53 protein-coding genes (1 of these 53 only partly in view) are annotated in these 55,425 nt (G+C 73.2%); 33 read left to right on the top strand and 20 right to left on the bottom strand.

Annotation, left to right across the window (positions count from 1 at the left end):
* From ACFYU9_RS20950 to ACFYU9_RS20935, 4 genes are all read left to right on the top strand, one after another.
* On the top strand, positions 1–3 hold the final stretch of the coding sequence (locus ACFYU9_RS20950; RefSeq protein WP_389211373.1) for an ABC transporter permease. It extends 705 nt beyond the left edge of the window; the window shows 3 of its 708 coding nt (coding positions 706–708); the start codon falls outside the window, past its left edge; the stop codon is at positions 1–3.
* A gap of 1 nt (position 4) precedes the next feature.
* Entirely contained in the window at positions 5–679 is a 675-nt protein-coding gene (locus ACFYU9_RS20945; RefSeq protein WP_389211375.1) for an ABC transporter permease, read from the top strand.
* Positions 672–1,661, top strand: a complete 990-nt coding sequence (locus ACFYU9_RS20940) for an ABC transporter substrate-binding protein (RefSeq protein WP_389211377.1) — start codon at positions 672–674, stop codon at positions 1,659–1,661. The genes ACFYU9_RS20945 and ACFYU9_RS20940 overlap by 8 nt, the downstream gene beginning before the upstream one ends.
* A gap of 131 nt (positions 1,662–1,792) precedes the next feature.
* Positions 1,793–2,923, top strand: a complete 1,131-nt coding sequence (locus ACFYU9_RS20935; RefSeq protein WP_389345678.1) for a hypothetical protein — start codon at positions 1,793–1,795, stop codon at positions 2,921–2,923.
* Between the two features lie 62 nt (positions 2,924–2,985).
* Here ACFYU9_RS20935 and ACFYU9_RS20930 read toward each other — a convergent pair whose 3' ends face one another.
* The gene (locus tag ACFYU9_RS20930; RefSeq protein WP_389211381.1) at positions 2,986–4,128 is read right to left on the bottom strand and encodes an NADH-quinone oxidoreductase subunit D; all 1,143 of its coding nucleotides are present in this window, start codon (positions 4,126–4,128) and stop codon (positions 2,986–2,988) included.
* 4 nt (positions 4,129–4,132) lie between these two features.
* Positions 4,133–5,323, bottom strand: coding sequence for an SAM-dependent methyltransferase (locus tag ACFYU9_RS20925; protein ID WP_389345904.1), 1,191 nt, complete (start codon positions 5,321–5,323; stop codon positions 4,133–4,135).
* A 187-nt stretch (positions 5,324–5,510) separates the two neighbouring features.
* Here ACFYU9_RS20925 and ACFYU9_RS20920 point away from each other — a divergent pair, with 187 nt between their 5' ends.
* Genes ACFYU9_RS20920 through ACFYU9_RS20910 form a run of 3 tightly spaced genes read left to right on the top strand, consistent with a single transcriptional unit; the run spans position 5,511 to position 8,021 of the window.
* Entirely contained in the window at positions 5,511–6,713 is a 1,203-nt protein-coding gene (locus ACFYU9_RS20920; RefSeq protein WP_389211382.1) for a sensor histidine kinase, read from the top strand.
* Between the two features lie 23 nt (positions 6,714–6,736).
* Positions 6,737–7,405, top strand: a complete 669-nt coding sequence (locus ACFYU9_RS20915; protein ID WP_389211384.1) for a response regulator — start codon at positions 6,737–6,739, stop codon at positions 7,403–7,405.
* A gap of 7 nt (positions 7,406–7,412) precedes the next feature.
* Positions 7,413–8,021, top strand: coding sequence for an ATP-binding protein (locus ACFYU9_RS20910; protein WP_389345677.1), 609 nt, complete (start codon positions 7,413–7,415; stop codon positions 8,019–8,021).
* Between the two features lie 66 nt (positions 8,022–8,087).
* Here the strand turns inward: ACFYU9_RS20910 and ACFYU9_RS20905 are convergent, their stop codons facing one another.
* Positions 8,088–9,179 (bottom strand): DUF5937 family protein, encoded by a 1,092-nt coding sequence (locus ACFYU9_RS20905; protein ID WP_389211388.1) that lies wholly within the window; start codon positions 9,177–9,179, stop codon positions 8,088–8,090.
* A 100-nt stretch (positions 9,180–9,279) separates the two neighbouring features.
* Between ACFYU9_RS20905 and ACFYU9_RS20900 the strand changes: the two genes are divergently transcribed.
* A complete protein-coding gene (locus tag ACFYU9_RS20900) occupies positions 9,280–9,498 on the top strand; it encodes a hypothetical protein (protein WP_389211389.1) in 219 nt (72 codons plus the stop codon).
* Here ACFYU9_RS20900 and ACFYU9_RS20895 read toward each other — a convergent pair.
* Positions 9,495–10,709, bottom strand: a complete 1,215-nt coding sequence (locus ACFYU9_RS20895; protein ID WP_389345903.1) for a threonine aldolase family protein — start codon at positions 10,707–10,709, stop codon at positions 9,495–9,497. The two genes, ACFYU9_RS20900 and ACFYU9_RS20895, sit on opposite strands and share 4 nt — an antisense overlap.
* A 188-nt stretch (positions 10,710–10,897) precedes the next feature.
* On the opposite strand from ACFYU9_RS20895, the gene ACFYU9_RS20890 reads away from it, so the two are divergent.
* From ACFYU9_RS20890 to ACFYU9_RS20845, 10 genes are all read left to right on the top strand, one after another.
* Positions 10,898–11,836: a Rossmann-like and DUF2520 domain-containing protein gene (locus ACFYU9_RS20890; protein WP_389211391.1), complete on the top strand. Its 939-nt coding sequence runs from the start codon at positions 10,898–10,900 to the stop codon at positions 11,834–11,836.
* Positions 11,833–12,843, top strand: a complete 1,011-nt coding sequence (gene panC, locus ACFYU9_RS20885; RefSeq protein ID WP_389211393.1) for a pantoate--beta-alanine ligase — start codon at positions 11,833–11,835, stop codon at positions 12,841–12,843. Before ACFYU9_RS20890 ends, panC begins: the two co-directional genes overlap by 4 nt.
* Positions 12,844–12,856: 13 nt before the next feature.
* Positions 12,857–14,581 carry an L-aspartate oxidase gene (locus tag ACFYU9_RS20880; RefSeq protein WP_389211395.1) on the top strand — a complete coding sequence of 575 codons (1,725 nt, stop codon included), beginning with the start codon at positions 12,857–12,859 and terminating at the stop codon, positions 14,579–14,581.
* Entirely contained in the window at positions 14,578–15,594 is a 1,017-nt protein-coding gene (gene nadC / locus ACFYU9_RS20875) for a carboxylating nicotinate-nucleotide diphosphorylase (protein WP_389211397.1), read from the top strand. The genes ACFYU9_RS20880 and nadC overlap by 4 nt, the downstream gene beginning before the upstream one ends.
* Complete coding sequence (locus ACFYU9_RS20870; RefSeq protein ID WP_389211398.1) at positions 15,594–16,400, top strand: type III pantothenate kinase; 807 nt, start codon at positions 15,594–15,596, stop codon at positions 16,398–16,400. The genes nadC and ACFYU9_RS20870 overlap by 1 nt, the downstream gene beginning before the upstream one ends.
* Positions 16,401–16,553: 153 nt before the next feature.
* Positions 16,554–17,198 carry a hypothetical protein gene (locus ACFYU9_RS20865; RefSeq protein ID WP_389345902.1) on the top strand — a complete coding sequence of 215 codons (645 nt, stop codon included), beginning with the start codon at positions 16,554–16,556 and terminating at the stop codon, positions 17,196–17,198.
* A 14-nt stretch (positions 17,199–17,212) separates the two neighbouring features.
* Complete coding sequence (locus ACFYU9_RS20860; RefSeq protein WP_389345676.1) at positions 17,213–17,392, top strand: hypothetical protein; 180 nt, start codon at positions 17,213–17,215, stop codon at positions 17,390–17,392.
* Positions 17,393–17,513: 121 nt separating this feature from the next.
* Complete coding sequence (locus ACFYU9_RS20855; RefSeq protein ID WP_389211401.1) at positions 17,514–17,957, top strand: BlaI/MecI/CopY family transcriptional regulator; 444 nt, start codon at positions 17,514–17,516, stop codon at positions 17,955–17,957.
* A gap of 9 nt (positions 17,958–17,966) precedes the next feature.
* Positions 17,967–18,488, top strand: a complete 522-nt coding sequence (locus ACFYU9_RS20850) for an amino-acid N-acetyltransferase (protein WP_389345675.1) — start codon at positions 17,967–17,969, stop codon at positions 18,486–18,488.
* A gap of 144 nt (positions 18,489–18,632) precedes the next feature.
* On the top strand, positions 18,633–18,971 hold the full coding sequence (locus tag ACFYU9_RS20845) for an Lsr2 family protein (RefSeq protein ID WP_389211405.1): 339 nt from the start codon (positions 18,633–18,635) through the stop codon (positions 18,969–18,971).
* A gap of 4 nt (positions 18,972–18,975) precedes the next feature.
* On the opposite strand, the gene ACFYU9_RS20840 is transcribed toward ACFYU9_RS20845, so the two are convergent.
* A complete protein-coding gene (locus tag ACFYU9_RS20840) occupies positions 18,976–19,590 on the bottom strand; it encodes an SCO3374 family protein (protein WP_389345674.1) in 615 nt (204 codons plus the stop codon).
* Between the two features lie 451 nt (positions 19,591–20,041).
* Here ACFYU9_RS20840 and ACFYU9_RS20835 point away from each other — a divergent pair, with 451 nt between their 5' ends.
* Positions 20,042–22,561 (top strand): ATP-dependent Clp protease ATP-binding subunit, encoded by a 2,520-nt coding sequence (locus ACFYU9_RS20835; protein WP_389211409.1) that lies wholly within the window; start codon positions 20,042–20,044, stop codon positions 22,559–22,561.
* Between the two features lie 73 nt (positions 22,562–22,634).
* On the opposite strand, the gene ACFYU9_RS20830 is transcribed toward ACFYU9_RS20835, so the two are convergent.
* On the bottom strand, positions 22,635–25,412 hold the full coding sequence (locus ACFYU9_RS20830; RefSeq protein WP_389211411.1) for an NACHT domain-containing protein: 2,778 nt from the start codon (positions 25,410–25,412) through the stop codon (positions 22,635–22,637).
* Positions 25,409–25,777: a trypco2 family protein gene (locus ACFYU9_RS20825; protein WP_389211413.1), complete on the bottom strand. Its 369-nt coding sequence runs from the start codon at positions 25,775–25,777 to the stop codon at positions 25,409–25,411. Before ACFYU9_RS20825 ends, ACFYU9_RS20830 begins: the two co-directional genes overlap by 4 nt.
* Before the next feature lie 464 nt (positions 25,778–26,241).
* On the opposite strand from ACFYU9_RS20825, the gene ACFYU9_RS20820 reads away from it, so the two are divergent.
* Positions 26,242–26,967 (top strand): M23 family metallopeptidase, encoded by a 726-nt coding sequence (locus ACFYU9_RS20820; RefSeq protein ID WP_389211415.1) that lies wholly within the window; start codon positions 26,242–26,244, stop codon positions 26,965–26,967.
* A 25-nt stretch (positions 26,968–26,992) separates the two neighbouring features.
* Here the strand turns inward: ACFYU9_RS20820 and ACFYU9_RS20815 are convergent, their stop codons facing one another.
* A complete protein-coding gene (locus ACFYU9_RS20815) occupies positions 26,993–27,556 on the bottom strand; it encodes a TetR/AcrR family transcriptional regulator (protein ID WP_389211418.1) in 564 nt (187 codons plus the stop codon).
* Positions 27,557–27,654: 98 nt separating this feature from the next.
* On the opposite strand from ACFYU9_RS20815, the gene ACFYU9_RS20810 reads away from it, so the two are divergent.
* On the top strand, positions 27,655–29,262 hold the full coding sequence (locus ACFYU9_RS20810) for an MDR family MFS transporter (protein ID WP_389211421.1): 1,608 nt from the start codon (positions 27,655–27,657) through the stop codon (positions 29,260–29,262).
* A gap of 189 nt (positions 29,263–29,451) precedes the next feature.
* On the opposite strand, the gene cseC is transcribed toward ACFYU9_RS20810, so the two are convergent.
* From cseC to ACFYU9_RS20780, 6 genes are all read right to left on the bottom strand, one after another.
* Positions 29,452–30,912, bottom strand: a complete 1,461-nt coding sequence (cseC, locus tag ACFYU9_RS20805) for a two-component system sensor histidine kinase CseC (protein WP_389211423.1) — start codon at positions 30,910–30,912, stop codon at positions 29,452–29,454.
* Positions 30,833–31,537: a two-component system response regulator CseB gene (gene cseB / locus ACFYU9_RS20800; RefSeq protein WP_389211426.1), complete on the bottom strand. Its 705-nt coding sequence runs from the start codon at positions 31,535–31,537 to the stop codon at positions 30,833–30,835. Before cseB ends, cseC begins: the two co-directional genes overlap by 80 nt.
* A 43-nt stretch (positions 31,538–31,580) precedes the next feature.
* Positions 31,581–32,198: a hypothetical protein gene (locus tag ACFYU9_RS20795; protein ID WP_389211525.1), complete on the bottom strand. Its 618-nt coding sequence runs from the start codon at positions 32,196–32,198 to the stop codon at positions 31,581–31,583.
* A gap of 38 nt (positions 32,199–32,236) precedes the next feature.
* Entirely contained in the window at positions 32,237–32,866 is a 630-nt protein-coding gene (locus tag ACFYU9_RS20790; protein ID WP_389211427.1) for a SigE family RNA polymerase sigma factor, read from the bottom strand.
* A 214-nt stretch (positions 32,867–33,080) separates the two neighbouring features.
* A complete protein-coding gene (locus ACFYU9_RS20785; protein ID WP_389211429.1) occupies positions 33,081–34,019 on the bottom strand; it encodes an A/G-specific adenine glycosylase in 939 nt (312 codons plus the stop codon).
* A 33-nt stretch (positions 34,020–34,052) separates the two neighbouring features.
* A complete protein-coding gene (locus tag ACFYU9_RS20780; protein WP_389211430.1) occupies positions 34,053–34,715 on the bottom strand; it encodes a phosphatase PAP2 family protein in 663 nt (220 codons plus the stop codon).
* Positions 34,716–34,933: 218 nt separating this feature from the next.
* Here ACFYU9_RS20780 and ACFYU9_RS20775 point away from each other — a divergent pair, with 218 nt between their 5' ends.
* A complete protein-coding gene (locus ACFYU9_RS20775; protein ID WP_389345673.1) occupies positions 34,934–35,782 on the top strand; it encodes a hypothetical protein in 849 nt (282 codons plus the stop codon).
* Between the two features lie 89 nt (positions 35,783–35,871).
* Here the strand turns inward: ACFYU9_RS20775 and disA are convergent, their stop codons facing one another.
* Entirely contained in the window at positions 35,872–36,930 is a 1,059-nt protein-coding gene (gene disA, locus ACFYU9_RS20770) for a DNA integrity scanning diadenylate cyclase DisA (protein ID WP_389211527.1), read from the bottom strand.
* 115 nt (positions 36,931–37,045) lie between these two features.
* Positions 37,046–38,449 (bottom strand): DNA repair protein RadA, encoded by a 1,404-nt coding sequence (radA, locus tag ACFYU9_RS20765; protein WP_389211434.1) that lies wholly within the window; start codon positions 38,447–38,449, stop codon positions 37,046–37,048.
* A 169-nt stretch (positions 38,450–38,618) separates the two neighbouring features.
* Here radA and ACFYU9_RS20760 point away from each other — a divergent pair, with 169 nt between their 5' ends.
* Positions 38,619–40,379: a hypothetical protein gene (locus ACFYU9_RS20760; protein WP_389345672.1), complete on the top strand. Its 1,761-nt coding sequence runs from the start codon at positions 38,619–38,621 to the stop codon at positions 40,377–40,379.
* On the opposite strand, the gene ACFYU9_RS20755 is transcribed toward ACFYU9_RS20760, so the two are convergent.
* Positions 40,376–41,161: a hypothetical protein gene (locus ACFYU9_RS20755; RefSeq protein WP_389345901.1), complete on the bottom strand. Its 786-nt coding sequence runs from the start codon at positions 41,159–41,161 to the stop codon at positions 40,376–40,378. The genes ACFYU9_RS20760 and ACFYU9_RS20755 overlap by 4 nt on opposite strands.
* A gap of 176 nt (positions 41,162–41,337) precedes the next feature.
* Here ACFYU9_RS20755 and ACFYU9_RS20750 point away from each other — a divergent pair, with 176 nt between their 5' ends.
* The 4 genes from ACFYU9_RS20750 to ilvD all read left to right on the top strand — a co-directional run bounded on the left by ACFYU9_RS20750 (position 41,338) and on the right by ilvD (position 46,160).
* The gene (locus ACFYU9_RS20750) at positions 41,338–42,264 is read left to right on the top strand and encodes a Ppx/GppA family phosphatase (RefSeq protein WP_389211440.1); all 927 of its coding nucleotides are present in this window, start codon (positions 41,338–41,340) and stop codon (positions 42,262–42,264) included.
* A 273-nt stretch (positions 42,265–42,537) separates the two neighbouring features.
* Positions 42,538–43,362, top strand: a complete 825-nt coding sequence (locus ACFYU9_RS20745) for a sugar phosphate isomerase/epimerase family protein (protein WP_389345670.1) — start codon at positions 42,538–42,540, stop codon at positions 43,360–43,362.
* Positions 43,359–44,018, top strand: a complete 660-nt coding sequence (locus tag ACFYU9_RS20740) for a TetR family transcriptional regulator (protein ID WP_389345669.1) — start codon at positions 43,359–43,361, stop codon at positions 44,016–44,018. Before ACFYU9_RS20745 ends, ACFYU9_RS20740 begins: the two co-directional genes overlap by 4 nt.
* Before the next feature lie 288 nt (positions 44,019–44,306).
* Positions 44,307–46,160 carry a dihydroxy-acid dehydratase gene (gene ilvD / locus ACFYU9_RS20735; RefSeq protein ID WP_389211445.1) on the top strand — a complete coding sequence of 618 codons (1,854 nt, stop codon included), beginning with the start codon at positions 44,307–44,309 and terminating at the stop codon, positions 46,158–46,160.
* Positions 46,161–46,396: 236 nt separating this feature from the next.
* On the opposite strand, the gene ACFYU9_RS20730 is transcribed toward ilvD, so the two are convergent.
* Positions 46,397–48,571 (bottom strand): PQQ-binding-like beta-propeller repeat protein, encoded by a 2,175-nt coding sequence (locus ACFYU9_RS20730; protein WP_389345668.1) that lies wholly within the window; start codon positions 48,569–48,571, stop codon positions 46,397–46,399.
* A gap of 128 nt (positions 48,572–48,699) precedes the next feature.
* Here ACFYU9_RS20730 and ACFYU9_RS20725 point away from each other — a divergent pair, with 128 nt between their 5' ends.
* The 5 genes from ACFYU9_RS20725 to proC all read left to right on the top strand — a co-directional run bounded on the left by ACFYU9_RS20725 (position 48,700) and on the right by proC (position 52,140).
* The gene (locus tag ACFYU9_RS20725; protein WP_389211448.1) at positions 48,700–49,029 is read left to right on the top strand and encodes an SH3 domain-containing protein; all 330 of its coding nucleotides are present in this window, start codon (positions 48,700–48,702) and stop codon (positions 49,027–49,029) included.
* A gap of 45 nt (positions 49,030–49,074) precedes the next feature.
* Positions 49,075–49,575, top strand: coding sequence for a hypothetical protein (locus tag ACFYU9_RS20720; RefSeq protein ID WP_389211449.1), 501 nt, complete (start codon positions 49,075–49,077; stop codon positions 49,573–49,575).
* Between the two features lie 105 nt (positions 49,576–49,680).
* Positions 49,681–50,481 (top strand): ABC transporter ATP-binding protein, encoded by an 801-nt coding sequence (locus ACFYU9_RS20715; RefSeq protein ID WP_389345667.1) that lies wholly within the window; start codon positions 49,681–49,683, stop codon positions 50,479–50,481.
* A complete protein-coding gene (locus tag ACFYU9_RS20710) occupies positions 50,478–51,215 on the top strand; it encodes an ABC transporter permease (RefSeq protein WP_389211453.1) in 738 nt (245 codons plus the stop codon). Before ACFYU9_RS20715 ends, ACFYU9_RS20710 begins: the two co-directional genes overlap by 4 nt.
* 115 nt (positions 51,216–51,330) lie before the next feature.
* A complete protein-coding gene (gene proC, locus ACFYU9_RS20705) occupies positions 51,331–52,140 on the top strand; it encodes a pyrroline-5-carboxylate reductase (protein WP_389211455.1) in 810 nt (269 codons plus the stop codon).
* A gap of 15 nt (positions 52,141–52,155) precedes the next feature.
* Here proC and ACFYU9_RS20700 read toward each other — a convergent pair whose 3' ends face one another.
* On the bottom strand, positions 52,156–52,746 hold the full coding sequence (locus tag ACFYU9_RS20700; protein ID WP_389211529.1) for a cysteine hydrolase family protein: 591 nt from the start codon (positions 52,744–52,746) through the stop codon (positions 52,156–52,158).
* Positions 52,747–52,857: 111 nt separating this feature from the next.
* On the opposite strand from ACFYU9_RS20700, the gene ACFYU9_RS20695 reads away from it, so the two are divergent.
* On the top strand, positions 52,858–53,892 hold the full coding sequence (locus ACFYU9_RS20695; RefSeq protein ID WP_389345666.1) for a GlxA family transcriptional regulator: 1,035 nt from the start codon (positions 52,858–52,860) through the stop codon (positions 53,890–53,892).
* On the opposite strand, the gene trpS is transcribed toward ACFYU9_RS20695, so the two are convergent.
* Positions 53,850–54,857: a tryptophan--tRNA ligase gene (gene trpS / locus ACFYU9_RS20690; protein WP_389345665.1), complete on the bottom strand. Its 1,008-nt coding sequence runs from the start codon at positions 54,855–54,857 to the stop codon at positions 53,850–53,852. The two genes, ACFYU9_RS20695 and trpS, sit on opposite strands and share 43 nt — an antisense overlap.
* Between the last annotated feature and the right edge of the window lie 568 nt (positions 54,858–55,425).

Genomic DNA, 55,425 nt, shown 5'->3' with positions numbered 1-55,425 from the left:
TGAGATGGGCGTCTTCGCGGACACCTGGAGCTGGCTGACCACCGGCGCCCACTGGTCGGGCGAGAGCGGCGTGTGGCACCGGCTCGCCGAGCACCTGTACGTGAGCGGGGCCGCGCTGCTGCTCGCCTGCGCCGTCGCGCTGCCGCTCGGCCTGTGGCTGGGCCACCTCGGCAAGGGCGGCGCGCTCGCCGTCAACGTCTCCAACGCGGGCCGGGCCGTGCCCGTCTTCGCCGTCCTCGCCCTGTTCATGGTCTCGCCGCTGCGCAACTCCGGTGACGTGCCGACGGTGATCGCGCTCGTCCTGTTCGCGATACCGCCGCTGCTCACCCACGCCTACGTGGGCGTGCGGGAGGTGGACCGCGCGGTCGTCGAGGCCGCCCGCGGCATGGGCATGAGCGGCGGACAGCTGTTCCGCGAGGTGGAACTGCCGCTCGCCCGGCCGATGCTGATGACCGGTCTGCGCTCGGCCGCCGTGCAGGTGGTCGCCACCGCGACCATCGCCGCGATGGCCGGCCAAGGCGGCCTCGGCCGGATCATCACGGCCGGCTTCAGCACGTACAACACACCTCAGGTCGTGGCCGGAGCCCTGCTCGTGGCCCTGCTCGCGCTCCTCGTGGAGGCGCTGCTCGTGGCCGCCGACCGGCTCCTCGGCCACCGGACCGAACAACGAAATGGGTGATCTTGTGAGTGGGAACTCGCGCGTCGCGGGTGCGGTACTGGCCCTCGCGGCCCTGACGGTGTCGCTGACCGCGTGCGGCGGCGACAGCCTGGAGAAGTCCAAGGACGGCGGCTCCGCCGGCACCGGTGGCGGCGGCAAGGGCCCGGTCGTCGTCGGCGCCGCGGCCTTCACCGAGTCGAAGGTCCTCGCCGAGTTGTACGCGCAGGTCCTCGACGACGCCGGATACGACGCGAGCGTCACCACGGTGAAGAATCGCGAGCTCTACGAACCGTCCCTGGAGAAGGGCGAGATCGACGTCGTACCGGAATACGCGGCGACGCTCGCGGAATTCCTCAACGCGAAGGCGAACGGGCCGAAGGCGCCCGAGGAGAAGCCGGTCGCCTCCGGAGACCCGGCCGCCACCACCGAAGCCCTGAAGAAGCTCGCCGAGCCGCGCGGACTGAAGGTGCTCGCGGTCGGCGAGGCCGTCGACCAGAACGCCTTCGCCGTGAGCAGGGAATTCGCGGAGAAGAACAAGCTGACGACCCTTTCCGATCTCGGCCGCGCCAAGCTGAAGGTGAAGATCGCGGCCGGCGACGAATGCGAGATACGGCCCTTCTGCGCGCCGGGTCTGAAGAAGACCTACGGCATCGACGTCACCGGCGTCGACCCCAAGGGAGTCGGCACCCCGCAGGCCAAGCAGGCGGTCAAGGACGGCGTCGACCAGCTCGTCCTCACCACCACCACGGACGCCACCGTCGACTCCTTCGGACTCGTCTTCCTCACCGACGACAAGAAGCTCCAGAACGCCGACAACGTGCTGCCCGTCGTCAATGCCAAGGACGCCGGATCGCCGGAGATAGCCGCAGCCCTCGACAAGATCACCAAGGTGCTGACGACGGCGGATCTCGCCGAACTGAACCGCAAGGTCGACGCCGAGCGCGCCAAGCCCGAGGACGTGGCCAAGAGCTATCTGCAGTCGAAGGGGCTGCTCAAGAAGTAGGCGCCGGACAAGGCGAGTCGGCCGGGCCCGGCCGGGAATGGCGAGGGCCCGGGCCGGCTACGGCGAGAACTCGCCAACAGATTGCCGGGGCGACCCCCCATACGGCGCCTACGCACGGTAAATTTCAGGCCATGCCACGTGGACGTCACCGCCATTCCCCACCCCTGCACAAGCTCCTGCCGCCCTCCGCGGTCGCCGGGGCTTCGGTCGTCTGTGCCGCGGGCGCCTGGCTGCTCGGTGATGCCCTGGTGCTGCGGCTGCTCGTCGCCGCGGCGGCGGCCGCCGCCGTCACCGGCGCCGTTCTCATGCGCAGTTGGGACCAGAGCGCCGGCCGCCAGGTCGCCGAGCTGACCCGGGCCCGCACCGCCGACCAGTGGAAGCACGACGAGCGGATCGCCGAGCTGGAGGCCGACCTGGAGGAGTCGCGCGAGCTGCGCACCCGCCTCGACGCCAAGCTCCGCGCCAAGCGCGTCGAGCTGGCCGGTCTGCGCAGCGAGCACGCCGACCTGCTGCGCCGCTACGCCACCGCCGAGACCGAGCGCGCCAGCGCCCTCGAAGGCCGCCGCGTCCTCGCCCTGGAGAGCGGCACGGCCGCCGCCTCCCAGGCCAAGGCGCTGCCGCCGGCCGGCTCCACGCCGACCCCGGAGGCGTACCGCAGGGCCGCGGAGGCGCTGCGCAACCTGGAGAACCGGGCGGAGAAGCGGCACGCGGCGGCCGAGACCGAGAAGGCGGACGCGGAGCCCGAGGCGGAGACGGCCGAGCCCGAGCAGTCCCAGGCCGGCCAGCCGACGGCCGGGCAGTCCGAGCCCGAGCCGTCCCAGGCCGGGCAGCCGACGCCGGGTCAGTCCCAGGCCGGGCAGCCCGAGGTCCAGGCCGGGTCCGAGGTCGTCGAGCCGAAGGCCGCCCTGACCCCGGCCGAGCAGCACGCCCGCACCGCGGGCCTGCGCACCGTGCCCGCCGCGGCCGCGATCGTCCCGTACGCCGCCCGCCGCCCCGCCCGCCCCGCCGGCGGCTTCGACTACTTCGGCACCCAGGCGGTCGCGGGCGCGAAGAAGGCGGCCGCCGCGATCGAGGCCGTACAGCACACCGACCTCGCCGACGTCGTCGGCGAGGAGGTCCTCGCCGAGGCGGCGGAGGCCGCGGAGGCCGCCGAGCGGCGCCCGGCCGAGCCGCGGGCGATCGGCCAGGTCATCGACCTGACGGCGCACGACGAGACGGAGCAGCTGGACATGACGGTGCTGCGGGGCGCGGTCAACTCGTAAGGACGCGCGCGAAGAGGCCGGTGGACTCAGGTCCACCGGCCTCTTCGTACGTCTGCCCGCGGCTACTTGTCGATGTCGCCGACGACGAAGAACATCGACCCCAGGATCGCCACCATGTCCGCGACCAGCGTCCCCGGCAGCAGCTCGACCAGCGCCTGGATGTTGTTGTAGGACGCCGAGCGCAGCTTGAGCCGGTACGGGGTCTTCTCGCCCTTGGAGACCAGGTAGTAGCCGTTGATGCCGAGCGGGTTCTCGGTCCAGGCGTACGTGTGGCCCTCGGGCGCCTTCAGGACCTTCGGCAGCCGCTGGTTGATCGGGCCCTGCGGCAGCCGGTCGATCCGGTCGAGGCAGGCGTCGGCCAGGTCCAGGGAGTTGTGCGTCTGCTCCAGCAGGCACTCGAAGCGGGCCAGGCAGTCGCCCTCGGTCCGGGTCACCACCCGCAGCACGTCCCGCAGCTCCCCGTACGCGAGGTACGGCTCGTCGCGCCGCAGGTCGAAGTCGACGCCCGAGGCGCGGGCGATCGGCCCCGACACCCCGTACGCGTGCACCGCCTCGGGGCTCAGCACCCCGACCCCGCGGGTCCGGCCGCGGAAGATCTCGTTGCCGAGCACCAGCCGGTCGTACACGTCCATCCGCGACCGCACGTCCGCGACGGCCTGCCGCGCCCGGCCCAGCCAGCCCGCCGGCAGATCCTCCTTGAGGCCGCCGACGCGGTTGAACATGTAGTGCATCCGGCCGCCGGAGACCTCCTCCATCGCGGCCTGGAGCTCCTCGCGCTCGCGGAAGGCGTGGAAGACCGGGGTGATCCCGCCCAGTTCGAGCGGGTAGGAGCCGAGGAACATCAGGTGGTTGAGCACCCGGTTCAGCTCGGCGAGCAGCGTCCGCGTCCACACGGCCCGCTCCGGCACCTCCATGCCGAGCATCCGCTCGACGGCCATGACCACGCCGAGCTCGTTGGAGAACGCGGACAGCCAGTCGTGCCGGTTGGCCAGCATGATGATCTGCCGGTAGTCCCGCGCCTCGAACAGCTTCTCGGCCCCGCGGTGCATGTAGCCGATGACCGGCTCGGCCTCGCGCACCACCTCGCCGTCGAGCACCAGCTTCAGCCGGAGCACTCCGTGCGTGGAGGGATGCTGCGGCCCGATGTTCAGCACCATGTCGGTGCTCTCCGCCGCGCCGCCGATGCCGACCGTCGTCTCCGTCATGCGGTCAGTATCCCCCGTGCTCCGCGGCGGCCGGGACGGCGCCCGGGAGCGTGCCCGGGACCCGCTGGACGAGCCAGAGGAAGTCGCCGAGCCCGCCCGTGGCCGTCAGCTCGGCGGCCTCGCCCGCCGTGGCGAGGGCCCGGACGTAGCCGGCCGGGTCCGTGGTGGCGAGGGAGAGCGGCGGGCGCGCGCCGGTGACGCCGAGGCCGCGCAGGGCCTCGCGCTGGGTCAGCAGTTCGGTGAGCGGCTGGGTGTGGGGCTGGGCGTGCGGCTGGGTGTGGGGCTGGGCGTGCGGCTCGGCGCGCGATTCGGTGTGCGGCTGCGGGCGTGACCCGGCCCCCGGCCCGGTGTGTGGCCCGGTCCCCGGCCGGTCGTGCGTGGTCCCCTGCCCGGTGCCCGGCCGCTCGCGCGGCCCGCTCCCCTGCCCGGTCCCCGGCCATTCGAGTGGCCTGCTGCCGGCGCCCGGCACTGCGGCCGCGCAGGCGTCCAGGGCCACGTGGGCGGTCAGGTCGCGGCTGCCGTCCGGGATGGCGGGGACCTCGCGGCCGTCCCGGAAGGCGGTGAGGGTGCCGAACGGGGGCCGGCCGGTGCGCAGCAGATGGGCGTAGTCGACGGCGATCGCGGTGCCCGCCGCGAGGGAGCCGACGGCGGCGGCCCAGGCGGCGTCCCGGGGGCGGCCGATCTCGGCGCGCTCGCCGGGCCGGCCGAGCGGCCACCAGCGCTCCAGCCACGCGGCGTCGGCGCCGGTGACGACCGCGCCCGGCCGCTCCGTACCGTCGGCGCGCACCTCCACGTACCGCACGGTCCCGTCCTCGTCGACCTGGGCGACGTCCACCGGCACGTTGTCGAGCCACTCGTTGGCGAAGAGCAGCCCGCGTTCGCCGTCCGGGATCCGGTCGGTCCAGGTGATCCGCGGGTCGAGGCCGGCCGGCCGGACGGCGCGCTCGACGCCGTACGCCCGGAGCCGCAGCCCCGGCGGTGCCGCGGCGAGGACCCCGCGCAGCAGCTCGCCCCGTCCGGCGCCGACGTCCGTGAAGGCGACCTCGTCCGTGTCCAGCTCCGCGGCGGTCCGGGCGAGCAGCCGGGCGACGGCGCCGGCGAAGAGCGGGGAGGCGTGCACCGACGTGCGGAAGTGGCCGGCCGGGCCCTCGGGGCGCAGGAAGAAGCCGCCGGGGCCGTACAGGGCGCGCTCCATGGCCGCCCGCCACCCCTGCCACCCGGCCGCCCGGCCCGTCGTCCCGCCCGTCGTCCCGTCCACCGCGCCGCCCGTCACCTCGTCCGTCACGCGGCCCAGTCTCCACCTTGGGGAGTAGGTGCCGTGGCGGAAGGATGGGACCCACGGTTGACCCCTGCACCTATCTCTCTTCCCTACCCTTTGCTACGTGCAGCGTCTCTACGACTTCCTCCGCAGACACCCGACGGGCGTCGACACCTTCTGGGCCGTCGTCCTCTTCGGGATGTCCGCGCTCTGGGTGGACACCTCCTACCCGAGGATCGCCCAGCCCCTCGCGTACGGGGCCGTGGCCGCGCTGTTCTCGCTGGTGGTGGCGCTGCGCCGGCGCATGCCGGAGAAGATGCTGCTGCTCTCGGTGGCGCTGGGCCTGGCCCAGCTGGGGTTCGGGCTGGTCCCGTTCCTGCCGGACTTCGCCATGCTGGTGATCATCTACACGGTCGCGGCGCACGACGGTCCGCGCTGGGCGTCCCGGCTCGCGCTGGCCGGCGGGCTGAGCGCGGCCCTGCTGTCGCAGCTGCGCTGGCCGATGGAGCACTCCTCGTCCTCGGCCGCCACCGTCTTCTTCGTCGTCATCATGACCGTGCCGTTCGCGCTCGCCTGGGTCCTCGGCGACTCGCTGCGCACCCGCCGGGCCTACTTCGCGCAGCTGGAGGAGCGGGCCTCGCGCCTGGAGAAGGAGCGCGAGGCGCAGGCCAAGGTCGCGGTCGCCGCCGAGCGCGCCCGCATCGCCCGCGAGCTGCACGACGTCGTCGCCCACAACGTGTCCGTGATGGTGGTGCAGGCGGACGGCGCCGCGTACGTCATGGACGGCTCGCCGGAGACCGCCAAGCAGGCCCTGGAGACCATCTCCTCCACCGGCCGGCAGGCGCTCGCCGAGATGCGCCGGCTGCTCGGCATCCTGCGCACCGGCGAGCACCAGGAGGCCGGGGAGTACGTGCCCCAGCCGGACGTCGGCCAGATCGAGGACCTGGTCGAGCAGGTCCGCGGCACCGGTCTCGTCGTCGACTTCAAGATCGAGGGCACCGCGCGCCCGCTGCCCAGCGGCGTCGAGCTCACGGCGTACCGGATCGTGCAGGAAGCCCTCACCAACACCCGCAAGCACGGCGGCCCGGACGCGGGCGCCAGCGTCCGGCTGGTCTACTTCGACGACGGCCTCGGGCTGCTCGTCGAGGACGACGGCCGCGGGGCGCCGCAGGAGATGTACGAGGACGGCGGCGCCGACGGCCGCGGCCACGGCCTGATCGGCATGCGGGAGCGGGTCGGCATGGTCGGCGGCACCCTGGACGCCGGTCCGCGCCCCGGTGGCGGCTTCCGCATCAGCGCCCTGCTCCCCCTGAAGACCGCTCACTGAATCCGAAGGACCGAAGGATCGATATGTCCATCCGCGTGATGCTCGTCGACGACCAGGCGCTGCTGCGCACCGGTTTCCGCATGGTGCTCGCCGCCCAGCCGGACATGGAGGTCGTGGCGGAGGCCGGCGACGGAGTGGAGGCGCTGCAGGTCCTGCGGTCCGCGGAGGTCGACGTGGTCCTGATGGACGTGCGCATGCCCAAGCTGGACGGGGTGGAGACGACGCGCCGGATCTGCGCCGAGCCGGACGCGCCGAAGGTGCTGATCCTGACCACCTTCGACCTGGACGAGTACGCGTTCTCCGGGCTGAAGGCGGGCGCCAGCGGCTTCATGCTGAAGGACGTGCCGCCGGGCGAGCTGCTCGGCGCGATCCGCTCCGTGCACAGCGGCGACGCGGTGGTGGCCCCGTCCACCACCCGCCGGCTCCTCGACCGCTTCTCGCCGATGCTGCCGTCGACGGGCCGCGAGCCGCAGCACAAGGAGCTCGACAAGCTCACCGAGCGCGAGCGCGAGGTCATGCTCCTGGTCGCGCAGGGCCTGTCGAACGGCGAGATCGCGGCCCGGCTGGTGCTGTCCGAGGCGACCGTGAAGACGCATGTGGGCCGCATCCTCACCAAGCTGGACCTGCGCGACCGGGTGCAGGTCGTGGTCCTCGCCTACGAGACCGGGATGGTGCGGGCGGGCGGCCGCTGAGGTGTCCGTGCTGCTCTGGATCAACGGGCCGTTCGGCGGCGGCAAGACCCAGACCGCGTACGAGCTGCGCCGCCGCCTGCCGGGCGGCGTCGTCTGCGACCCGGAGCACGTCGGCTTCGGGCTGCACCGCGCCCTGCCCGCGGAGCTGCGCGGCGACTTCCAGGACCTGCGGGCCTGGCGGCAGGGCGTGTACGAGGTCCTCGACCTGGCGCTGCGGCGCCACGAGGGCCCGGTGCTCGTGCCGATGACCCTCGTCGACGCGGGCTACTTCGCCGAGATCGTCGGCCGCCTGCGGGAGGCGCACGGCGCCGAGCGGGTCCGGCACTTCACGCTGCTCGCCGAGCGCGAGACGGTGCTGAAGCGGCTCACCGAGCGCGGCCTCGGCCGCGGCCTGAAGCGGGAGAGCTTCGCCGTGCGGAAACTGGACGGCTGCCTGGCCGCCCTCTCCCAGGCGGAGTTCGCCGACCACATCCGTACGGACGGGCTGACCGTCCCCGAGGTCGCCGACCGGATCGCCGCGCTCGCCGGGCTGCGCATCGAGCCGAACACGGACGGCCGCCTGCGGCACCGGCTGCGCCGGGCGCGGATCGGCCTGTCCCACATCCGCTTCGACTGACACCGGCGGCCGGAGCCGGCTGGGCCCCTGGCCGGGGGACCAGGGTCGGACAGCCCCAGGACACCCCTAGCGCAGGACGGACTCCAGGAAGTCGCTGCCGAGCCGGGCGACCACCGAGAAGTCCAGCTGGTGCAGCACGTAGCGGCCCCGGCGCTGGGTGGTGAGCAGCCCGGCCTTCTTCAGGACGGAGAGGTGGCGGGAGACCTCGGGGGCGGTGATGGCGTACGCGTCGGCCAGCTCGCTCGTCGTGTACGGGCCGCGCGCCAGGTTGCGGCACAGGCTCATCCGCATGGGGTGGGCCAGCGCCTCCAGGCGGGCCTTCACCCGGTCGACGGGCTCGGCGCCGCCGATCTCGCGGGTGGCGGCCGGGTACTGGATGACGGGCTGCCAGCCGGGCGCGTAGATGGCGAGCAGGTGCGGCCAGCCGAAGACGGTCGGGATGAGCGTGACGGCCCGGCCCTGGGCCTCGGCCCGGCCCTGCACCAGCTTGTCGATGACGATCCGGCTGCCGTGCGCGTCCTCCTCCAGGCTCATCGCCGGGGAGGCGTCGGCCAGCGCCTCGGCCAGGCCCTTGCGGCGCAGCAGCTCGCCCTTGTGGCGGGCGTCGGCGGCGAGCTGGATGCGGACCCGGCGCCAGGTGTCGCCGAAGAACGCCTCCTCGCAGTCCTCCAGGAGCCGGCGGATCCACGCGCGGGTGCCGGCCGGGTCGGCCAGCATCCGCTCCACGAACGCGGCCTGCCGCGGGCCGCGCGCCGCCGCCAGGTCGAGCGCGCGGCGCCGGGAGGCCGCGTCGACGAGCGGCGAGGGCAGGCCGCGGCCGTAGTGGCTGTTGCTGCACGAGATCTCCAGGGCGGAGCCGACGAACTTCTCGTCGTCCATCCGGTCGAGGTCGTCCAGCTCCTCCGCGAGCGTCTCGCGGGGCTGCGCGGGCATCAGGAAGTCGGAGCGCGTCGACCGCCACATGAAGTCGGCCTCGTGCAGCCGGTCGGCCAGCTCCGGCTTCAGCGCGGCGGCGGTCGCCGCCGTCCACGCGTGCTGGCGGGGGTGGTGGCCCGGCTCGGCCAGCGCGTGCAGGGCGTTGCCGAGCTCGGCGAGGGGCGAGGGGCAGAAGGTGATCCGCTCGGGCGGCAGTCCGGTGATGTCGATGGTCACGCTCACGGGTCCATGGTGCGGGGTCCTGCGGGGGCGCTGTCGTGCCGATTGACGGGGGTCGTCAATCGGCGGGCGGCGGTGCGCCCGCCGGGCGCACGGTGAGCCCATGAACGCACTCCACCAGTACCTCTTCGACGCCTACCGGTCCGCGCAGCACGAGACCCCCGCGCCGCCGGTCCCGGGCAGCCAGGACCTGGCCGTGCTGCGGGCGGCCCGTGACCACCGCCGCTTCGAGGCGGTCCTGGCGGGCCGCCCGGCCCGGGGGAGGCTGCGCCTCGCGCTGCGCGCAGCCCTGCGCCGCCACCCCAGGCCCCGCGCCTGCTAGGACACCTGGCCCGGAATCCGGGCCAGGAAGTCCGCGGCCGCCTTCTTCACGTCCTCCTTGGTCCACTCCAGGCCCGGCGCGCCCACCGTCACCTCGGTCATCGTCATGCCCGGCGGGCCGCCCGCCGGGGCGGGGAACCAGCGGCGGAAGAGGGTGGTGCCGGTCTCCTCGGCGAGGGAGAGGGCGGCCGAGGTGAGCGCGTCGGGCTCGTGGGCGAGCCAGACCTGGAACTGGTGGGTGTGGGGCGCTTCGGGGTGGACCCGGAACCAGCCGACGCCCGCCTCCGCGAAGGCCTCCCGCAGCGCGTCCGCGATCACGCGCGCGTGCGCCACGTAGGAGGGCAGGGCGGGCAGCTCGATCTCCAGGCCGCGCAGGGCGGAGAGGGCCGCCGGGTACTGCGAGAAGATCTGGCCGCCGTACCGGTGGCGCCAGAGCTTCGCCTCGGCCACCAGGTCCTCGGGGCCGGCCAGGACCGCGCCCGACATGCCGCCCAGTGACTTGTAGAACGACACGTACACGCTGTCGGCGAGGCCCGCGATCTCCGCGAGGCTCCGGCCGAAGTGGGTCGTGCACTCCCACAGCCGGGCGCCGTCGAAGTGGACCACGGCGTCCCGCTCGCGGGCCGCCTCGACCGTCTCGACGAGCTCGTCCCAGGTCGGCAGCACGAAGCCGGCCTCGCGCAGCGGCAGCTCCAGCATGAGCGCCCCGACCGGCTCGGGGAGGTCGCGGATCTCGTCGGCCGTGGGCAGCCGGGGCTCGCCCGTCGGATGGATCGTGCGCAGCCCGCTCACGGCGTTGAAGGCGTCGCTCTCGTGGTTCTCCGGATGGGCGAGCGGGTGCAGCGCGACGACCGGGTTGCCGGTGCGGCCGGCCCAGCAGCGCAGCGCGACCTGCTGGGCCATCGTGCCGGTGGGGAAGAAGGCCGCGGCCGGGAAGCCCAGCTCCGCGGCGACCCGCTGCTCCAGCTCCTCGACGACCAGGTCGCCGTAGGTGTCGACGGGCAGGTCCGCGTACGGCGTGGCCGCCGTCCAGTCGGCCAGCTCGCGCAGCCGCCCGGCGACGGTGCCGTCCGGCGAGGCGTGCTGCAGCTTGCGCGCGGCCCCGCCCCAGACCCGCGCCCGGTGGACCCGGGGCGGCAGCTGCTCCTCCTGCCCCTCCACCTGCTCCTGACCGGTCTTCCGCTCGTGCTCCTCGGTGCCCTGCTGTTCCATGTCCATGGGCCGATCATGGTGCATCGGGAGACTCCCCTCCACGGAGTTATCCCCAACCCCCGTCCGATCGTCGTACCGCCGCCCACACCCTGTGGACAGCCCGCGAGATGACGTCGAAACGCTGGCGTAGCATGACCAGAAATCGTCCGGTACCCCCCGCGGACTGGAACGGAAGGCCGATCCGAACAGTGAACGCACCACCCGAACCGCCCCACCCGCAGCGGCCCGCCGACCGGGCCGAGGACCGCCCCGCCCGGCTCACCGTCGGAGTCGTCGGCGCCGGCCGCGTGGGCCCCGCCCTCGCCGCCGCCCTCCAGCTCGCCGGTCACCGCCCGGTCGCCGTCTCGGCGGTCTCCGACGCCTCCCGCCGCCGCGCCGCGGCCCTCCTGCCCGACGTGCCCGTCGTCGAGCCGGCCCAGGTGCTCGCGCTCGCGGACCTGGTCCTGCTGACCGTCCCCGACGACGCGCTGCCCGGCCTCGTCGAGGGCCTCGCCGACACCGGCGCCGTGCGCCCCGGACAGCTCCTCGTGCACACCTCCGGGCGTTACGGGGTGCGGGTCCTCGACCCGGCCCGGCGCGCCGGCGCGCTGCCGCTCGCGCTGCACCCGGCCATGACCTTCACCGGCACCTCCGTGGACGTCCAGCGGCTCGCCGGCTGCTCCTTCGGCGTCACCGCCCCCGAGGAGCTGCGGCTGGCCGCCGAGGCCCTGGTGATCGAGATGGGCGGCGAGCCCGAGTGGATCGCCGAGGAGAACCGCCCGCTCTACCACGCGGCCCTCGCCCTCGGCGCGAACCACCTGGTCACCCTGGTGGCCCAGGCCATGGAACTGCTGCGCGCGGCCGGCGTCGCCGCCCCGGACCGGATGCTCGGCCCGCTGCTCGGCGCGGCCCTGGACAACGCGCTGCGCTCCGGCGACGCGGCCCTCACCGGCCCGGTCGCCCGCGGCGACGCCGGCACCGTCGCCGCGCACGTCGCCGAGCTGCACAAGCACGCGCCCGGCACCGTCGCCGGCTATCTCGCGATGGCCCGCGCCACCGCCGACCGGGCGCTCGCGCACGGCCTGCTCAAGCCCGAGCTGGCCGAGGACCTGTTGGGCGTGCTCGCCGAGAAGGACGACCACCGATGACTCTCACCCCGGTCCGCACGGCCGCCGAACTCCGCTCCCTGAAGGGGGGCGGGGGCCGCCGAGCCGTCGTCATGACCATGGGCGCCCTGCACGACGGCCACGCCACCCTGGTCCGGGCCGCCCGCGAGCGGGTCGGCGCCGACGGCACCGTCGTGGTCACCGTCTTCGTCAATCCGCTGCAGTTCGGCGCGGGCGAGGACCTCGACCGCTATCCGCGCACCCTGGACGCCGACCTGGCGCTCGCCGAGGCCGCCGGCGCCGACGCCGTCTTCGCCCCGGCCGTCGACGAGGTCTACCCGGGCGGAGAGCCGCAGGTGCGGATCACCGCGGGCCCCATGGGCGAGCGGCTGGAGGGCGCCTCGCGGCCCGGCCACTTCGACGGCGTGCTCACCGTCGTCGCCAAGCTCCTCCACCTCACCGCGCCCGACCTGGCCTTCTTCGGCCAGAAGGACGCCCAGCAGCTGGCCCTGATCCGCCGCATGGTCCGCGACCTGAACTTCCCGGTCGAGGTCGTCGGCGTGCCGACGGTCCGCGAGGCCGACGGCCTGGCCCTGTCCAGCCGCAACCGCTACCTGTCGGAGCGCGAGCGCCACACCGCGCTCGCGCTCTCCCGCGCGCTGTTCGCGGCCCGCGACCGGCTCGCCGCCCAGGAGGCGCTGCGGGCCCGCGCGGAGTCCCTGCCCGGCGCCCAGGGGCGCGGCGAGACCCGCGCCGAGGCGCTGTCCCGGCTCGGCGAGGCCCGGGCCGCCGCCGACGCCCACGCGGTCGCCCAGGCCGCCGAGGGCGGCGGCGCCGACGCCGTACGGGCCGCGGCCCTCGCCGTGCTGGACGACGCCGGGAAGGCCGAGCCGCCGCTCGCCCTGGACTACCTGGCCCTGGTCGACCCGGCCGACTTCACCGACGTCGCCGGCGAACACGACGGTGAGGCGATCCTCGCCGTCGCCGCGCGGGTGGGGACCACGCGGCTCATCGACAACATCCCCCTGACCTTCGGAGCCACGAAGTGATCGGAGCCGCGAAGTGACCGGAATACGGCTGCACGCCCCCGCCCCCGGCTGGTCGATCGACGCCGATGTCGTCGTGGTCGGCTCCGGCGTCGCGGGGCTGACCGCCGCCCTGCGCCTCACGGCCGCCGGGCTGCGCGCCGTCGTCGTCACCAAGGCCCTGCTCGACGCCGGCTCCACCCGCTGGGCCCAGGGCGGCATCGCCGCGGCGCTCGGCGAGGGCGACACCCCCGAGCAGCACCTCGACGACACGCTCGTCGCCGGTGCCGGGCTCTGCGACGTGCAGGCCGTGCGCGCCCTGGTCACCGAGGGCCCCGACGCCGTGCGCCGGCTCATCGAGACGGGCGCCGCCTTCGACCTCACCGCCGACGGCGCGATCGCGCTGACCCGGGAGGGCGGCCACCACCGCCGCCGGATCGCGCACGCGGGCGGCGACGCGACCGGCGCCGAGATCTCCCGCGCGCTCGTCGAGGCGATACGGGCGCGGGGCGTGCGCACCATCGAGCACGCCCTCGTGCTCGACCTGCTCAAGGACGCCGAGGGCCGTACGGCCGGCGTCACCCTGCACGTGATGGGCGAGGGCCAGCACGACGGCGTCGGCGCCGTCCACGCCCCCGCCGTGGTCCTCGCCACCGGCGGCATGGGCCAGGTGTTCTCCGCGACCACCAACCCGTCCGTCTCCACCGGCGACGGCGTCGCCCTCGCGCTGCGCGCCGGGGCCGAGGTGTCCGACCTGGAGTTCGTCCAGTTCCACCCGACGGTGCTGTTCCTCGGCGCCGGCTCCGAGGGCCAGCAGCCGCTGGTCTCCGAGGCGGTACGGGGCGAGGGCGCCCACCTCGTCGACGCCGACGGGGTCCGCTTCATGCTCGGGCAGCACGAGCTGGCCGAGCTGGCGCCGCGGGACATCGTCGCCAAGGCGATCACGCGCCGGATGCAGGAGCGGGACGCCGAGCACATGTACCTCGACGCCCGGCACTTCGGCGCCGAGATGTGGGAGCAGCGCTTCCCGACCATCCTGGCCGCCTGCCGGGCGCACGGCATCGACCCGGTGACCGAGCCGATCCCGGTCGCACCGGCCGCCCACTACGCCTCCGGCGGCGTCCGCACCGACCTGCACGGCCGCACCACCGTGCCCGGCCTGTACGCGTGCGGCGAGGTCGCCTGCACCGGCGTGCACGGCGCCAACCGGCTCGCGTCGAACTCGCTCCTGGAGGGCCTGGTCTTCGCCGAGCGGATCGTCGCCGACGTCATCGCGCACGGCCCGCACCGCGAGGGCACCCCGGTCGTCGACGACACGACCACCGTGCTGCCCCTGCTCGCCCCCGAGGCCCGCCGCGAGATCCAGCGGACCATGACGCTGGGCGCCGGCGTGCTGCGCTCCGCCGAGAGCCTGGCCGGGGCGGCCGGCGCCCTCGACGCGCTGCGGCAGGGCGCCGAGGACGGCCGCAAGGCCGCCGAGCCGGGCGTCGACTCCTGGGAGACCACCAACCTGCTGTGCGTCTCCCGGGTCCTGGTGGCCGCCGCCCGCGAGCGCGCCGAGACCCGCGGCTGCCACTGGCGCGAGGACCACCCCGACCGGGACGACGCGAACTGGCAGCGGCATCTCGTCGTCCGCCTCACGCCCGGCCGGAACCTCGACGTCACCCGTACCGCCACCGCGGACTTCCCGCCCGTGACGCCGCAGACGGCCGCCACGGACACCCCCGTAACCCCCGAAGAACCCAGGGAGCAGCTGTCGTGAGCACGCCCGAGGAAGCACGTCCGCAGCCCGTGGACGTCCCCCTGATCCAGATCAACGCCCCGGCCGAGCCGGCCGGCGGCTGCGGCGACGGCTGCGGCTGCGGCGAGGCCGACGAGTTCGAGTGCGGGCTCGACCCGGCGCTCGCCGAGCTGCTCGCCGACGCCGGGCTCGACCCCGTCCAGGTCGAGGACATCGCGCACCTGGCCATCGCCGAGGACCTCGACGGCGGCGTGGACGTGACGACCGTGGCGACCGTCCCCGAGGACGCCGTCGCGACCGCCGACTTCACCGCCCGCGAGGCCGGCGTGGTGGCCGGTCTGCGGGTCGCCGAGGCGGTCCTGTCCATCGTCTGCACCGACGAGTTCGAGGTCGAGCGGCACGTCGAGGACGGCGCCCGGGTCGAGGCCGGGCAGAAGCTGCTCAGCGTCACCGCCCGCACCCGCGACCTGCTCACCGGCGAGCGCAGCGCCCTGAACATCCTGTGCCGCCTCTCCGGCATCGCCACCGCCACCCGCCGCTGGGCCGACGCCCTGGAGGGCACCGGCGCCAAGGTCCGCGACACCCGCAAGACCACCCCGGGCCTGCGCGCCCTGGAGAAGTACGCGGTGCGCTGCGGCGGCGGCGTCAACCACCGCATGTCGCTGTCCGACGCGGCCCTGGTCAAGGACAACCACGTGGTGGCGGCCGGTGGCGTGGCGCAGGCGTTCAAGGCCGTGCGGGAGGCGTTCCCCGACCTCCCGATCGAGGTCGAGGTCGACACGATGCACCAGGTCCGCGAGGTCCTGGACGCGGGCGCCGACCTGATCCTGCTCGACAACTTCACCCCGATCGAGACCGAGGAGGCCGTCGCCCTGGTCGCCGGCCGGGCGATCCTGGAGTCCTCCGGCCGGCTCACCCTGGAGACCGCGGCGGCCTACGCGGCCACCGGCGTCGACTACCTCGCGGTGGGCGGCCTCACCCACTCCTCCCCGATCCTCGACATCGGCCTGGACCTGCGCGAGGTCGACGCCTGATGCTGCTCACCATCGACGTCGGCAACACGCAGACGGTGCTCGGGCTCTTCGACGGCGACGAGATCGTCGAGCACTGGCGGATCTCGACCGACCCGAGCCGCACCGCCGACGAGTGGGCGGTCCTGCTGCAGGGCCTCATGGGCATGCATCCCCTGCTCGGCGCCGAGCTGAGCGACGGCATCGGGGGGATCGCGATCTGCGCGACGGTCCCCTCGGTGCTGCACGAGCTGCGCGAGGTGACCCGCCGCTACTACGGCGACGTGCACGCCGTCCTCGTCGAGCCCGGCGTGAAGACGGGCGTCCCGGTCCTCACGGACAACCCCAAGGAGGTCGGCGCCGACCGCATCATCAACTCGGTCGCGGCCGTCGAGCTGTACGGCGGCCCGGCGATCGTCGTCGACTTCGGCACGGCGACGACGTACGACGCGGTCACCCGGCGCGGCGAGTACGCGGGCGGCGCGATCGCCCCGGGCATCGAGATCTCCGTCGAGGCGCTGGGCGTGAAGGGCGCCATGCTCCGCAAGATCGAGCTGGCCCGGCCGCGCAGCGTCATCGGCAAGAACACGGTCGAGGCGATGCAGTCGGGCATCGTCTTCGGCTACGCGGGCCAGGTGGACGGTGTGGTCGCGCGGATGAAGCGCGAGCTGGCCGGCCCGGACGGCGACCCGTCGGACGTGACCGTGATCGCCACCGGCGGCCTGGCGCCGATGGTGCTCGCCGACTCCAAGGAGATCACCGCGCACGAGCCGTGGCTGACGCTGATCGGCCTGCGGCTCGTGTACGAGCGGAACGCGCCGCGGCAGTAGGCGTGCCCCGGGCCCGCCGCAGGCCCCCGGCCTTGGTGGCCAGGGGCCGCGGGGCTCCGGGCGCCGACCCGCCCGAAGATCGAAAAGCGGCAGATTTGTCCGATTAGCGCGTATCGTCGGCCCATGCCCACGCCCTACGGACCCCGCGGCGGCATGGCGTTCAGCGCGGACGAGCTGCGCGTGCTCCGCCGCGCCCTCGCCACCGCGCTCAACCCTGCCCCCCTGCCGGACGACGACGTCCAGGACTGCCTGCGCCTGGCCGATTCCGTGGACGAGGCGGTGCGTGAGGCGGGCCGGCTGCGCGCCTTCCTCCTCGCCGACCTGGTCCGCTACCGCCAGGCCCTGCCCGGCTCCCTCACCGGCTATCTGGAGCTGCTCCAGGACGCCCTGGCCGCCGGCTACGACCCGCAGGCCGACGACCTGGCCGCGCTGCGGGCGCTGCGCGGCAGCCCGGCCGCGGGGGTGCTGCTCGCCCGCTGCCAGGTCCTGGCGGAACGATCCGTCAGGGCCCGGCTCGCCCGCGTCGCCCAGACCCGGGCCCCGCTCCAGGCCCGTACGCCGCTGGTCCCCGCACCCGCGCCGCGCGCCCGGCTGCTCGCGCTGCCCGGCGGGCGGGCCGCCGCCGGCGACGAGGACCGGGGCACGAGGCCGCCCGCGCCCGCCAAGCCGGCCACCCCGGCGGCGCCGAAGCCGGCCGCGCCCAGGCCCGGCCGTCCGATCCCGACGCCCGGCGAGGTGTTCCCGCCACGCCGGCGCCCCGTACCGCCGCCCCCGTCCGAGGAACGCGCGGCCGGATAGCTACTCTGGACGCCATGGACTACGTATCCGCGCTCCTGCCCCCCATCGTGATGGCCGCGTTCTTCATCGGCCTCGTCGTCACGATCGTCAAGAGCCAGGGCGGACCGAACAAGGCCAAGGAGGACGCCGCCGTGGACGCGGCGCTCGCCCGCGCCGAGGCCGCCCAGCAGCAGAGCGGCCCCGCCGCCCCGTAACGGGTCCGCAGGCTTCGAGGACGTACGGCCGCCGCCAGGCCGTGCGTCCTTTTTGCTGTCTTCCGGGGCGTTTCCTCCAGGAAAAGGCCTGTATGTGGCGATCTCGCACTAAGGTGGCGTCGTGCCCCGTCAATTGGGAGAGCTGGAAGACGCCGTCATGACCCGCGTCTGGCAATGGAACCGCGCGGTGACCGTCCGGGAAGTCCTGGAGGATCTCCAGCAGGAACGGTCCATCGCCTACACCACGGTCATGACCGTATTGGACAATCTCCATCAGAAGGGCTGGGTGCGCAGGGAAGTCGAAGGCCGCGCCTATCGATATACGGCGGTCTCCACCCGGGCCGCCTACTCGGCCGCACTGATGAACGAGGCGTGGGCGCAGAGTGACAACCCGGCGGCGGCCCTCGTCGCGTTCTTCGGGATGATGTCGCCCGAACAGCGCGAGGCGCTGAACGACGCCATCCGTATCGTCCAGCGGGACACCCCCGAGACGCCCGCCGCCCCGGCCCCGGCCCCCGCCGAAACCGACCAGGGGGCCGAGGGGACCGCGGAGCCCGGGCGATAACGTCCCCCCATGTCTTCCGCTTCCCCCAATGCCGTCACCGTGCGCCGGGCCCGCACCTCCGACGTCCCCGCCCTTCGCCGGCTCGTCGACCCGTACATCCGGCGCGGCATCCTCCTCGACAAGGCCAATGTGACCCTTTACGAGGACATCCAGGAGTTCTGGGTCGCCGAACGCGACGAGGACGCCGTCGTGGTCGGCTGCGGCGCCCTGCACGTGATGTGGGAAGACCTCGCCGAAGTCCGTACGCTCGCGGTCGATCCCGAGTTCAAGGGCGCCGGAGTGGGGCATCAGGTGCTCGACAAGTTGCTGTACACCGCACGCTGGCTCGGTGTGCGCCGGGTTTTCTGCCTCACCTTCGAAGTGGACTTCTTCGCGAAGCACGGCTTCACCGAGATCGGGGAGACTCCGATCGACGGAGATGTCTACAGCGAGCTCCTGCGTTCCTATGACGAGGGAGTCGCGGAGTTCCTCGGACTCGAACGAGTGAAGCCGAACACCTTGGGCAACAGCCGGATGCTTCTGCACCTGTGAGCCGCGCGCGGATCGGAGCGTCTATGTCCGAATCGCGCACGTTTCCCGCGTTCTCAGGGTTCTGAACCTCTCCCAGGGGTTTGTGTTTTTCCCGGAAAAGCGGTTTCCTTTCCGCGTACTGCATTTTCGATGAAGGGAAATCCGGTGGCACAGAAGGTTCAGGTCCTTCTTGTCGACGACCTCGACGGCGGCGAGGCGGACGAGACCGTGACGTTCGCTCTGGATGGCAAGTCCTACGAGATCGACCTCACCACCGCCAACGCGGACAAGCTCCGCAGCCTGCTCGAGCCGTACGCCAAGAGCGGTCGCCGCACCGGTGGCCGCAGCGCCGGCGCCCGCGGCAAGGGCCGCGTCGTGGCCTCCGCCGGCAGCCCGGACACCGCGAAGATCCGCGCGTGGGCCAAGGAGAACGGCTACAACGTGAACGACCGCGGCCGCGTGCCCGCCGACATCAAGGCGGCCTACGAGGACGCCAACCGCTGAACCGTCAGCCGGTGGTGAGCCGCTGAACGACCGTCCCCGCCCCCGGCTCCGGCCGGCGGGCCCGGGCAGCGCCCAGCAGCCGCACCCGGTGGCATTCCGCGGCGGCGGCGGCCACGAGCCGCACCAGGCACGCGGCGCCGTCCGCACCGGCCCCTGGCGAGGGCCACAGGGCCGGCAGCGAGGCCTCCACCTCGCGGCCCGGTTCCGGGGCCCGCAGCCACACCGCGGCACCCGGGCCGGCCGGCCGCCGTCCCGGGGGAACGGGCGCGGTCATCCGGCCGTCGGCGCCGAGCGCCGTCAGATCCAGCGCGATCCCGCCCCACTCCAGCCAGTCGAGCAGCCCGGGCAGCTCCTCCGCGCCTCCCGTGGCCACCAGGAGCCGCATCCGGCGCCCCATCAGTGCCACCGGGCCGGTGGCCACACCCGGCCGGCGCAGCACAGCGCGGCCGGCCTCGGCGGGCAGCTCCAGGACGTCGAACCGCAGCCCCGTGACCAGCTGCACCGGCGGCCCCGCCACCGTCGCCCAGCCGAGCTCCCGCTCGTACCACCGCCGGAATCCGCGCGCGGGCGGCGTGCCGCCGTCGGACGGCGCACGGGGCGGAGGCACGGTGAAGGGCATACCGGGGGAACGCCGCCGGGCCGGCTTTGGTCACGCCCGGTCCTTGATCCGGAGCACCGAGTGTCCATGATGGGGGCGTACGGACGCATTCGAGCGCGCGAGGTTGTTCGCCCGTAGCGGAGGGAACCGGGGTGCGCCGCATGGAGTGTCCGCCCTTACGGGTAAGACATTCCATGTGAGGAGGGGCGTCTCGCGGGCGGAAGCGTCTCACGTTCGCCATCGGCGTACTGAAGGCACGGGTAACAGCTTGGCCTGCGGGAACATCGTCTCGCACCATCGAGTTGGAGCATTTGTCGGCTGTTCGGCAGGCGGTCTCCCCAAGAAGTGAGGGGGTGATCCGGACGGATGTCGGCAGTTGGAATGAGCGGTCCCCGCTTGCGGGACTAAGCTGCGGAAGGACAGGGAGGGGATCGACCCCTAACTGACTGACCGCTCTGAGGAGCGATTAACGATGTTCGAGAGGTTCACCGACCGCGCGCGGCGGGTTGTCGTCCTGGCTCAGGAAGAAGCCCGGATGCTCAACCACAACTACATCGGCACCGAGCACATCCTCCTGGGCCTTATCCACGAGGGTGAGGGTGTCGCCGCTAAGGCCCTGGAGAGCCTCGGGATTTCGCTCGAGGCGGTCCGCCAGCAGGTGGAGGAGATCATCGGCCAGGGCCAGCAGGCCCCGTCCGGGCACATCCCCTTCACCCCTCGTGCCAAGAAGGTCCTGGAGCTCTCGCTCCGTGAGGCCCTCCAGCTCGGCCACAACTACATCGGCACCGAGCACATCCTGCTCGGCCTGATCCGCGAGGGCGAGGGCGTCGCCGCCCAGGTGCTCGTGAAGCTGGGCGCCGATCTCAACCGGGTCCGGCAGCAGGTCATCCAGCTGCTCTCCGGCTACCAGGGCAAGGAAGCCGCCACCGCCGGCGGTCCTGCCGAGGGCACCCCCTCGACGTCCCTGGTCCTCGACCAGTTCGGCCGCAACCTCACGCAGGCCGCCCGCGAATCCAAGCTCGACCCGGTCATCGGGCGCGAGAAGGAGATCGAGCGGGTCATGCAGGTGCTGTCCCGCCGTACGAAGAACAACCCGGTCCTCATCGGCGAGCCCGGCGTCGGCAAGACGGCGGTCGTCGAGGGTCTGGCCCAGGCCATCGTCAAGGGCGAGGTGCCCGAGACCCTCAAGGACAAGCACCTCTACACCCTGGACCTCGGCGCGCTGGTCGCCGGCTCCCGATACCGCGGTGACTTCGAGGAGCGCCTGAAGAAGGTCCTCAAGGAGATCCGCACCCGCGGCGACATCATCCTGTTCATCGACGAGCTCCACACCCTCGTGGGTGCGGGCGCCGCCGAGGGCGCGATCGACGCCGCCAGCATCCTCAAGCCGATGCTGGCCCGCGGTGAGCTCCAGACCATCGGTGCGACCACCCTCGACGAGTACCGCAAGTACCTGGAGAAGGACGCCGCCCTCGAGCGCCGCTTCCAGCCCATCCAGGTCGCCGAGCCGTCGCTGCCGCACACCATCGAGATCCTCAAGGGTCTGCGCGACCGGTACGAGGCGCACCACCGCGTATCCATCACGGACGAGGCCCTCGTCCAGGCCGCGACCCTGGCCGACCGCTACATCTCCGACCGCTTCCTGCCGGACAAGGCGATCGACCTGATCGACGAGGCCGGCTCCCGGATGCGCATCCGCCGGATGACCGCGCCGCCGGACCTCCGCGAGTTCGACGAGAAGATCGCCGCCGTCCGCCGGGACAAGGAGTCCGCGATCGACTCGCAGGACTTCGAGAAGGCCGCGTCCCTGCGCGACAACGAGAAGCAGCTCCTCGCCGCGAAGGCCAAGCGCGAGAAGGAGTGGAAGGCCGGCGACATGGACGTCGTCGCCGAGGTCGACGGCGATCTGATCGCCGAGGTCCTCGCGACCGCCACCGGCATTCCGGTCTTCAAGCTGACCGAGGAGGAGTCCTCGCGTCTGCTCCGCATGGAGGAAGAGCTCCACAAGCGCGTCATCGGCCAGAACGACGCGGTCATCGGCCTCTCGCGCGCCATCCGGCGTACGCGGGCCGGCCTGAAGGACCCGAAGCGCCCCGGTGGCTCGTTCATCTTCGCCGGCCCGTCCGGTGTCGGTAAGACCGAGCTGTCCAAGGCGCTCGCCGAATTCCTCTTCGGCGACGAGGACGCGATGATCTCCCTCGACATGTCGGAGTTCAGCGAGAAGCACACGGTTTCCCGTCTCTTCGGTTCCCCGCCGGGATACGTGGGCTACGAAGAGGGCGGCCAGCTCACCGAGAAGGTGCGCCGCAAGCCGTTCTCCGTGGTCCTCTTCGACGAGGTCGAGAAGGCCCACCCCGATATCTTCAATTCCCTTCTCCAGATCCTGGAGGACGGTCGCCTGACCGACTCCCAGGGCCGGGTCGTGGACTTCAAGAACACGGTCATCATCATGACGACCAACCTCGGGACCCGGGACATCTCGAAGGGCTTCAACCTCGGCTTCGCGGCCCAGGGCGACACGAAGTCCAACTACGAGCGGATGAAGGCGAAGGTCAGCGACGAGCTGAAGCAGCACTTCCGCCCGGAGTTCCTCAACCGTGTCGACGACATCATCGTCTTCCCGCAGCTGACGCAGGAGGACATCCTCAAGATCGTCGACCTGATGATCGGCCGCGTCGACGAGCGCCTGAAGGACCGGGACATGGGCATCGAGCTCTCCCAGTCCGCGAAGGAGCTCCTCGCGAAGAAGGGTTACGACCCGGTGCTCGGCGCCCGTCCGCTCCGCCGGACGATCCAGCGCGAGATCGAGGACACCCTGTCCGAGAAGATCCTCTTCGGCGAGCTCCGCCCCGGCCACATCGTGGTCGTGGACACGGAGGGCGAGGGCGAGGAGCGCAAGTTCACCTTCCGCGGCGAGGAGAAGTCGGCCCTGCCGGACGTCCCTCCGGTGGAGGCGGCGGGCGGCGGCCCGAACCTCTCGAAGGAAGCGTGACGTGACGCTGCGCTGAGCTGGAACGGCTGAGGGGCGGCCCTGGGACCTGGTGGTCCCGGGGCCGCCCCTTTGCCTATCGGATGACGAGGCGGTCGCCGAAGTCGGCGGCGCCGAGGATGTCCTTGCGGGGGACGTCATAGGCGGTGACCTGAAGGCCGGGCCTGCCGCGGAGAGGGGTGAGGTCCAGGTTTCCGCTGTCCGGCACCATGTTCACGAAGCTGAGCAGCCTCAGCCCCGGCAGCTCGGTCAGCGTGCTGAGGTCCGTCCGCTGGGGCCAGCCGGAGATGGTCACGTGGTCGAGCCGGGAGCAGTCCAAGGACCGCAACACGGTCAGGTCGAAGGGTGGGCACGCGAGACCCAGGTAGGTGAGGGGGCGGTCGGAGAGGTACCGGACGATGTCATCCGCGGCGAAGCCGCCCAGGAGCAGGAACGCGGTGGCTCCGGGGAGGCCGTCCACCAGCTGTAGCTGCTGCATCGTCGTGACGGTCAGGCACTGCGTCACCGATACGTGGAACAGCACCTCCCGGGCGAAGGCGGCCGTGGGGAACGCGCTCCAGCGGCCGCCGAACCAGTTCGCCTCGCCCGCTTCCGCCAACGCCCGGGCGTACGGAAGCGCCTCGGCGCCGCCGACTGAGGAGATCACCTCGGCGACCCTGCCCACGTCCTGCTGGGTCACCGTCCCCGGCCCCGGTAGCAGCGGCAGCACGTATCCGCCGAGCCGGGCGAGTTGGGCGCTCTGCTCGACGGTCTGCGGCGGGATCATCGACTTCACCGCCCTTTCGACGCGCCGGTGCAGCTCCTCGTCCAGCCACGCCGCGTGCTGCGCGCACAGCGCCGCCGACACATACAGCGTCGTCTTCATGTCCCGTTTCCGCGTCGCGGAGCCAGCCTTCAGCAACCCCTCCACCAGCACCGGCAGGTCCCTCCGTTTGCAGTGGCCCGCGGCGAGCAGCAGCACGTCGTGCCACTGCTGGTCGTGGGCGTGGCGCAGCATCTCCCGCAGCTGGTCGTCCTCGACGAACTCCTTCGCGGCGAGGAAGTCCTGGAAGGTGCGGTGGGCGAACTGGAAGACGTCCTCGGTGCGCTCCTGGAGGAGGCCGCTGCGGTTGATCAGGTGGGTGAGGATCTCCTCGGGCGTGCCCTGGGCATGGACGCGGGGCATGCCGGGCAGGGTGCGGTCCAGGCGGTGCAGGGCCTGGTCGCGGGTGAACTCGGTCTGGCCGCCGCGCACCAGCCACGCGGCGAGGCGCTGGAGGAGCTGCTGGTGTTCCTCCACGGACATGCGGATGCCGTCGGGCGCGTCGACGCGGCGGCGTTCGTCTCGGGTGCCGAGGAGCATCGTGAGGGCGGAGTCGTACAGCTCCCAGCGGGTCTCGGGCAGGAAGCCCTCGCGCAGCCGGTGCAGGGCGCAGATGACGGCGCAGAGCAGGGGCGTACGGGCGAGCTCGGCCAGGTTGGGGTTGTGGCGGAACTGCTGGGCGAGGTCGCGTTCGAGGTCGTCGAGGGCGGCCCGGTCGGGTTCGTCGGCGTCGAGCCGGGCGGCCTCGTGCCAGGCGGCGACGAACGCCTCGATGTCCTCGCCGCGCAGCGGGAGGAGGGTGAGCTCCTCGAAGTTCTCCGCGCCGAGCCAGTCGGGGGCGACGGCGTGCGGACGTACGGTCGCGACGCAGCGGGTGTCCGGGTAGCGGGCCAGGAGGCCGCTGAGCCAGGTGTACGCGTTCTCGCGGTCGGCCTGGGTGACCTCGTCGAGGCCGTCCACGAGCAGCAGTCCGCGCCCGGCGGCGAGGACGCGGCCGGCCCAGCCTCCGGGGGCCGCGTCGATCACGAAGCCGGCGACGCCCGGCAGGTCGGCGGGGGCGGGGAAGCCGGAGCCGCGGGCGCGCAGGGTGCGCAGCGGGACGACGAAGGGGACGAGGCCGTTGAGCTCGGCCAGCTCGGGGCCGAGGGTGCCGGCGGCGGCGTGGGCGGCCAGCCACCACAGGAGGGTGGTCTTGCCGGCGCCGGCGTCGCCGCGCAGCAGGACGCGGGGGCGGGCGGCGAGCAGGTCGTCGATGCGGCGGGGCACGGGGACGGCGTCCCGGTCCCGGGTGGTGGCCTCCAGGGAGAGGTAGGCGGTGTCGAGGTCCCACGCGGAGGCGCGCTTGCCGAGCTCGTCGAGGCCGAAGATCCGGGTGCGGCGGTAGGCGGCGCCGACGGCTTCGGCGTATTCCTCCTCGTAAGGGGCGTCCTGCGGGTGGGTGGCGGTGACGGGGCGGGGCGGGGCGAAGCCGTCCGGGAGCCAGCGGTAGGCGTCCTTGTCGGCGAGGAGGGCCGTGAGGGGGAGGCATTCCAGGCGGCGGTGTCCGCGGCCGCGCGGGACGGCGCGGACGATGCCGAGGAGTCCGTCGTCGGCCCAGACGGGCGCTCCGGACAGTCCGGCGAGCGGGGAGGGGCCGTCCGCGAGCTCGGTGGCGGGCGGGCGGTCGAGCTCGACGGTGAGGGTGTGGCGCAGGAGGCCCGCCATGGGCAGGACGGTGCCGGTGAACTGGTCCAGGTCCGGTTTCCCGCCCTCGTACCGGGCGATCCGCGGGAAGCCGACGACCTCGCAGCCCGGGAGGGGCCGGTCGGTGGCGACCCGGCTGAGCCGCGGCGCCGTGCCGAGGCGCTCCTCGCTGAACAGCAGCGCGGCGTCGAGCCGGTCGTCGGACCAGACCACCCGTAACCGCTTCGTCCCGGTCTGCGGGGACGAGACGACGGCGTTGTGGGCGCCGCCGATGACGTGGGCGGCGGTCAGGATCACGTCGCGGGCGACGAGGACGCCGGTGCCCTGCTGCCGGCCCATGACCGCGAAGACGAAGGAGCGGCCCCTCACCGGCCCTCAGCCTCGCCGGCGATGTCGGAGCCGATGCCGGAGCCGAAGTCGGACAGGTCCGCCTCGTCCTCGTTCCCCACCAGCCATGCCCCGCCCGTCACCGCGTTCCGCGGCTTCAGCGTGAAGGAGACCCGGTGGGTCTCGCCGCGGGTGCGGGAGGCGTCGGCGCCCGCCTCGACGACCCACGCCTTCACCTTGGCGCCGCCCTTGAGCTCCTTGCGGAGCTCGATCGTGAACTCCATCTGTATGTCGCCGACCTCGAAGGCGACGGGGTGGCCGGTGGCGCGGTTGGCGGCGTCGACGAGCTGGTCGCGTACGGAGGCGATGGCGTCGGCGAGCTCGATCTCGGGCGTGGTGTCGGTCATGGACCGGAAGCTAGCGCCGTCGGAAGGCGGCCGGAGGGGGTTCTCGGGGTTCGCTCGCGTGACCCAGGTCGCATTCGGGGCCGCCGCCCCGTGACAAGGCGCACAGGGGTTTTCGGCGGTACTAGGCGGAATAGTGGTGGGATTCCGGGGCGAATCGGGACGTTCAGGTGTCAACCATCGGGTCCTTGGTCCCGCCTCGCCGCGGAGTGAAAGGTGCGCGGGCTGCCGGGCGGCGCGGGCGGTCACGACATGGGTCTAAATGGGTCTACGCGTGTCGATTTTTCCCGTTTCGTACGGTCTTGCCGAGGTCGTCAAGAGGTGAACGAGCTTGGAGATCGCTACGACGCAATGTCGTAGATGGGGTGTTTTGGGCTGGCCGGGGGGCCGGGTTACCAAGGATGAGCAAGCCCGGTGCTGAGCCGCTCTCACGCCGGGTCCCGTACTTCCCGGAGGTTCTCCCCCGTATGTCGAAGCGCGTCATGAAGCCCAGCATCCGTACCACCGCCGTCGCCCTCGCCGCCGCGGGTCTGGGAGCGTCGCTGGTGGCCGGTGCCGGCTCCGCGTTCGCCGCCGAGGGCAAGGCCGCCGTCGCGGGCACCACCCACGTCACCGCGTCCGCCGCCGTCGCCCAGCAGGCCGCCGCCCAGGCCAAGGCCGCCACCCAGGTCAAGGCCCAGGCCGCCCAGGCCAAGGCCGCCCAGGTCAAGGCCGCGCAGATCAAGGCCGCCGCCGCCAAGGCGCAGGCCAAGACCGTCGCCGCCAAGAAGGCCGCGTCCTGGGTGAAGCCGGTCAGCTCCTACACCCTGTCCGCCACCTTCAACCAGGGCGGCGCCATGTGGGCGCACAAGCACTCCGGCCAGGACTTCGCCGTCCCGGTCGGCACCGCGGTCAAGGCCGCCGCCACCGGCACCGTCGTGAAGGCCGGCCCGAACGGCGGCGGCGACGGCCCCGCGTACGGCAACGCCATCGTGATCAAGCACGCCAACGGCACGTACTCGCAGTACGCCCACCTGTCGAAGATCAAGGTGAACATCGGCCAGAAGGTCTCCGCCGGTCAGCAGATCGCCCTCTCGGGCAACACCGGCAACTCCTCCGGCCCGCACCTGCACTTCGAGATCCGCACCACCCCGAACTACGGCTCCGCCGTGAACCCGGTCGCGTTCCTGAGCGCCCACGGCGTCAGCATCTGACGCGCGAGCTGAGGCCCTGAGGGGCTCAGCGGCCCGGCTGGGCCTGCTCGATCAGATCGAGGGCGACCTCGAGGACGGCTTCCTGCTTCTCCTCGGGGCCGCCCTCGACGTTGTTCATGAAGAACGTCCCCGCGTGCAGCGTGAAGATCGCGCTGACGCAGCGGACCTTGTCCGTCATCGTCGAGCCCGGCTCCTGCAGCAGGTCGTTCAGCGCGAGCATCCGCTCCTTGAAGGTGAGCCCGACGCTCAGCTTGCTGACCGCGGCCTGGTTGTCCTGCATGAAGCGGAAGAGGGGGGCCGCGGCGAGCAGCGCCACCTGGTAGCGGCGCAGGATCTCCCGCTTGGTCTCCAGGGTGGCGGGCTGCTCGCGCCCCCAGGCGAGCAGCTCGTCCATGGGGCGCGTGAGGTCCTCGAAGATCCCGACGAGGATGTCTTCCTTGGTCTTGAAGTGGTAGTAGAGCGCGGCCTTGGTGACGTCGAGGCGCTCCGCGATCTCGCGTAGCGAGGTCTTCTCGTAACCCAGCTCCGCGAAGAGTTCGAGGGCAACGTCCTGGATGCGCTGGCGGGTGTTGCCTCGGGCCTGGGCCATGTCTCTCGCTTCCGTCACAAACTTACTTGACGACCGGCTAGTTACGGGTCTACTTTCCCCAGTGTAGTAACTAGCCGGGCGGCAAGTAAGGGACCGACATGACGACGCAACCGAAAGCTCACAAAGTCGAGGGGGAGACGGAGCAGCAGGCGCCGGCGCAGGCACAGCCGCGCAGCGTCCGGGTCGTCCTCCTCGCCCTCATGATCGCGATGCTCCTCGCGATGCTGGACAACATGATCATCGGCACCGCGATGCCGACGATCGTCGGCGAGCTCGGCGGCCTGGAGCACCTCTCCTGGGTCGTCACCGCCTACACCCTGGCCACCGCCGCCTCCACCCCGATCTGGGGCAAGCTCGGCGACATGTTCGGCCGCAAGGGCGTCTTCCTCAGCTCGATCGTGCTCTTCCTGATCGGCTCCGCGCTCAGCGGCATGGCCCAGGACATGGGCCAGCTCATCGGCTTCCGCGCCGTCCAGGGCCTGGGTGCCGGCGGTCTGATGGTCGGCGTCATGGCGATCATCGGCGACCTGATCCCGCCCCGTGACCGCGGCAAGTACCAGGGCATGATGGCCGGAATCATGGCCCTCGCCATGATCGGCGGCCCGCTCGTCGGTGGCTCCATCACCGACCACTGGGGCTGGCGCTGGTCCTTCTACATCAACCTGCCGCTCGGCGTCGTCGCCCTCGCGATGCTCGCCACCGTGCTCCACCTACCGAAGAAGGAGCGCGCCGCCGGCACCCGGATCGACCTCCTCGGCGCCGCCCTGCTGACCGTCGGCATCACCGCGATCGTGCTCGTCACCACCTGGGGCGGCACCGAGTACGCCTGGGGCTCGGCCACCATCGTCGGCCTCGCCGTCGGCGGCGTGCTCGCCCTCGCGGCCTTCCTCTTCGTCGAGACCCGCGCCAGCGACCCGATCATGCCGCTGCACATCTTCCGCAGCCGCAACTTCACGCTGATGTCCGTGATCGGCTTCCTCACCGGCTTCGTCATGTTCGGCGCGGTGCTGTTCCTGCCCCTGTTCCAGCAGTCCGTCCAGGGCGCCTCCGCGACCAACTCCGGCCTGCTGCTCCTGCCGATGCTGCTGTCGATGATGGTCGTCTCGATGATCGCCGGCCGGGTCACCACCAGCAGCGGCAAGTACAAGATCTTCCCGATCATCGGCGGCGCGCTCATGGTCGCCGGCCTGTACCTGCTCTCCACCATGGACACCGGCACCACCCGCTTCACCTCCGGCGTCTACATGGCCGTGCTCGGCGCCGGCATGGGCTTCCTGATGCAGATCACGATGCTCGTCGCGCAGAACAGCGTCGAGATGAAGGACATGGGCGTCGCCTCCTCCTCGACCACCCTCTTCCGGACCCTCGGTTCGTCCTTCGGCGTCGCGATCATGGGCGCCCTGTTCAACCACCAGGTCCAGCACGAGATGGCCGCCCGCGGCGGTGCCGGCGGCTCCCAGCTGACCCAGCACTCGGCGCAGCTCGACGCCGCCAGCCTCGCCAAGCTGCCCGCCGCGCTCCGCGAGGCGTACCAGCACGCGGTGGCCGCCGGCACGCACTCCGCCTTTCTGGTCGGCTCGGCCGTCGCCGTCCTCGGCTTCGTCCTCGCCTTCTTCGTCAAGGAGGTCGCGCTGCGCGGGGCCGGCCTCGCGAAGAAGGACGGCGCGGCGGAGGACAGCGGCCTGAAGGTCGTCGAACCGGTCTGACCGGTCTGACCTGCCTGTTCCGCCCGACGGCCCCCGGTGTCCTGTGGACGCCGGGGGCCGTTGCCGTGCCGTCTCGCGTGCGGTCGCCGCGTGCCGTCTCCCGGGCCGTGCCGCGTGCCCGGCGTCAGTCCGTTACGTCAGTCCGTTACGTCAGTCCGTTACGTCAGTCCGTCACTGCAGTCCGTCACGTCAGTCCGTCAGGCGCAGCACCGGGAAGCTCCCGGTCGCCGTCGGGGCGTGCTCCGGCAGCCACAGCACGGCGATCGCGCCGCCCGCGCCGTCCGGGGTGCCCTCGGGGGCCGCGTTGCGGAAGGTGAGCCGGGCGCCGAGGACCCGGGCCTGGCCGGTCGCGATGGTCAGGCCCAGGCCGTGGCCCTGGCCCGCGCGGTCGCTGCTGCCCGTACGGAAGCGGCTCGGGCCCTCGCGCAGCAGCGCCTCGGGGAAGCCGGGGCCGTGGTCGCGGACCCGGACCACCCGGCCCTCGACGGTGACCTCGACCGGGCCCCCGCCGTGCTTGGCGGCGTTGGCCAGGAGGTTGCCGAGGATGCGCTCCAGGCGCCGCGGGTCGGTGTTCACCCACGACTCGTGGACGACCCGGATCACCGCGTCCGGGTCGAGCACCCGCACCCGCCGCTCGACGAACTCGCCCAGCGCGATCTCCTGCAGCTCGGCCCGCTCCGACGCGCCGTCGAGCCGGGCCACCTCCAGGACGTCCTCGACGAGGGTGCGCATCGCCTGCGCCCGGTCCCGGACGAGCTCGGTCGGGCGGCCCGGCGGCAGCAGCTCGGCGGCGGTGAGCAGCCCGGTGACCGGGGTGCGCAGCTCGTGCGCGATGTCGGCGGTGACCCGGCGCTCGGCCTCGATGCGCTCGTTCAGGGCGTCGGTCAGCGCGTCGATGGCCCGGGCCAGCTCGTCGGTCTCGTCGCGGACGACGCCGCCGATGGCGTCGCGGACCCTCAGGTCGGTGTTGCCCTGGGCGACCCGGCCGGCGGCCGCCGCGGCCTTGCGCAGCCGGCGCGAGAGCTGGCCGCCGATGAGCACGCCGAGCGCGCAGCCGCCGAAGACCACCGACACCGAGCCGATGATCAGGGCCCGGTCCAGGTCCTTCATGATCGCGGCGCTGCGGTCGGCGAAGGGCATGTGCAGCGAGAGCACGTCGCCGTTGGCGAGCGGCACGGCCGCCCACACGTCCGGCGGGCCGCCGTTGTGCTCCTGGACGTAGGTGCCGCGGCGCTTGTCCCGCATCAGCTGGTCGAGCTGGGCCGGCAGCGCGGGGTCGTTGATCTTGGTGCCGAAGCGCGGTTCCTTCGGCTTCGACGTCTCGTAGACGCGCTGGGCGAAGAGCAGCCGCCACATCTGCACGTCACGGGCGTTGTCGAGCATGGAGACACGGGCCGCGTTGTGCACGACCAGGCTGAGCGTGACCGCGATGAGCGCGCCGACCGCCGCGATCGCGACGGCGATCTTCCAGCGCACGCCGGTGCGCAGTCCGCCCGCGCGGAGCCCGCCCGCCCGCAGGCCGGCCGCCCGCACCGTACGCGGACCCAGGGCCTTCACCACCACCGGCCGGTCATCCCTTGAGCTTGTAGCCGAAGCCGCGGACCGTCTCGATCCGGTCCTGGCCGATCTTGGTGCGCAGGCGCTGCACATGGACGTCCACGACCCGGGTGTCGCCGCCCCAGCCGTAGTCCCAGACCCGCTCCAGGAGCTTGTCCCGGGACAGCACGGTGCCCGGCGCGGTCGAGAACTCGAGGAGCAGCCGCATCTCGGTCGGGGTGAGCGCGACCGGCGCGCCGGCCCGGCGCACCTCCATGCCCTCGGTGTCGACCTCCAGGTCGCCGAAGGCGAGCACGCCGCCCGCGGCCGCCGCCGCGGGCCCGCCGCCGTCGCCGCCGGCCTCGCCCGCGTGGTCGAAGCGGCGCAGCACGGCGCGGATCCGGGCCATCAGGACGGAGCCGTCGAAGGGCTTGGTGACGTAGTCGTCCGCGCCGGCCTCCAGGCCGAGGACGACGTCGATGGAGTCGGCCCGCGCCGACAGCATGATCACCGGCACGGTCGACTCGTCGCGGATCCGGCGGCACAGGCTGACGCCGTCCATGCCGGGCAGCATGACGTCCAGGAGCGCGATGTCGGGCCGGTCCGCCCGGAAGGCGTCGAGACCGGAGAGCCCGTCGGGCATGGCGGTCACCGTGAAGCCGTCCCGCTCCAGGGCGAGCTGGGTGGCCTCACGGATGACGTCGTCGTCCTCGACGAACAGGACATGGGTCTCGGCCATGGGTCGTGCCTTCCGGGTACGCGCTTCGTGGGGGCTGGTAGAGCTAGCTGGACGGGACCGGCGCCGGTTCGATGCCGCCGTCCCCGACCGCCTTGCTGAAGTCGTTGTGCACCCAGTCGTGCTGGCTGAACCTGTTCCCCGTCCAGCGGTACGTGATCACGTCCTCGCCCGAGGGATACGCGACCGGGTCGCCCTTCGCGTACACCTGCTTGGAGACGACCAGGTCCCCGCGGTCGATCGTCCCGTACACGGCGGCGTCCTCGGCCATGAACACGTTGGTGTACCTGGCGTTGTCCTGCCGGTACACGTACGTGCCGATGCCGACGCCGTCCCCGCAGCTCATCACGTTGACGACGACGTCGGGCGCGCCGGAGTTGGTGAGGTTCCCGTACGAGGTGTCCACCGGGTAGACGTTCGCCGTGCAGGGCTTCAGGTCCGCCTTCAGCCGCTGGCCGATCTTCGGGTCGCCCTTCAGCAGCGCGATCGGATCGACCTTCGTGGGAGCCTGCTCGGAGTACTGGCCGGGCGCGGTCGACGGCGACGGGGTGGCCGGGGCCGTCGAGGCGACCTCGTCGGAGCGCGCCGCGCCCTCGTCGCGCGAGCCGGTGCCACCGGTCGAGCACGCGGCGACGAGCATGCCGACGGCGGCGAGCCCGGCCATCGCCGTGACGCTCGCCGCCCGTTCGCTGGGTCTGGCACTCAGGCCGCGCACCGCTCCTGCTTCCGCTCGTCGCCTCGCCGTCCGGTCGCGTTCGTCACCGCCGCCGGCCGGTCCGTCCGCCCCAGGACACCCGTGTCCAGCGCCCGGGTGTCGCCCTCGGCGGCCCGGTTCTCCAGCTCCTGGCGCAGTCGGGCCAGGGCACGGTGGAGCGTGCTCTTCACCGTACCGGTCGACATGCCGAGCGCGGCAGCGGTCTCCTCGGTGCTCATCTGCTCCCAGTGGCGCAGCACGACCACGCTGCGCTGCTTGGGCGCGAGCACCTTCAGGATGTCCATCAGCAGCGCGCGGTCGGCGTGCTGCTCGGTCGGGTCCTCGACGCGGGCGTCGGGCAGCTGGGCGGTCTCGGTGGGGACCTCCTCCAGCTTGCGGGCCCGCCACCACTCGGTCCGGGTGTTGATCATGACCCGGCGGAGGTAGGCGTCGGCCAGCGACTTGTCGGCGATCCCGTCCCAGCGGCCGTACGTGCGGACCAGCGCGGTCTGCAGCAGGTCCTGGGCGTCGACCGGGTCGGGCACGAGCCGGCGGGCGCTGCGCAGGAGCGCGTCCTGTCGCGTCCGTACGTACTCCTCGAAATCGAGCACCTCGCCGAGCGTCTCGCCGTGCGCCATCCCGAACCGCCTCCATCCCCGTGACCAGACCCAACGGACCCGTTTCCGTTACGTCGAAGACGCTACGGAGCGCTTGTCACGGGGTTGTCCGGGCGAGCCGTCGGCGGACGCACGGCTGTCCATCGGTTGTGTAACAGCGGCGGACGCGGAGGTTTCGCTTCGGGCCGGCGGGGAGAGGGCCCACGGCCCCCGCCCCGCCGGGAGCGGCCGGTGCTCAGGTCAGCGGGAGCCGGTAGCGGCCGCCCTCCAGCGGCTCGACCAGGCCGTCGGCGACCAGGCCGTCGAGCGCGCGGGCGCGCTGCACCGGTTCGTCCCACACGGCGTCCAGGTCCGCCTGGTCCACCGGGTCCACGGCCTCGCGCAGGACGGCGAGCAGCTTGCCGCGGACCTGGCGGTCGGTGCCCGCGTAGGTCTGGCCGCGGCGCGGCGGGCCGTCGTGGGCCGGCTTGCCGGCGGCCAGCCAGGCGCACCGGCCGGCCAGCGGGCAGCGCCCGCAGTCCTCGTTCTTCGCCGTGCACACCAGGGCGCCCAGCTCCATCGAGGCCGCCGCCCAGCGGGCCGCCGTCGGCTCGTCGGCGGGCAGCAGGGCCCGGGCGAGCCGGCGCTCGGCGGCGGTGGTGGCGTTCGGCGGGTACTGCACCCCGGTCGCCGCCCGCGCGAACACCCGGCGCACGTTCGTGTCGAGCACCGCGTGGCGCTGCCCGTACGCGAACGAGGCCACCGCCGCGGCCGTGTACTCGCCGATCCCGGGCAGCGCGAGCAGCTGCCCGTGGTCCTTCGGCACGTCGCCGCCGTGCCGCTCCGTTATGGCGACGGCCGCCGCGTGCAGCCGCAGCGCCCGGCGCGGATAGCCGAGCCTGCCCCAGGCGCGGACGGCCTCGCCGGGGGCCTCGGCGGCCAGGTCGGCCGGGCGCGGCCAGCGCGCCAGCCACTGCTCGTACACCGGGAGCACCCGGACGACCGGGGTCTGCTGGAGCATGAACTCGCTGACCATCACGCCCCACGCTCCGGCCTCCGGGTGGCGCCACGGCAGGTCGCGGGCGTGCCGGTCGAACCAGGCGAGGACGGGCCCGTGCAGCTCGCCGGGCGTGGCGACGGCTGCATCAACGAGGGCGTCGGCGGGGGACTCGGGGGTGATGTGGATGGAAGTCATGGCACTTCCGATCCTGGCATGCTCCCGAGTCGATCAGTACGCGCCGTGGCGCACGCCTCCGGGGCGCGCGGAGGCACGAACGCGCGGACCGCGCCCCACGCACCACATGACTGCGCTGCTCCGGCTGGATCGTGCCGTGTCCACGAGGGCCCGGACCGGGCGGTGTGCCGCCTTCATGACGACGAACGCGACCAGGGCGCCGGCCAGCAGGCCGACCGTGACGTCGTGCGGGTAGTGCACGCCGACGAAGACCCGGGAGAAGGCCATGAGCAGGGCCATCGGCGCGGTCAGCCAGACGATCCCGCGCCAGGAGAGCGCGAGCGCCACGGCGGCGGCCCCGGCGATCGCGGAGTGGTTGCTGGGGAAGGACCAGTCGCCGTGCGGCGGGCAGGCGACGAGCGAGGCGGGCGCCCCGGCCACCGCCCGGCACGGCCGCTCCTCGTCGACCAGCGACTTCAGCGCCTCGCTCACCACGTAACCGAAGGCGGTCGCGAGCGGGGCGAGCAGCGCGAGCGCCATCGCGTCCGCCGGCCCGCGCCGCATCCGCCACCAGCCGGCCACGAACAGCACCCCGAAGAGCAGCAGCCCGAGCTCGGTCCACACCTCCGCGACCTTCTGGAACCAGTGCGGGGTGGAGTGGGCGAAATCGAGGATGTCGAGATACAGGCCGTCGGAGAGGTGAGGGAGGTTGTCCATGGTCGTCGACGTTAACCCGCTTCCGGAGTAGCTCGCTCCGGCCGAAGGGCGACAGCCGTCCCCGACGAAAGTAGGGGGTGGGTGCGGGCGCGACGCGATACCGGATGCGTCACCGGATGCGATCCCGGTGTGATGCGGATGTGATCATCGGCAAAACTTGGCGCCTGGGGCGGCATGGGGGGCGGGAGTTGGGCCTGATCTCTCGTAAGGTTCGTGACGTGGGATCACTGCGCAATCCGGTCGGGCCGCTTCCCTCCTCCATCTACTGGCGTCGGAGGGCCGTGGCGCTGTGCCTGGTTGCCCTGCTCGCGGTGATCGCCGCATGGGCGTTCACCACCGGTGGCGGCGGGGCCCGGAAGCCCGACGACAACGCCAACGGCTCCTCTCCCGCGCCGTCGATCACCCCCGGGCCCTCCGGCTCAGGCCCGGCGATCGGCCAACACCCGGGCGGCCGCGACGAGTCGGGCTCCGACGCGGGCGCCGGTTCCGGCACCGGCTCCGGCTCCGGTGACACCGAGGGCGGCGACGGCAGCGGCGACGCCGCGGGCGCGGGCGGCGCGGACCCCGGGGCGACCGGCGGCAAGAACGGCGACACGGACGGCGCGGGCGGCGACGGCGGCGCGGGCACGGGTGCCGGACAGCAGGTTCCGGCCAATTCTCCGCTGCCGAACTGTGCGCCCGGCGCACTCCAGTTGAGACTCACGGGCGCCAAGAACGCCTACGAGCCCGGTGAGAAGCCGCGCTTCAAGCTCGCCGTCACCAACACCACCGGCACCGAGTGCAAGACCGACCTCGGCCCGAAGAGCGCGGTGCTGACGATCCGTGACACCACGGGCGTGCTGTGGTCCTCCAAGGACTGCCCGAACCCGGCCGGCCCGCTCTTCCTCAAGGTCCCCGCGCACGCCACGATCACCCACACCGTCGAGTGGGACCGCCGCCACAGCGCCCCGCAGTGCGCGACCACCGCCCCCGCCGGCCAGGCCGTCGGCCCCGGCAACTACCTCGCGGAGGCGACGGTGCCGGGCGCGCGGGTGACGCCGGTGTCGTTCCAGCTCGCGAAGGACTGACGCGAGGACGCGGGACGACGAGGCCCCGGGACGGAGATCCGTCCCGGGGCCTCGTCGCATGCCAGGCGTGAGAAGGGCAGGGCGCGTCCCTACACGTACCGCTCCAGGATCGACGACTCCGCGAGCCTCGACAGGCCCTCGCGGACGCTGCGCGCCCGTGCCTCGCCGACGCCGTCCACGGTCTGCAGGTCGTCCACGCTCGCCGCGAGCAGCTTCTGCAGCCCGCCGAAGTGCTCCACGAGCCGCTCGATGATCGCGCCCGGCAGCCGCGGCACCTTGGCCAGCAGCCGGTAGCCGCGCGGCGAGACCGCGGAGTCCAGGGTCTCGGGGGAGCCGGTGTAGCCGAGGGCGCGGGCCACTATCGGCAGTTCGAGCAGCTCGGCGTGGGTCAGCGCGTCCAGCTCGGTCAGCGCCTCGGGGACCGTACGGGACCGCTTGGCCGTGGGCTCCGGCACGTAGTCGCGGACGACGAGCTCGCGCTCCGGCTCCACGCCCGCGATCAGCTCGTCGAGCTGGAGCGACAGCAGCCGGCCGTCGGTGCCCAGCTCCACCACGTACTCGGCGATCTCGGTGGCGATCCGGCGCACCATCTCCAGGCGCTGCGCCACGGCCGTCACGTCCCGGACGGTGACCAGGTCCTCGATCTCCAGCGCGGAGAGCGTGCCGGCCACCTCGTCCAGGCGCAGCTTGTAGCGCTCCAGGGTCGCCAGGGCCTGGTTGGCGCGGGACAGGATCGCGCCCGACTCCTCCAGGACCCGGCGCTCGCCGTTCACGTACAGGGCGATCAGCCGCATCGACTGAGACACGGACACCACGGGGAACGCGCACGACTTGGAGACCCGGTCCGCCGTGCGGTGCCGGGTGCCGGTCTCCTCGGTCGGGATCGACGCGTCCGGGACCAGCTGCACGCCGGCCCGCAGGATCTTGGAGATGTCCTTGTCGAGGACGATCGCGCCGTCGAGCTTGCACAGCTCGCGCAGCCGCGTCGCCGTGAACTCGACGTCGATGACGAAGCCGCCGGTGCACATCGACTCGACGGTCTTGTCCATGCCGAGGACGATCAGACCGCCCGTGTTGCCGCGGAGGATGCGTTCGAGTCCGTCGCGGAGCGCGGTGCCGGGGGCGACGGCGCTGAGCGACGCACGCATCAGTGCCTCGTTGTCCTTGGCTGCCACTGCACTCCTCCGGCTCGTACGGATGGGCGAGACCAGGGCAAAGTCTAGCGACACCGCCCCGCCGCCCTCCGCGACCAGCCTGCCGCGCCTAGCCTTCGGCCCCCTCCGGAGCCTTGGCCCGGCGGCTGCGCGGCAGCACCCGCAGGGCGTCGCCCATGTCCGCGACCTCGATGACCTTCATGCCCGGCGGCACCTTGCCCGGGTCGGCCGGGACCAGCGCGTGCGTGAAGCCCAGCCGGTGCGCCTCCGCGAGCCGGCGCTGCACGCCCGTCACCCGCCGCACCTCGCCGGCGAGGCCGACCTCGCCGATCGCGACCAGGTTCTTCGGCAGCGGCGTGTCGCTGGCGGCGGACGCCAGCGCGAGGGCGATGGCCAGGTCGGCGGCCGGTTCGGACAGCTTCACGCCGCCCACCGTCGCGCTGTAGATGTCCCGCTTGCCGAGCGCGCTGATCCGGCCGCGCTGCTCCAGGACCGCCAGCATCATCGACACCCGGGACGTCTCCAGGCCCGAGGTCGTGCGGCGCGGCGACGGGATCTGCGAGTCCACCGTCAGCGCCTGCACCTCGGCCACCAGCGGCCGGCGGCCCTCCAGGGTCACGGTCAGGCAGGTGCCGGGCACGGCCACGTCACGGCGGGTCAGGAAGAGGCCCGACGGGTCGGCGAGCCCGGTGATGCCCTCGTCGTGCAGCTCGAAGCAGCCGACCTCGTCCGTCGCCCCGTACCGGTTCTTCACACCGCGGACCAGGCGCAGCCGCGCGTGCCGGTCGCCCTCGAAGTGCAGCACCACGTCCACCAGGTGCTCCAGGAGCCGCGGGCCGGCGATGGCGCCGTCCTTGGTCACATGGCCGACGAGCAGGGTCGACATGCCCCGCTCCTTCGACGCCCGGATCAGCGCGCCGGCCACCTCGCGGACCTGCGCCATGCCGCCCGGGGCGCCGTCGATCTCCGGCGAGGCCACGGTCTGCACCGAGTCCAGGACCAGGAGGGACGGCTTCACCTCGTCGAGATGCGCGAGGACGGTCGACAGGTCGGTCTCGGCGGCCAGGTAGAGGTGGTCGCTGAGCGCGTTGATCCGGTCGGCGCGCAGCCTCACCTGGCTCGCGGACTCCTCGCCCGTCACGTACAGCGTGCGGTGCTCGTCGCTCGCCGCCTTCGCCGCCACGTCGAGCAGCAGCGTCGACTTGCCGACGCCCGGCTCGCCCGCGATCAGCACGACCGCGCCGGGCACCAGACCGCCGCCGAGCACCCGGTCCAGCTCGTCGACGCCGGTGCTGCGGGCCGTCGCCTGCCGCCCGTCGACCTGCCCGATCGGCAGCGCGGCCGACGACACCCGCCCGGCGGCGGTGGTCCGCACGGCGGGCGAGCCGTACTCCTCGACCGTCCCCCACGCCTGACACTCGGGGCAGCGGCCGAGCCACTTGGCGGTCTGCCAGCCGCACTCGGTGCAGCGGTAGGAGGGCCGGTCCTTGCCGGCTTTGGTACGAGCAGCCATGAGCGACACCGTATAGCCCGGGTCTGACAACCCCCGCCGCCCCGGCCGGAAGGCCCCGCGTCGCCCCGGCAAGGACCCGTGTCCCCCTTCGAGTGGTCGCTTCACCCGTATGGATTAAAAGCGCGCAAGCGGTGCCAAGACCCCCCTCCCTCCTGCCTACCGTCGCCGGGTGACGAGCAGCAGGCTGGAGCACCCCACCCACCCCACCTGGGGGCACCCCCGGACGAATTCCGGGGGAGGCCCCCGCACCCCCGGCCAGCGGCCGCCCGCCCGGTACGAGGAGTACCTGGACGGCCTGTTCACCTACTGCCTCTCGGTGCTGTGCGACCACGACACCGCCACCGCCGTCCTCGGCGACGTCCTCGCGATCGCCGAGCGCCACCACGGCCGCTGCCCCTCCGACGAGCCCGGCCGCCGCGCCTGGCTGTACGCGCTCGCCCGCTGGGCCTGTCTGCGGAGCCTCGGCGAGCAGCGGCGCCGGCGGCAGGGCGGCGCGCACACCGGCCGGCCCGCCGTGGCCGCGCCCGAGCCGCCGCGCGTGGCGCCCGAGGTGGCCGAGCGGCGCCGGGCCGAGCTGGCCGCGCTCGCCTGGCCCGAGGCGGCCGGCACCACACCGGAGCAGCGCGAGGCCCTCGAACTGGCCGTACGGCACGGGCTCGGCCACCACGAGGTCGCCGCCGTGCTCTCGCTCGACCCGGTCGCCTGCCGCGAGCTGCTCTCCTCGGCCGCCTGCGAGGTGGAGCGGACCCGGGCCGCGCTCGCGGTCGTGGAGACCGGCGACTGCCCGACGGTGGCCCGGCTCACCGGCGACCACCAGGTGCTGCTGTCCGCGGCGCTGCGCGCCGAGCTGGTCCGGCACGTCGACGACTGCCCGGCCTGCCGCCGCGCCGCCGAACGCGCGGGCGCCGGCGCGCCCTGGCCGGGCGCGCCCACCACCGCCCGGCTGCCCGTCGTGGAGGCGCCGCGCGCCGCCGCGTACGTGGCGATGCTGCACGTCCCGCGCGCCCGGGCCGGCGCCCCGCGCTTCGGGCCGACGGGCTTCCCGATGGACCCCAAGGACCACGCGGCGCGCCGCGACCGGATGCGGACCAGAGCCGTCACCACCACCGTGGTCGCGGCGGTCGTCGCCGCCCCGGTGCTCGCGCTGTGGGCCTCGTACCGCGGCACGCCGGTGACGGTCGGGGAGGGGCACGACGCCTCGCGGATCAGCGCGCGGGACCTGGACGAGCCGGGCGGCGCGCAGGCCGGCGGCGCCGACGGCGGCCCGTACGAGCGCTACGAGAACACCGGCGACGCCGGCACCGACCCCGACCCCCGCTTCACCCGCGGCAGCCGCTCGCCGGACGTGTCCGTCGAGGTGATCAGCCCCGGCGCGCCCGCCGCCCCGACCCCGCCCGGGCAGCCCGCGGCCGCCCGGATCGCCGTCACCGCGCGCGGCAGCGGCGCGACGACCCTGCTCACCCTCACCAACGAGGGCGGACGGCCCGGCTCCTGGTCGCTGTGGTCGGACGCGCCCTGGCTGTACGTGAGCCGGGCCTCCGGCACGCTGCGCCCCGGCGAGTCGGTCACCGTGCGGATCTTCGTCGACCGGCACCGCGAACCGGCCGGCGCCTGGAGCGCGCGGGTCGGCGTCAACCCCTCGGGCGCGGTGGTGCGGATCGGCGGCTACGGGGCGACCCCGCCGCCCCCGGCGACGACCGGGCCCAGCAGCCCGCCGCCGGGCACCACGGACCCGACGACCCCGCCGCCCACCAGCGAACCGCCGACCACGCCGCCACCGTCGACGACCGAGCCGACCACCGACCCGACCACGGATCCGACGACGGCCCCGACGAGCGGCCAGCCGACGACGGACCCGACCGCGGACCCGGCGCCCTCGCCGACCGACTCGGCCCCGCCGGACAGCGGCTCGGCGCCCGCCGCCCGCTAGGCCGGATCGGCGGGGTGCGGGGCCACCAGCGGCAGCTGGGAGGCGAGCCGCGCCTCGCACAGGCCGACGAGCACCTCGTACGCCCCCTTGCCCATCATCTCGACGAGCTCCGGCTTGTACGACACGTACACCGGCTGCGCGCCGACGTGCGCCGAGCTCGCGGTCGTGCAGTACCAGTGCAGGTCGTGGCCGCCCGGGCCCCAGCCGCGCCGGTCGTACTCGCCGATCGACACCTGGAGCACCTTGGTGTCGTCGGGCCGCTCGATCCAGTCGTACGTGCGCCGCACCGGCAGCTGCCAGCAGACGTCCGGCTTGGTCTCCAGCGGCTCCCGGCCCTCCTGCACGGCCAGGATGTGCAGCGAGCAGCCGGCGCCGCCCGCGAAACCGGGACGGTTCTGGAAGATGCAGGAGCCCTTCCAGCGGCGGGTCTGGCGGTCGCCGTCCTCGTCGAGCTGCACCCAGCCCGACTCCGTGCCGACGTCGTGGAACTGCCACAGCTCGGGCGTGAGCCGGGCGACGTGCGCGGCGACCCGCTTCTCGTCGTCCTCGTCGGAGAAGTGCGCGCCCAGCGTGCAGCAGCCGTCGTCCGCGCGCCCCTCCTGGATGCCCTGGCAGCCGTTGCCGAAGATGCAGGTCCAGCGGGAGGTGAGCCAGGTCAGGTCACAGCGGTAGACCTGCTCCTCGTCCTCGGGGTCGGCGAACTCCACCCAGGCGCGCGGGAAGTCCAGGCCCTTCTCGTCGGGCTCCTGGTCCTTGTCCTTGCCCTTCGCCCGCTTCTTCACCGCCTTGGCGGCGTGGGAGACCCTCGCCTGCCTGGCGGCGTCCTTCGGGGCGTCCTTCGGGGCGTCCTCGGTGGCATCCGTCACGGCCGTCTCCGCGCTCTCTTTGCCCGGCTTGACCTTTTTCGTCTTTGGCACAAGACCAAGGGTATGCGGGCGCGCGCAGTAGCGTTTCGTCCATGAGACTCGGAGTCCTCGACGTCGGTTCGAACACAGTGCACCTGCTGGTGGTGGACGCCCACCCCGGCGCCCGTCCGCTGCCCGCCCACTCCCACAAGGCGGAGCTGCGCCTCGCCGAGCTGCTCGACGAGCGCGGTGCCATCGCCGACGCGGGCGTCCGGCGGCTCATCGACACGGTCCGCGACGCGCTGACCGCCGCCGAGGACAAGGGCTGCGAGGAGGTGCTGCCGTTCGCCACCTCGGCGGTCCGCGAGGCCAGCAACGCCGACGCCGTGCTCCACCAGGTGTACGAGGAGACGGGCATCGCGCTCCAGGTGCTCAGCGGCGAGGAGGAGGCCCGGCTCACCTTCCTGGCCGCCCGCCGCTGGTTCGGCTGGTCCTCGGGCAAGCTCTTCCTCCTCGACATCGGCGGCGGATCCCTGGAGGTCGCCTTCGGCATCGACGAGGAGCCCGACACCGCCGTCTCCCTGCCGCTCGGCGCCGGCCGCCTCACCTCCGGCTGGCTGCCCGGCGACCCGGCGGACCCGGCCGACGTGAAGGCGCTGCGCCGCCACGTCCGCGCGCAGATCGCCCGTACGGTCGGCGAGTTCAGCCGCTTCGGCACCCCGGACCACGTCGTGGCCACCTCCAAGACCTTCAAGCAGCTCGCGCGCATCGCGGGCGCGCCCGGCTCCGGCTTCGGCCTCTACGTCCAGCGGAACCTGTCCCGGAAGTCGCTGGAGGAGTGGGTCCCGCGCCTCGCCGCGATGACCGTCGCCGAGCGCGCCGCCCTCCCGGGCGTCTCCGAGGGCCGCGCCGGCCAGCTGCTCGCGGGCGCGCTGGTCGCCGAGGGCGCGATGGACCTGTTCGGGGTGGACGAGCTGGAGATCTGCCCGTGGGCGCTGCGCGAGGGCGTGATCCTGCGGAGGCTCGACCACCTGCCGTGACGGGGAGGGGGCGCACGGGCGGGAGGTGCGCGCGACGGCGTGTGTACGGGACGGGGCGGCGTCCTCGTCGGCCGTGACCGACCCGGGCGTCGTGCGGTCCGGTTACGGAACGGAGGCGGCGTCCTCTGGGCCGTGACCGACCCCAGGCGTCGTGCGGTCCGGCTCACGCGCCGACCGCGACGGCCGCCGGGCTACCGCGGGCCGGCCGCCGGGCGGCCCGGGGGTGACCGGAACCACGCCCCGGCCCCCAGGCGGGCCCCGTACCCTGTCTCCGTGGCAGAACCAGCGGTGCGCATCCCGGATGCGAAGGTCGCCCTGTCGACGGCCTCGGTCTATCCGGAGTCGACGGCGACGGCCTTCGAGGTCGCCGCGCGCCTCGGTTACGACGGCGTCGAGGTCATGGTGTGGACCGATCCGGTCAGCCAGGACATCGAGGCGCTGCGCCGGCTCTCGGACCACCACCAGGTCCCGATCCTCGCCGTGCACGCCCCCTGCCTCCTGATCACCCAGCGCGTCTGGTCCACCGACCCGTGGGTCAAGCTCCAGCGCGCGCGGGCGGCGGGCGAGAAGCTCGGCGCGTCGACCGTGGTCGTGCACCCGCCGTTCCGCTGGCAGCGGCAGTACGCGCGGGACTTCGTGACCGGCATCTGGCGGATGGCGGACGAGACGGACGTCCGCTTCGCCGTGGAGAACATGTACCCGTGGCGGTACAAGGACCGCGAGATGCTCGCCTACGCCCCCGACTGGGACGTCACCAAGGACGACTACCGGCACTTCACGATCGACCTCTCGCACACGGCGACCGCGCGCACCGACACCCTCGCCATGGTCGACCGGATGGGCGACCGGCTCGGCCACGTCCACCTCGCCGACGGGCGCGGCTCGGCGAAGGACGAGCACCTGGTGCCGGGCCGGGGCACCCAGCCGTGCGCGGAGCTGCTCGAAGGGCTCGCGCACCGCGGCTACGACGGCCATGTCGTCATAGAGGTCAACACCCGCCGCGCGATGTCCTCCGCCGAACGCGAGGCCGACCTCGCGGAGGCGCTGGCCTTCACCCGGCTCCACCTGGCGGCTGCCTCGCGGGGCACGCACGCGTGAGCGACGGTTCCGAGGGCGCGGCACATCCCGACCCGGCGGGTCCGGCCGGAGAAGCCCCTCGCCGCCGCGGCCGGCCCTCCCGCACGACCGCGGACGAGGGCGGACCGGGCGCGCGGGAGCGGATCCTCCGGGCGGCACGGGAGCTGTTCGCGGAGAAGGGGTACGACAAGACCTCCGTCCGCGGCATCGCGAAGGCCGCCGGGGTCGACCCGGCGCTCGTGCACCACTACTACGGGACGAAGGACGAGGTCTTCGCGGCGGCGATCGAGGTGTCGTTCGAGCCGGCGGCGGTCGTCCCGGCGATCGTCACGGGCCCGCGCGAGGAGATCGGCGAGCGCCTGGCCCGCTTCTTCATCGGCGTCTGGGAGAACCCGGCGACGCGCGCCCCGCTCCTCGCGGTGATCCGCTCGGCGCTGACGCACGAGGCGGCGGCGAAGGTGCTGCGGGGCTTCGTGCTGCGGCGGCTCCTGGAGCGGATCGCGGGGGAGCTGGACGTACCGGAGCCGAAGCTGCGCGCGGAGCTGGCGGCCTCGCACATGATCGGGATCGCGATCCTGCGGTACGTGATCCGGGTGGAGCCGCTGGCGTCGGCGGACCCGGAGGAGATCGTGGCGCAGGTGTCGCCGACGCTGCAGCGGTACCTGACGCAGCCCTGACGCCCGAGCGCCGCCAACGGCCGGCCGTTGACCCGCCGGCCGTTGACGCGCCAGCCGTTGACGCGCCGGCCGCTGGCCTGACGGCCGTTGACCCGCCGGCCGCTGGCGCGCCGGCCGACCTACTGGCCGGTGACCTGCCGGCCGCTGACACCTGACCACTGACACCTGACCACTGACGACTGCCCGTAGGCTGAGCAGAGCGTCCGCAATATGGACATGGTTGTCCAGATCTTGGAGTCGAAGCGTACGCTCGACTGCAAGCACACCCGTCACGAGGAGCGAGCGACGATGCCCGAGCTGAGGTCCCGCACAGTCACCCACGGCCGCAACATGGCGGGCGCACGCGCCCTTATGCGCGCCTCCGGTGTACCGGGCGCGGACATCGGGCGGAAGCCGATCATCGCGGTGGCGAACTCCTTCACCGAGTTCGTCCCCGGTCACACCCACCTGCAGCCGGTGGGCCGGATCGTCTCCGAGGCCATCACGGCCGCCGGCGGCATCGCCCGCGAGTTCAACACGATCGCCGTCGACGACGGCATCGCCATGGGCCACGGCGGCATGCTCTACTCGCTGCCCTCGCGCGACCTGATCGCGGACAGCGTGGAGTACATGGTGGAGGCGCACTGCGCCGACGCCCTGATCTGCATCTCCAATTGCGACAAGATCACCCCGGGCATGCTGATGGCGGCCCTGCGGCTGAACATCCCGACCGTCTTCGTCTCCGGCGGCCCCATGGAGTCCGGCCGCGCGACGCTCGTCGACGGCACGGTCCGCACGCTCGACCTGGTCGACGCGATCTCCGAGGCCGTCAACGACAAGGTGTCGGACGAGGACATCCTCCGCATCGAGGAGAACGCCTGTCCGACCTGCGGGTCGTGTTCCGGCATGTTCACCGCCAACTCGATGAACTGCCTGACCGAGGCCATCGGCCTCTCCCTGCCCGGCAACGGCTCCGTCCTCGCCACCCACACCTCGCGGCGCGCGCTGTACGAGACCGCCGCCCGCACCGTCGTCGACATCACGCGGCGCTACTACGACGAGGACGACGCCTCCGTCCTGCCGCGCAACATCGCCACCCGCGCGGCCTTCGAGAACGCCATGGCCCTCGACATCGCCATGGGCGGCTCCACCAACACGATCCTCCACCTGCTCGCCGCCGCCCAGGAGGCCGAGCTCGACTACGGCCTGGCCGACATGGACGCCATCTCGCGCCGCGTGCCCTGCCTGGCCAAGGTCGCGCCGAACGTCGCGCCCCGTGGCACGTACTACATGGAGGACGTCCACCGGGCCGGCGGCATCCCCGCCATCCTCGGCGAGCTGCACCGCGCCGGCCTGCTCAACGAGGACGTCCACGCCGTCCACAGCCCGTCCCTCGCCGACTGGCTGAAGAACTGGGACGTCCGCGGCGGCTCCCCCTCCGAGGAGGCCGTCGAGCTCTGGCACGCCGCCCCGGGCTGCGTCCGCTCCGCCACCGCCTTCTCCCAGTCCGAGCGCTGGGACACCCTGGACGTGGACGCCGAGGGCGGCTGCATCCGCGACGCCGCCCACGCCTACTCCCAGGACGGCGGCCTCGCGGTCCTGCGCGGCAACCTGGCCGTCGACGGCTGCGTGGTCAAGACCGCCGGCGTCGACGCGTCCATCTGGACCTTCGAGGGCCCGGCCGTGGTCTGCGAGTCGCAGGAAGAGGCCGTCGAGAAGATCCTCAACAAGCAGGTCAAGGACGGCGACGTCGTCGTCATCCGCTACGAGGGCCCGCGCGGCGGCCCCGGCATGCAGGAGATGCTCTACCCCACCTCCTTCCTCAAGGGCCGCGGCCTCGGCAAGACCTGCGCCCTCGTCACCGACGGCCGCTTCTCCGGCGGCACCTCCGGCCTCTCCATCGGCCACGCCTCCCCGGAGGCCGCCTCCGGCGGCACCATCGCCCTCGTCGAGGACGGCGACCGCATCCGCATCGACATCCCCACCCGCGCCATCGAGCTCCTCGTCGACGACGCCACCCTCGCCGCCCGCCGCGAGGCCCTCGGCGGCGTCTACGCCCCGAAGAACCGCGAACGCAAGGTCACGGCGGCGCTGCGCGCCTACGCGGCGATGGCGACGAGCGCGGACAAGGGCGCGGTGCGGGACGTGTCGAAGCTGGGCTGACGACGGAGCCGCACGGCCCCGCCGCGCACCACTCCGCCGGACGGCGGCCCGGGATTCCCTCCCGGGCCGCCGTTCGACGTTCGCGGGCGGCGCCCACGGGCCGCCGCTCCCCGACCGAAGCCACCCGGGGTGGTGGCTCGGCCGTGTGCCGCCCCGGCGCGCCGGAGACCGGACCGTGCCGGTCTCCCGGCGCTACTCGCCGCTACTCACCACTCCGCCGCTCACCACTCCGCTACTCACCACTCCGCCGCGTCCCGGCCGTCGAGCGCGAACACCGAGCCGTCCGGCGCCGTTCCGTACACACGGTCGCCCGTCGCGACGGGCGCCGGGACGGAGGCCGGGAAGCCGAGTTCGCCGTTGCGGAGCCGGGCCCCGGTCTGGCCGAGCAGTACCCCGCGGGCCGTGTCGACGGCGAGCAGGCGCCCGTCGGCGGTGGAGAAGTAGAGCCGGCTGCCGTCGCCGGAGAGGACCGGAGGAGAGACCCGTCCGGCGGCGGTCTCCAGCTGCCAGAGCCGGCGGCCGCCGTCGACGGCCGTGTCGACGGCGACGAGCGCACCGGTGCGCCCGAGCAGGTAGACCACGCCGTCGTGGACGGCGATCCGCGGTCCGTCCATCCGGAACGGCAGCGGCACCCGGTTCGTGGTCCCGCGCGCCACGTCGTAGCGCACGACCGCGTCGGTCAGGCCCTCGCGCCGCTGGGACGTCAGGTAGAGCGTGCCGTCCGTGCCCGTCGCGCCCGGGAAGAGGTCCCCGGGCAGGCGGCGCTGGTGGACGACCTCGCCGCTCTTCGCGCGTACCGAGCTGACCAGCGTGTACGTGCCGTACGTCTCCGCCTCGAAGACGTGCACGAGGCCGCTCGCCGGGTCGTAGGGGCCGAGGCGCGGGGCCGTGTGCCCGTGCAGCGGGTGGCGCCACAGCCGCCGGCCCGTCGCGGCGTCGAGGGCGGCCACCGTGCCGGACGGCGAGCCGAGGAGCAGGGTGTCCCCGGCCGGGCGCAGATCGGCCCCGTACGCCGACATGCCGGTGCTCCACCCGGGCTTCCCGGTGCGGGGGTCGACGGTGGCGTAGCGGTCGTCCCCGGCCGTCCCGAGCAGTCCGCCGGCGAACACGGGCACGGCGGCGGTCCCGTCGTCGGCCGAGCGGTTCGGCTGCGACCAGCTCACCTTGCCGGTCCGGGCGTCGAGCCGGGCCGTGGCCGAGCCGCCCGCGGCGCAGAACAGCGCGCCGTCGCCGGCGGCGCAGGCCGGCGCCGACCCGCCCGTGCCGGGCAGCGAGGTCCGCCAGCTGTCGAGCGGGCGCGTCGCGGCCGTCCGCTGGGCCCGGTCCTCGTCACGGTCGCCGTCCCGGCCGTGCTGCACGGCCAGCAGGACGCCGCCCGCGGTCAGCGCGGCGAGCACGGCCGCGGCCACGACGGTGAGCGGCCGCCGGCGACGGGGGCGAGGCGGGGCCTCGACGGTCTCGGTGGCGGGGCCGGGGCCGGCGCCCGAGGCCCTGAGCGCCCGGGTGTCGGTGTCCCGGCTTCCCTCCGCCGGCGCCACCGACGAGGGGGCCCTGCGCTGCGCCGGTATGAACGCCGCCGCCTCGTACGACGGCGGCAGCAGCGCCGCCATGATCTCGTCCGGCGTCGGCCGCTCCGCCGGCTCCTTGGCCAGACAGCGCGCGACGAGCGGCGTCAGCTCCTGCGGAACGTCCGTCAGATCCGGCTCGTCGTGAACGACCTGGTACGCCACGATGTACGGGCTGTCGGAGTCGAACGGCCCGCGCCCGGTCGCCGCGTGCACGAGCACCGAGCCGAGCGCGAAGACGTCCGCCGCGGGACCGACCTGGCGGGGCCGCTGGAACTGCTCCGGCGCCATGAACGGCGGCGAGCCGATCAGCTTGCCCGTCTCCGTGCGCAGATCGCTGTCGGCCGGCCGCGAGATGCCGAAGTCGATGACCTTCGGCCCGCCGTCGGTGAGCAGCACGTTGCCCGGCTTGAGGTCCCGGTGCACCACCCCGGCCCGGTGGATGTCGCGCAGTGCCTCCGCGAGCCCGGCGGTGAGCCGGCGCAGCTCGGCGGGGCTCAGCGGGCCGTTCCGCTTGACCTGTTCGGCGAGCGTCGGACCGGGCACGTACAGCGTGGCCATCCAGGGCCGCGGCGCGTCCGGGTCGGCGTCGACGACCGGCGCCGTGAACGCGCCGCTCACCCGCCGCGCCGCGCTGACCTCCTGCCGGAACCGGGCCCGGAACTCGGGGTCCGACGCGTACGTGCTGTGGACGATCTTGACCGCGAGCCTCAGCCCGGAGGCGGACCGGGCCAGCCGGACGATGCCCATGCCGCCGGACCCGAGAACGGCCCCCAGCCGGTACTCGCCCGCGTACTCCGGATCTTCCGCGTCCCGGCCGACACCGGTTTCGCGCAACGGTGGCATTGCCCCACCCCGTGTATTCCCCGTCAGCGTCGTGCGCGCGCACGACGCACGGAGCCTAGACCATGACGCATCGAATCCGGACATGGCTTGGTAGCCTGCGCGCGTCGTCCGAACGGGGGAGGTCTCTCATGTCCATTGACGAGTCGTCACAGTCCGAGTCCCGGGCCTCGGCGTTGTCCGCCGAAGCGTCCGTCCAGGCACTGGCCGCGGACGGCCGGTACCCGACCGCGCCGAACTGCCGGCTGAACGTCCGCTCCGGCCCGGGCACCAAGTACCGCATCATCCGCACGCTGCCGATGGGCGCGACGGTCTCGATCTACTGCCAGTCGCCGGGCGAGTGGGTCAGCGGCCCGTACGGCACCACGAACATCTGGGACAACATCGCCGACGGCGAGTTCGTCTCCGACGCGTACGTGAGGACCGGCAGCGACGGCTACGTGGCCCCGCGCTGCTCCTGACCCGGAATCCGTCGTCGCTCACGCCACAGCGCGATAATCGACCTCGTGAGCGACGACGACCGCACTGAGAAGACGCCCGCCGGCCCCCTCCCCGAGGACATCCGCTTCTTCGGGACGACCTGGCTGGACCACAGCGGCCACTACGGGCTGCGCCGCGCCGCCGTCGCCGCCGGCTCGCTCGTCGCCGCGGCCGCCGGCTGTCTCGCGCTGCGCTTCGCGTACCAGGGCCTGGAGATCGCCGAGGTCGGCGGCTTCGTCAGCGTCCTGGTCGTCGTCATGTTCGCGATCTGCAGCGCCATCGCCTTCCGCAGGACCTGGGAGGGCTTCTCCCGCCGGCCGGCCGACCCGGCCCGCGAGGACGCGCTGCGCAGCGTGAAGGCGATCGGCTTCATCGGCTCGCTGCTCGCCTACTTCTTCCGCTCGCTGACCGAGGCGCCCGGCGAGAAGCTGCGCCGCACGGAGTACGAGACCGCCCGCGCCCAGTTCGAGAAGCGCCGCGCGGGCCGTACCGGCAACCCGTCCCAGCGCAAGAAGCCCAAGCGCTAGGGCCTGTCCGACCCTGATCCGCCGGACAGGCCCTGGAGGTGTCCTGAGCGGTCAGGGGCTCCGCGGTCCTTGACGGACGGCACCCCCGGGCCCACTATTCATCACATGATGAATAAAGCGGTCGGCGACCCGGTCGACGGCGCCATCACCGCCTCCGGCCTCACCGTCGTCCGCGGCGACCGCACCGTCCTGCGCGGCCTCGGCTTCACCGTGCCCCGCGGCCGCATCACCGGCCTCCTCGGCCCCTCCGGCTGCGGCAAGACCACCCTCATGCGCGCGATCGTCGGCACCCAGGCCAAGGTCACCGGCACCCTCGACGTCCTCGGCCGCCCCGCCGGCGACCCCGCCCTGCGTGCCCGCATCGGCTACGTCACCCAGGCGCCGTCCGTCTACGACGACCTCACCGTCGAGCAGAACCTCGCCTACTTCGCCTCCGTCCTGCTGCCCGGCCGCGCCCACCGCGCCGAGCGCCGCGCCGCCGTCGACCGGGCCGTCGAGGACGTCGACCTCGCCTCCCACGCGCACGCCCTCGCCGGCCGGCTCTCCGGCGGCCAGCGCAGCCGCGCCTCGCTCGCCGTCGCCCTGCTCGGCACCCCCGAACTGCTCGTCCTCGACGAACCGACCGTCGGCCTCGACCCCGTACTCCGCCGCGACCTGTGGGACCTCTTCCACCGCATCGCCGCCGACCGGGGCACCACGCTCCTCGTCTCCTCCCACGTCATGGACGAGGCCGAGCGCTGCCACCGGCTGCTCCTGCTCCGCGAGGGCGAGCTCCTCGCCGAGGACACCCCCGAGGCCCTGCGCCAGCGCAACGACACCGCCACCGTCGAGGAGGCGTTCCTCCACCTCGTCGACTCCGCGGCCGCCCGCGCCCGCGCCCGGATCAGCAACCAGGAGGGCCGATGAACGGCGCCCGCACCCTCGCCACCGCCGCCCGCGTGCTGCGCCAGCTCCGCCACGACCCGCGGTCGATCGCCCTGATGCTGCTCGTGCCGTGCCTGATGCTCTTCCTGCTCCGCTACGTCTTCGACGGCAGCCCGCAGACGTTCGACGCCATCGGCGCCTCGCTCCTCGGCATCTTCCCGCTCATCACGATGTTCCTGGTGACGTCCATCGCCACCCTGCGCGAACGCACCTCCGGCACCCTCGAACGCCTCCTCGCCATGCCGCTGGCCAAGGGCGACCTCATCGCCGGCTACGCGCTCGCCTTCGGCCTCGTCGCCGTCGTCCAGTCCGTCCTCGCCACCGGCCTCGCCGTGTGGTTCCTCGGCCTCGACGTCATCGGCTCGCCCTGGCTGCTCCTCCTGGTCGCCCTGCTCGACGCGCTCCTCGGCACCGCCCTCGGCCTGTTCGTCTCGGCGTTCGCCGCCTCCGAGTTCCAGGCCGTCCAGTTCATGCCGGCCGTGATCTTCCCCCAGCTGCTGCTCTGCGGCCTGTTCACCCCGCGCGACCGGATGGCCCCGGCCCTGGAGGCGATCTCGGACGTGCTGCCCATGTCGTACGCCGTCGACGGCATGAATCAGGTCCTGCGGCACACCGACGTCACCACCGCCTTCGTACGGGACGCCCTCGTCGTCGCCGGCTGCGCGGTCCTCGTCCTCGGCCTCGGCGCCGCCACCCTCCGCCGCCGCACCGCCTGACCGTCCCCGGACGCGCACCGCGTGACCGTCCCTTGGACACCCCACGCACCGGCCGCCGACACGGTGCGAGGATGTCCCTGCACGTGGAGCCCCCTCCGGCGAGGTGAACAGAACGATGACCCAGACCGTCGCAGTCCTCGGCACCGGCAAGATCGGTGAAGCCCTCCTCAGCGGCATGATCCGCGCCGGCTGGCGCCCCGCCAACCTCCTGGTCACCGCCCGCCGCGCCGAGCGCGCCGCGGAGCTCCACGCCCGCTACGGCGTCGAGACCGTCACCAACGCCGACGCCGCCAAGCGCGCCGACACCCTCATCCTCGCCGTGAAGCCCCAGGACATGGGCCGGCTCCTCGACGAACTCGCCCCGCACGTCGCCACCGACCGCCTGGTCATCAGCGCCGCCGCCGGCATCCCGACCGCCTTCATCGAAGAGCGCCTCGCCGCCGGCACCCCGGTCGTCCGCGTCATGCCCAACACGCCCGTCCTCGTCGACGAGGGCATGTCCGTGATCTCCGCCGGCAGCCACGCCACCCCCGCGCACCTCGCCCACACCGAGGAGATCTTCGGCGGCGTCGGCAAGACCCTGCGCGTCCCCGAGTCCCAGCAGGACGCCGCCACCGCCCTCTCCGGCTCCGGACCGGCGTACTTCTACTACCTCGTCGAGGCCATGACCGACGCCGGCATCCTCCTCGGCCTGCCCCGCGCCCAGGCCCACGACCTCATCGTCCAGGCCGCCATCGGCGCCGCCGTGATGCTCCGTGACAGCGGCGAGCACCCGGTCAAGCTCCGCGAGGCCGTCACCTCCCCGGCCGGCACCACCATCTCCGCCATCCGCGAGCTGGAGAACCACGGGGTACGGGCCGCCCTCATCGCCGCCCTGGAAGCCGCCCGCGACCGCAGCCGCGAGCTCGCCTCCGGCAACGGCTGAGCCCTCGCCGAGCGCTTACTCCGCCACGGTCCCCTTCAGGACGTCCTCCGTGGTCACGACCCGGGCGAACTTCCCGCCGTGCAGCGACACCGCCGTCGCCCGGGTCAGCTCCTCGGCCGACTGACGCCACCCGAACGGCCCGGCCAGATCGAAGGTGTGCATCGCGTCGAGCGCGAACAGCACGTCGTAACCGAGGTTCCCGCCCATCCGCGCCGTCGTCTCGTTGCACATGTTCGTCTGGATCCCGGCGATCACGAACTGCCCGATCCCGGCACCCTTCAGCCACGCGTCCAGGTCCGGCTCCCCGTAGAACGCCGAGTTCACCGTCTTGGTGACCAGCAGCTCCGGCCCCGGCCCCTTCCCCCGCCGCTCCTCGACGAACTCCTTGAAGGCGTTGCCCTCGCCCCCGGCCGCCAGCGGCGAACCCTCGCGCGGCGAGTCGTGCCGTACGAAGACGACCGGCCGCCCGGTCTCCTGCCACCGGTCGATCAGGGCGGCGATGTTCGCCTCCGCCGCCGGGTTGTCCCGGCGCCCCCAGAACTCCTCGTCCTCGAAACCCCGCTGCACGTCGATGACGACGAGCGCCGCGTTCTCTTCGACCCTGATGTTCTCCGTGATCTCCATGACCACGATCCTGCTGCCCCGGGCCCTCCCGCCCCAGAGGCAGAAACGCCATCGATCGATGCCTTACTGCCACCCAGTGCTTTACTGGCACCCATGGCAGCCACCCGCGCCCCCCAGCGCATCGCCCTCCTCGTCTTCCCCGGCATCCGTGCCTTCGACGTCTCCGTCGTCACCGAGGTCTGGGGCACCGACCGCCGCGACCGGGGCGTCCCGCCCTTCACCCTCCTGCGCGCCGCCGCCGACCCGGCCCTGCCCATCCCCCTCCGCGGCGGCCTCCACCTCACCCCCGACACCCCGCTCGACCGGCTCGCCGGCCTCACCCCCGCCGACCTCGTCCTCGTCCCCGGCATCGAGGACCCCGACGCCGACATCCCCACCCCCGTCCTCGACGCCCTGCGCCGCGCCCACAGCGCGGGCATCCCCGTCGCCTCCCTCTGCGCCGGCGCCTTCGTCCTCGGCCGCGCCGGCCTCCTCGACGGCCGCCGCGCCGTCACCCACTGGCGCCTCGCCCGCGCCCTCGCCGACCGCCACCCCGGGGCCACCGTCGAACCCGAGGCCCTCTTCATCGAGGACACCGGCATCTGGACCTCCGCCGGCACGGCCGCCGGCATCGACCTCTGCCTCCACCTCGTACGGACGGCCCACGGCGCGGAAGTCGCCGCCACCATCGCCCGCTCGATGGTCACCGCTCCCTTCCGCACCGGCACCCAGGCCCAGTTCATCGAGCACCCCACCCCGCGCGCCGACCGCGACGCCGACGCCCTCGCCGCCGTACGCGCCCACGCCCTCGCCCACCTCGACCAGCCGCACACCGTCGCGAGCCTCGCGGCCCGCGCCGGCATGTCCGCCCGCTCCTTCGCCCGCCACTTCCAGGCCACCACCGGCACCACGCCCGCCCGCTGGCTCATCGCCCAGCGCGTGGCCGCCGCCCAGAAGCTCCTCGAACGCACGGACCACCCGCTCCCCGAGGTGGCCCGCCGCGCGGGCTTCGGCAGCGAGGTCACCATGCGCCAGCACTTCGCCTCGCACCTCGCCACCAGCCCGCGCGACTACCGCGCCGCGTTCCGCGCCCTCCGGTCCTCCCCTCAGACCGCCGGTTCGGCCGGCAACAGCCCGATCGCCCGGTAGGCCCGGTCCACGACAGGCCGCGCCATCCCGCGCGCCCGCTCGGCGCCCGTCCGCAGCACCCCGGCCACGTACCCCGGATCCGCCGCCAGCTCCGCGTGCCGCTCCCGCACCGGCCGCAGCAGCTCCACCACCGCCTCCGCGGTGTCCTTCTTCAGGGCCCCGTACGAGTCATAGGCCGCGGCCAGCCCGGCCGGCTCCCCGCCGGTCGCCGCCGCGAGCAGATCCAGCAGGTTCGCCACCCCCGGACTCGCCGCCCGGTCGTAGACGACCTCCCGCCCGCTGTCCGTCACGGCCCGCATCACCTTCCGCCGCACGCTGTCCGCGTCGTCGAGCAGATAGACGATCCCGGACCCGTTCTCGTGCGACTTCCCCATCTTCGAATCCGGGTCCTGCAGGTCCATCACCCGCGCCGCCACCACCGGGTTCACTGCCTTCGGCACCGTGAAGACGTGCCCGTAGCGCTGGTTGAACCGCACCGCCAGATCCCGCGCCAGCTCCACGTGCTGCGTCTGGTCCTCGCCCACCGGCACCTCGTCCGTCCCGTACGCGAGGATGTCCGCCGCCATCAGCGCCGGATACGTGAGCAGCGAGAGCCGCACGCTCTCCCCGGCCTCCCGCGCGCGGACGCTCTTCTCCTTGTACTGGATCATCCGGCGCATCTCGCCGTCCGTGGCCACGCACTCCATCAGATAGGAGAGCCGCGCGTGCTCGTCCACATGACTCTGTACGAAGACGGTGCACCGCTCGGGATCCAGCCCGGCCGCCAACAGCAGCGTCGCCGCCTGCCGGCTCAGCCGCGTCACCCGCGCCGGATCGTGCTCCACGGTCAGCGCGTGCAGGTCCACCACGCTGAACAGCGCGTCCGCCTGGTGCTGGTCCACCTCGACCCACCGCCGCACGGCTCCCAGGTAGTTCCCCAGCGTCAGATGCCCGGTCGGCTTGACCCCACTGAAGATCCGCTTCATGGCCTTGGTTCTCCCTCTCCTGTCGGATGGCCGCCGGCTCGTCGGCCGGGCTCCCGGAGGGGGATACGCGAACGGCCGCCGAGGCGGCGGCCGTTGTGTGCATGCGCGAGTGCGGGCCGCCGGGTCAGGCGGCCCACCACTGGGTGGTGTGCGCATGCGTCGTCATGCGCCCAGGCTACCCACCAGACCCCGGGTTGACACGGGATTACCGGATCCGTACAGTTCTCCGAGTTGTCCAGCGTGAGCACCGACCCCGGTCGGCCCCGGACAGCCATTCCGCAAGAACCACTCCATGCCTGACGGTGTCGATTCGTCGTGCCGTCTTTGCGTTTCCGTGTGTTTTTGCGAAATGAGGAATCCGCGTTCGAAGTCCGGACGCAGGCCGCCGATTAGCTTCGGGGGCAGGGAATCCGCTAAAGTCTCACTCGTCGGAACGGCCCAACAGCCGGGAAGGCAACTCCCGCTGACTGGGAATCAGACGCCGAAAGGATCTGATAGAGTCGGAACCGCCGGAAGGGCCCGGAACGACGAAAGTCGAAAAGGGACCGGAAAGCACCGAGGAAATCGG

The organism is Streptomyces sp. NPDC004327 (genome assembly GCF_042873935.1).
GTDB lineage: Bacteria > Actinomycetota > Actinomycetes > Streptomycetales > Streptomycetaceae > Streptomyces.
This window is presented reverse-complemented; position numbering and strand designations above follow the sequence as displayed.

Excerpts from the sequence above, each read along its gene's own strand:
- ACFYU9_RS20780 (WP_389211430.1), bottom strand. The coding sequence starts at position 34,715 with ATGGACAACCTCCCTCACCTCTCCGACGGCCTGTATCTCGACATCCTC.
- ACFYU9_RS20820 (WP_389211415.1), top strand. The coding sequence starts at position 26,242 with ATGTCGAAGCGCGTCATGAAGCCCAGCATCCGTACCACCGCCGTCGCC.
- ACFYU9_RS20815 (WP_389211418.1), bottom strand. The coding sequence starts at position 27,556 with ATGGCCCAGGCCCGAGGCAACACCCGCCAGCGCATCCAGGACGTTGCC.
- cseB (WP_389211426.1), bottom strand. The coding sequence starts at position 31,537 with ATGGCCGAGACCCATGTCCTGTTCGTCGAGGACGACGACGTCATCCGT.
- ACFYU9_RS20850 (WP_389345675.1), top strand. The coding sequence starts at position 17,967 with ATGTCTTCCGCTTCCCCCAATGCCGTCACCGTGCGCCGGGCCCGCACC.
- ACFYU9_RS20865 (WP_389345902.1), top strand. The coding sequence starts at position 16,554 with ATGGCGTTCAGCGCGGACGAGCTGCGCGTGCTCCGCCGCGCCCTCGCC.
- ACFYU9_RS20725 (WP_389211448.1), top strand. The coding sequence starts at position 48,700 with ATGTCCATTGACGAGTCGTCACAGTCCGAGTCCCGGGCCTCGGCGTTG.
- ACFYU9_RS20900 (WP_389211389.1), top strand. The coding sequence starts at position 9,280 with ATGAACGCACTCCACCAGTACCTCTTCGACGCCTACCGGTCCGCGCAG.
- ACFYU9_RS20790 (WP_389211427.1), bottom strand. The coding sequence starts at position 32,866 with ATGGCGCACGGCGAGACGCTCGGCGAGGTGCTCGATTTCGAGGAGTAC.
- radA (WP_389211434.1), bottom strand. The coding sequence starts at position 38,449 with ATGGCTGCTCGTACCAAAGCCGGCAAGGACCGGCCCTCCTACCGCTGC.
- ACFYU9_RS20810 (WP_389211421.1), top strand. The coding sequence starts at position 27,655 with ATGACGACGCAACCGAAAGCTCACAAAGTCGAGGGGGAGACGGAGCAG.
- panC (WP_389211393.1), top strand. The coding sequence starts at position 11,833 with ATGACTCTCACCCCGGTCCGCACGGCCGCCGAACTCCGCTCCCTGAAG.
- ACFYU9_RS20710 (WP_389211453.1), top strand. The coding sequence starts at position 50,478 with ATGAACGGCGCCCGCACCCTCGCCACCGCCGCCCGCGTGCTGCGCCAG.
- ACFYU9_RS20870 (WP_389211398.1), top strand. The coding sequence starts at position 15,594 with ATGCTGCTCACCATCGACGTCGGCAACACGCAGACGGTGCTCGGGCTC.
- ACFYU9_RS20945 (WP_389211375.1), top strand. The coding sequence starts at position 5 with ATGGGCGTCTTCGCGGACACCTGGAGCTGGCTGACCACCGGCGCCCAC.
- ACFYU9_RS20940 (WP_389211377.1), top strand. The coding sequence starts at position 672 with ATGGGTGATCTTGTGAGTGGGAACTCGCGCGTCGCGGGTGCGGTACTG.
- ACFYU9_RS20795 (WP_389211525.1), bottom strand. The coding sequence starts at position 32,198 with ATGGCCGGGCTCGCCGCCGTCGGCATGCTCGTCGCCGCGTGCTCGACC.
- ACFYU9_RS20860 (WP_389345676.1), top strand. The coding sequence starts at position 17,213 with ATGGACTACGTATCCGCGCTCCTGCCCCCCATCGTGATGGCCGCGTTC.
- cseC (WP_389211423.1), bottom strand. The coding sequence starts at position 30,912 with ATGTGCAGCGCCTGCGCACCAAGATCGGCCAGGACCGGATCGAGACGG.
- ACFYU9_RS20840 (WP_389345674.1), bottom strand. The coding sequence starts at position 19,590 with ATGCCCTTCACCGTGCCTCCGCCCCGTGCGCCGTCCGACGGCGGCACG.
- ACFYU9_RS20785 (WP_389211429.1), bottom strand. The coding sequence starts at position 34,019 with ATGACTTCCATCCACATCACCCCCGAGTCCCCCGCCGACGCCCTCGTT.
- ACFYU9_RS20930 (WP_389211381.1), bottom strand. The coding sequence starts at position 4,128 with ATGACGGAGACGACGGTCGGCATCGGCGGCGCGGCGGAGAGCACCGAC.
- ACFYU9_RS20715 (WP_389345667.1), top strand. The coding sequence starts at position 49,681 with ATGATGAATAAAGCGGTCGGCGACCCGGTCGACGGCGCCATCACCGCC.
- ACFYU9_RS20935 (WP_389345678.1), top strand. The coding sequence starts at position 1,793 with ATGCCACGTGGACGTCACCGCCATTCCCCACCCCTGCACAAGCTCCTG.
- ACFYU9_RS20895 (WP_389345903.1), bottom strand. The coding sequence starts at position 10,709 with ATGGAACAGCAGGGCACCGAGGAGCACGAGCGGAAGACCGGTCAGGAG.
- ilvD (WP_389211445.1), top strand. The coding sequence starts at position 44,307 with ATGCCCGAGCTGAGGTCCCGCACAGTCACCCACGGCCGCAACATGGCG.
- trpS (WP_389345665.1), bottom strand. The coding sequence starts at position 54,857 with ATGAAGCGGATCTTCAGTGGGGTCAAGCCGACCGGGCATCTGACGCTG.
- ACFYU9_RS20825 (WP_389211413.1), bottom strand. The coding sequence starts at position 25,777 with ATGACCGACACCACGCCCGAGATCGAGCTCGCCGACGCCATCGCCTCC.
- ACFYU9_RS20915 (WP_389211384.1), top strand. The coding sequence starts at position 6,737 with ATGTCCATCCGCGTGATGCTCGTCGACGACCAGGCGCTGCTGCGCACC.
- disA (WP_389211527.1), bottom strand. The coding sequence starts at position 36,930 with ATGCGTGCGTCGCTCAGCGCCGTCGCCCCCGGCACCGCGCTCCGCGAC.
- proC (WP_389211455.1), top strand. The coding sequence starts at position 51,331 with ATGACCCAGACCGTCGCAGTCCTCGGCACCGGCAAGATCGGTGAAGCC.
- ACFYU9_RS20835 (WP_389211409.1), top strand. The coding sequence starts at position 20,042 with ATGTTCGAGAGGTTCACCGACCGCGCGCGGCGGGTTGTCGTCCTGGCT.
- ACFYU9_RS20750 (WP_389211440.1), top strand. The coding sequence starts at position 41,338 with ATGAGACTCGGAGTCCTCGACGTCGGTTCGAACACAGTGCACCTGCTG.
- ACFYU9_RS20730 (WP_389345668.1), bottom strand. The coding sequence starts at position 48,571 with ATGCCACCGTTGCGCGAAACCGGTGTCGGCCGGGACGCGGAAGATCCG.
- ACFYU9_RS20925 (WP_389345904.1), bottom strand. The coding sequence starts at position 5,323 with ATGGAGCGCGCCCTGTACGGCCCCGGCGGCTTCTTCCTGCGCCCCGAG.
- ACFYU9_RS20695 (WP_389345666.1), top strand. The coding sequence starts at position 52,858 with ATGGCAGCCACCCGCGCCCCCCAGCGCATCGCCCTCCTCGTCTTCCCC.